At 44.3% G+C, this 57,671-nt stretch carries 62 protein-coding genes and 1 pseudogene (1 of these 63 running past the window's edge); 15 read left to right on the plus strand and 48 right to left on the minus strand.

Annotation, left to right across the window (positions count from 1 at the left end; all coding sequences use genetic code 11):
- Window positions 1–62 precede the first annotated feature (62 nt).
- Genes PHI47_RS12820 through PHI47_RS12830 form a run of 3 tightly spaced genes read right to left on the minus strand, consistent with a single transcriptional unit; the run spans window position 63 to window position 2,097 of the window.
- Window positions 63–785, minus strand: coding sequence for a Nif3-like dinuclear metal center hexameric protein (locus tag PHI47_RS12820; RefSeq protein ID WP_299938134.1), 723 nt, complete (start codon window positions 783–785; stop codon window positions 63–65).
- Window positions 782–1,522, minus strand: a complete 741-nt coding sequence (locus tag PHI47_RS12825) for an NYN domain-containing protein (protein WP_299938137.1) — start codon at window positions 1,520–1,522, stop codon at window positions 782–784. The genes PHI47_RS12820 and PHI47_RS12825 overlap by 4 nt, the downstream gene beginning before the upstream one ends.
- Window positions 1,519–2,097, minus strand: a complete 579-nt coding sequence (locus PHI47_RS12830) for a tetratricopeptide repeat protein (RefSeq protein WP_299938140.1) — start codon at window positions 2,095–2,097, stop codon at window positions 1,519–1,521. Before PHI47_RS12830 ends, PHI47_RS12825 begins: the two co-directional genes overlap by 4 nt.
- Before the next feature lie 63 nt (window positions 2,098–2,160).
- Between PHI47_RS12830 and PHI47_RS12835 the strand changes: the two are divergent.
- The 5 genes and pseudogenes from PHI47_RS12835 to PHI47_RS12855 form a co-directional block, all read left to right on the plus strand.
- A pseudogene (locus PHI47_RS12835) lies at window positions 2,161–4,266 on the plus strand (RNA degradosome polyphosphate kinase); the annotation flags it as partial.
- 11 nt (window positions 4,267–4,277) lie between these two features.
- Complete coding sequence (locus PHI47_RS12840; protein ID WP_299938142.1) at window positions 4,278–4,814, plus strand: gamma carbonic anhydrase family protein; 537 nt, start codon at window positions 4,278–4,280, stop codon at window positions 4,812–4,814.
- Complete coding sequence (locus tag PHI47_RS12845; protein ID WP_299938145.1) at window positions 4,807–5,424, plus strand: trimeric intracellular cation channel family protein; 618 nt, start codon at window positions 4,807–4,809, stop codon at window positions 5,422–5,424. The genes PHI47_RS12840 and PHI47_RS12845 overlap by 8 nt, the downstream gene beginning before the upstream one ends.
- Window positions 5,425–5,426: 2 nt before the next feature.
- On the plus strand, window positions 5,427–6,284 hold the full coding sequence (gene mtgA, locus PHI47_RS12850; RefSeq protein ID WP_299938147.1) for a monofunctional biosynthetic peptidoglycan transglycosylase: 858 nt from the start codon (window positions 5,427–5,429) through the stop codon (window positions 6,282–6,284).
- 50 nt (window positions 6,285–6,334) lie between these two features.
- On the plus strand, window positions 6,335–7,102 hold the full coding sequence (locus tag PHI47_RS12855; RefSeq protein ID WP_299938149.1) for a carbonic anhydrase: 768 nt from the start codon (window positions 6,335–6,337) through the stop codon (window positions 7,100–7,102).
- Here the strand turns inward: PHI47_RS12855 and PHI47_RS12860 are convergent.
- Genes PHI47_RS12860 through aroQ form a run of 11 tightly spaced genes read right to left on the minus strand, consistent with a single transcriptional unit; the run spans window position 7,083 to window position 16,221 of the window.
- The gene (locus PHI47_RS12860) at window positions 7,083–8,321 is read right to left on the minus strand and encodes an MFS transporter (protein WP_299938152.1); all 1,239 of its coding nucleotides are present in this window, start codon (window positions 8,319–8,321) and stop codon (window positions 7,083–7,085) included. The two genes, PHI47_RS12855 and PHI47_RS12860, sit on opposite strands and share 20 nt — an antisense overlap.
- Window positions 8,309–9,328 (minus strand): tRNA 2-thiouridine(34) synthase MnmA, encoded by a 1,020-nt coding sequence (gene mnmA, locus PHI47_RS12865; protein ID WP_299938155.1) that lies wholly within the window; start codon window positions 9,326–9,328, stop codon window positions 8,309–8,311. The genes PHI47_RS12860 and mnmA overlap by 13 nt, the downstream gene beginning before the upstream one ends.
- Complete coding sequence (locus PHI47_RS12870; protein WP_299938157.1) at window positions 9,328–10,113, minus strand: TIGR00730 family Rossman fold protein; 786 nt, start codon at window positions 10,111–10,113, stop codon at window positions 9,328–9,330. The genes mnmA and PHI47_RS12870 overlap by 1 nt, the downstream gene beginning before the upstream one ends.
- 2 nt (window positions 10,114–10,115) lie before the next feature.
- A complete protein-coding gene (gene fliY, locus PHI47_RS12875) occupies window positions 10,116–10,976 on the minus strand; it encodes a flagellar motor switch protein FliY (protein WP_299938160.1) in 861 nt (286 codons plus the stop codon).
- Window positions 10,969–12,066 carry a flagellar motor switch protein FliM gene (gene fliM / locus PHI47_RS12880; protein WP_299938162.1) on the minus strand — a complete coding sequence of 366 codons (1,098 nt, stop codon included), beginning with the start codon at window positions 12,064–12,066 and terminating at the stop codon, window positions 10,969–10,971. Before fliM ends, fliY begins: the two co-directional genes overlap by 8 nt.
- Window positions 12,066–12,758, minus strand: coding sequence for an RNA polymerase sigma factor FliA (locus tag PHI47_RS12885; RefSeq protein ID WP_299938164.1), 693 nt, complete (start codon window positions 12,756–12,758; stop codon window positions 12,066–12,068). Before PHI47_RS12885 ends, fliM begins: the two co-directional genes overlap by 1 nt.
- Window positions 12,755–13,078 carry a hypothetical protein gene (locus PHI47_RS12890; RefSeq protein WP_299938167.1) on the minus strand — a complete coding sequence of 108 codons (324 nt, stop codon included), beginning with the start codon at window positions 13,076–13,078 and terminating at the stop codon, window positions 12,755–12,757. Before PHI47_RS12890 ends, PHI47_RS12885 begins: the two co-directional genes overlap by 4 nt.
- A 17-nt stretch (window positions 13,079–13,095) precedes the next feature.
- Complete coding sequence (locus PHI47_RS12895; RefSeq protein WP_299938170.1) at window positions 13,096–13,968, minus strand: MinD/ParA family protein; 873 nt, start codon at window positions 13,966–13,968, stop codon at window positions 13,096–13,098.
- Window positions 13,965–15,227: a flagellar biosynthesis protein FlhF gene (flhF, locus tag PHI47_RS12900; protein ID WP_299938173.1), complete on the minus strand. Its 1,263-nt coding sequence runs from the start codon at window positions 15,225–15,227 to the stop codon at window positions 13,965–13,967. Before flhF ends, PHI47_RS12895 begins: the two co-directional genes overlap by 4 nt.
- The gene (gene folK, locus PHI47_RS12905) at window positions 15,208–15,732 is read right to left on the minus strand and encodes a 2-amino-4-hydroxy-6-hydroxymethyldihydropteridine diphosphokinase (protein WP_299938175.1); all 525 of its coding nucleotides are present in this window, start codon (window positions 15,730–15,732) and stop codon (window positions 15,208–15,210) included. Before folK ends, flhF begins: the two co-directional genes overlap by 20 nt.
- Before the next feature lie 3 nt (window positions 15,733–15,735).
- The gene (gene aroQ / locus PHI47_RS12910; RefSeq protein ID WP_299938178.1) at window positions 15,736–16,221 is read right to left on the minus strand and encodes a type II 3-dehydroquinate dehydratase; all 486 of its coding nucleotides are present in this window, start codon (window positions 16,219–16,221) and stop codon (window positions 15,736–15,738) included.
- A 136-nt stretch (window positions 16,222–16,357) separates the two neighbouring features.
- Between aroQ and PHI47_RS12915 the strand changes: the two genes are divergently transcribed.
- Both PHI47_RS12915 and sppA read left to right on the plus strand, forming a co-directional pair.
- Window positions 16,358–17,569 (plus strand): aminofutalosine deaminase family hydrolase, encoded by a 1,212-nt coding sequence (locus PHI47_RS12915; RefSeq protein WP_299938181.1) that lies wholly within the window; start codon window positions 16,358–16,360, stop codon window positions 17,567–17,569.
- Complete coding sequence (sppA, locus tag PHI47_RS12920) at window positions 17,566–18,438, plus strand: signal peptide peptidase SppA (RefSeq protein ID WP_299938184.1); 873 nt, start codon at window positions 17,566–17,568, stop codon at window positions 18,436–18,438. Before PHI47_RS12915 ends, sppA begins: the two co-directional genes overlap by 4 nt.
- Here sppA and xseA read toward each other — a convergent pair.
- The 31 genes from xseA to nadA all read right to left on the minus strand — a co-directional run bounded on the left by xseA (window position 18,425) and on the right by nadA (window position 46,870).
- Window positions 18,425–19,678, minus strand: coding sequence for an exodeoxyribonuclease VII large subunit (gene xseA / locus PHI47_RS12925; RefSeq protein ID WP_299938187.1), 1,254 nt, complete (start codon window positions 19,676–19,678; stop codon window positions 18,425–18,427). The two genes, sppA and xseA, sit on opposite strands and share 14 nt — an antisense overlap.
- Window positions 19,679–19,682: 4 nt before the next feature.
- On the minus strand, window positions 19,683–20,393 hold the full coding sequence (gene ubiE, locus PHI47_RS12930) for a bifunctional demethylmenaquinone methyltransferase/2-methoxy-6-polyprenyl-1,4-benzoquinol methylase UbiE (RefSeq protein WP_299938189.1): 711 nt from the start codon (window positions 20,391–20,393) through the stop codon (window positions 19,683–19,685).
- Window positions 20,390–21,412 carry a bifunctional diaminohydroxyphosphoribosylaminopyrimidine deaminase/5-amino-6-(5-phosphoribosylamino)uracil reductase RibD gene (gene ribD, locus PHI47_RS12935; protein ID WP_299938191.1) on the minus strand — a complete coding sequence of 341 codons (1,023 nt, stop codon included), beginning with the start codon at window positions 21,410–21,412 and terminating at the stop codon, window positions 20,390–20,392. The genes ubiE and ribD overlap by 4 nt, the downstream gene beginning before the upstream one ends.
- Window positions 21,412–21,843, minus strand: a complete 432-nt coding sequence (locus PHI47_RS12940) for a ribosome maturation factor RimP (RefSeq protein WP_299938194.1) — start codon at window positions 21,841–21,843, stop codon at window positions 21,412–21,414. Before PHI47_RS12940 ends, ribD begins: the two co-directional genes overlap by 1 nt.
- On the minus strand, window positions 21,833–22,198 hold the full coding sequence (rbfA, locus tag PHI47_RS12945) for a 30S ribosome-binding factor RbfA (protein ID WP_015652896.1): 366 nt from the start codon (window positions 22,196–22,198) through the stop codon (window positions 21,833–21,835). Before rbfA ends, PHI47_RS12940 begins: the two co-directional genes overlap by 11 nt.
- Entirely contained in the window at window positions 22,195–24,738 is a 2,544-nt protein-coding gene (gene infB / locus PHI47_RS12950; RefSeq protein ID WP_299938197.1) for a translation initiation factor IF-2, read from the minus strand. Before infB ends, rbfA begins: the two co-directional genes overlap by 4 nt.
- Window positions 24,728–24,982, minus strand: coding sequence for a DUF448 domain-containing protein (locus tag PHI47_RS12955; protein WP_366883016.1), 255 nt, complete (start codon window positions 24,980–24,982; stop codon window positions 24,728–24,730). The genes infB and PHI47_RS12955 overlap by 11 nt, the downstream gene beginning before the upstream one ends.
- Before the next feature lie 20 nt (window positions 24,983–25,002).
- Window positions 25,003–25,884, minus strand: a complete 882-nt coding sequence (gene thrB / locus PHI47_RS12960) for a homoserine kinase (RefSeq protein ID WP_299938200.1) — start codon at window positions 25,882–25,884, stop codon at window positions 25,003–25,005.
- Between the two features lie 9 nt (window positions 25,885–25,893).
- On the minus strand, window positions 25,894–26,346 hold the full coding sequence (locus tag PHI47_RS12965; protein WP_299938203.1) for a hypothetical protein: 453 nt from the start codon (window positions 26,344–26,346) through the stop codon (window positions 25,894–25,896).
- A complete protein-coding gene (gene lpxC / locus PHI47_RS12970; RefSeq protein WP_299938206.1) occupies window positions 26,339–27,223 on the minus strand; it encodes a UDP-3-O-acyl-N-acetylglucosamine deacetylase in 885 nt (294 codons plus the stop codon). Before lpxC ends, PHI47_RS12965 begins: the two co-directional genes overlap by 8 nt.
- A 47-nt stretch (window positions 27,224–27,270) precedes the next feature.
- A complete protein-coding gene (locus PHI47_RS12975) occupies window positions 27,271–28,641 on the minus strand; it encodes a M23 family metallopeptidase (protein ID WP_299938209.1) in 1,371 nt (456 codons plus the stop codon).
- Window positions 28,638–29,570, minus strand: coding sequence for a DHH family phosphoesterase (locus tag PHI47_RS12980; protein ID WP_299938212.1), 933 nt, complete (start codon window positions 29,568–29,570; stop codon window positions 28,638–28,640). The genes PHI47_RS12975 and PHI47_RS12980 overlap by 4 nt, the downstream gene beginning before the upstream one ends.
- Before the next feature lie 67 nt (window positions 29,571–29,637).
- The gene (locus tag PHI47_RS12985) at window positions 29,638–31,611 is read right to left on the minus strand and encodes a PhnD/SsuA/transferrin family substrate-binding protein (protein WP_299938215.1); all 1,974 of its coding nucleotides are present in this window, start codon (window positions 31,609–31,611) and stop codon (window positions 29,638–29,640) included.
- Between the two features lie 56 nt (window positions 31,612–31,667).
- Window positions 31,668–32,579 carry a DUF302 domain-containing protein gene (locus PHI47_RS12990; protein ID WP_299938218.1) on the minus strand — a complete coding sequence of 304 codons (912 nt, stop codon included), beginning with the start codon at window positions 32,577–32,579 and terminating at the stop codon, window positions 31,668–31,670.
- Window positions 32,580–32,589: 10 nt separating this feature from the next.
- Window positions 32,590–33,024 (minus strand): DsrE family protein, encoded by a 435-nt coding sequence (locus PHI47_RS12995; protein ID WP_299938221.1) that lies wholly within the window; start codon window positions 33,022–33,024, stop codon window positions 32,590–32,592.
- A 2-nt stretch (window positions 33,025–33,026) separates the two neighbouring features.
- Window positions 33,027–33,935: an MBL fold metallo-hydrolase gene (locus PHI47_RS13000; RefSeq protein WP_299938224.1), complete on the minus strand. Its 909-nt coding sequence runs from the start codon at window positions 33,933–33,935 to the stop codon at window positions 33,027–33,029.
- A 7-nt stretch (window positions 33,936–33,942) separates the two neighbouring features.
- On the minus strand, window positions 33,943–35,481 hold the full coding sequence (locus PHI47_RS13005) for an OprD family outer membrane porin (protein ID WP_299938227.1): 1,539 nt from the start codon (window positions 35,479–35,481) through the stop codon (window positions 33,943–33,945).
- Window positions 35,482–35,514: 33 nt separating this feature from the next.
- On the minus strand, window positions 35,515–37,281 hold the full coding sequence (soxB, locus tag PHI47_RS13010) for a thiosulfohydrolase SoxB (protein ID WP_299938230.1): 1,767 nt from the start codon (window positions 37,279–37,281) through the stop codon (window positions 35,515–35,517).
- Between the two features lie 11 nt (window positions 37,282–37,292).
- Complete coding sequence (gene soxA / locus PHI47_RS13015) at window positions 37,293–38,060, minus strand: sulfur oxidation c-type cytochrome SoxA (RefSeq protein ID WP_299938233.1); 768 nt, start codon at window positions 38,058–38,060, stop codon at window positions 37,293–37,295.
- Window positions 38,061–38,063: 3 nt separating this feature from the next.
- Complete coding sequence (gene soxZ, locus PHI47_RS13020; RefSeq protein WP_299938236.1) at window positions 38,064–38,390, minus strand: thiosulfate oxidation carrier complex protein SoxZ; 327 nt, start codon at window positions 38,388–38,390, stop codon at window positions 38,064–38,066.
- A gap of 54 nt (window positions 38,391–38,444) precedes the next feature.
- Window positions 38,445–38,918, minus strand: coding sequence for a thiosulfate oxidation carrier protein SoxY (gene soxY / locus PHI47_RS13025; protein ID WP_299938239.1), 474 nt, complete (start codon window positions 38,916–38,918; stop codon window positions 38,445–38,447).
- Window positions 38,919–38,934: 16 nt separating this feature from the next.
- Window positions 38,935–39,453 (minus strand): sulfur oxidation c-type cytochrome SoxX, encoded by a 519-nt coding sequence (soxX, locus tag PHI47_RS13030; RefSeq protein WP_299938242.1) that lies wholly within the window; start codon window positions 39,451–39,453, stop codon window positions 38,935–38,937.
- A gap of 76 nt (window positions 39,454–39,529) precedes the next feature.
- The gene (locus PHI47_RS13035; RefSeq protein ID WP_299938264.1) at window positions 39,530–40,696 is read right to left on the minus strand and encodes a HAMP domain-containing sensor histidine kinase; all 1,167 of its coding nucleotides are present in this window, start codon (window positions 40,694–40,696) and stop codon (window positions 39,530–39,532) included.
- Window positions 40,686–41,339 (minus strand): response regulator transcription factor, encoded by a 654-nt coding sequence (locus PHI47_RS13040; RefSeq protein WP_299938266.1) that lies wholly within the window; start codon window positions 41,337–41,339, stop codon window positions 40,686–40,688. The genes PHI47_RS13035 and PHI47_RS13040 overlap by 11 nt, the downstream gene beginning before the upstream one ends.
- Window positions 41,336–42,463 carry a cache domain-containing protein gene (locus PHI47_RS13045; RefSeq protein WP_299938333.1) on the minus strand — a complete coding sequence of 376 codons (1,128 nt, stop codon included), beginning with the start codon at window positions 42,461–42,463 and terminating at the stop codon, window positions 41,336–41,338. The genes PHI47_RS13040 and PHI47_RS13045 overlap by 4 nt, the downstream gene beginning before the upstream one ends.
- Complete coding sequence (gene flhB / locus PHI47_RS13050) at window positions 42,463–43,530, minus strand: flagellar biosynthesis protein FlhB (protein ID WP_299938268.1); 1,068 nt, start codon at window positions 43,528–43,530, stop codon at window positions 42,463–42,465. The genes PHI47_RS13045 and flhB overlap by 1 nt, the downstream gene beginning before the upstream one ends.
- A 3-nt stretch (window positions 43,531–43,533) precedes the next feature.
- Window positions 43,534–44,349, minus strand: coding sequence for a carboxylating nicotinate-nucleotide diphosphorylase (gene nadC / locus PHI47_RS13055; protein WP_299938271.1), 816 nt, complete (start codon window positions 44,347–44,349; stop codon window positions 43,534–43,536).
- Between the two features lie 22 nt (window positions 44,350–44,371).
- Complete coding sequence (locus PHI47_RS13060) at window positions 44,372–44,782, minus strand: HEPN domain-containing protein (protein ID WP_299938273.1); 411 nt, start codon at window positions 44,780–44,782, stop codon at window positions 44,372–44,374.
- The gene (locus PHI47_RS13065) at window positions 44,763–45,101 is read right to left on the minus strand and encodes a nucleotidyltransferase domain-containing protein (RefSeq protein WP_299938275.1); all 339 of its coding nucleotides are present in this window, start codon (window positions 45,099–45,101) and stop codon (window positions 44,763–44,765) included. The genes PHI47_RS13060 and PHI47_RS13065 overlap by 20 nt, the downstream gene beginning before the upstream one ends.
- 70 nt (window positions 45,102–45,171) lie before the next feature.
- Window positions 45,172–45,768, minus strand: a complete 597-nt coding sequence (locus tag PHI47_RS13070) for a hypothetical protein (RefSeq protein WP_299938277.1) — start codon at window positions 45,766–45,768, stop codon at window positions 45,172–45,174.
- 103 nt (window positions 45,769–45,871) lie between these two features.
- On the minus strand, window positions 45,872–46,870 hold the full coding sequence (gene nadA, locus PHI47_RS13075; protein WP_299938279.1) for a quinolinate synthase NadA: 999 nt from the start codon (window positions 46,868–46,870) through the stop codon (window positions 45,872–45,874).
- Between the two features lie 85 nt (window positions 46,871–46,955).
- Here nadA and plsY point away from each other — a divergent pair, with 85 nt between their 5' ends.
- The 7 genes from plsY (at window position 46,956) to PHI47_RS13110 (ending at window position 52,514) form a co-directional block, all read left to right on the plus strand.
- Window positions 46,956–47,570 carry a glycerol-3-phosphate 1-O-acyltransferase PlsY gene (gene plsY, locus PHI47_RS13080; protein ID WP_299938282.1) on the plus strand — a complete coding sequence of 205 codons (615 nt, stop codon included), beginning with the start codon at window positions 46,956–46,958 and terminating at the stop codon, window positions 47,568–47,570.
- On the plus strand, window positions 47,567–47,893 hold the full coding sequence (locus tag PHI47_RS13085; RefSeq protein WP_299938285.1) for a dihydroneopterin aldolase: 327 nt from the start codon (window positions 47,567–47,569) through the stop codon (window positions 47,891–47,893). Before plsY ends, PHI47_RS13085 begins: the two co-directional genes overlap by 4 nt.
- 74 nt (window positions 47,894–47,967) lie before the next feature.
- Window positions 47,968–48,609 carry an OmpA family protein gene (locus tag PHI47_RS13090; RefSeq protein ID WP_299938287.1) on the plus strand — a complete coding sequence of 214 codons (642 nt, stop codon included), beginning with the start codon at window positions 47,968–47,970 and terminating at the stop codon, window positions 48,607–48,609.
- 156 nt (window positions 48,610–48,765) lie between these two features.
- Window positions 48,766–49,437 carry a homeostatic response regulator transcription factor HsrA gene (gene hsrA / locus PHI47_RS13095; RefSeq protein ID WP_299927184.1) on the plus strand — a complete coding sequence of 224 codons (672 nt, stop codon included), beginning with the start codon at window positions 48,766–48,768 and terminating at the stop codon, window positions 49,435–49,437.
- On the plus strand, window positions 49,416–50,717 hold the full coding sequence (locus PHI47_RS13100) for a HAMP domain-containing sensor histidine kinase (protein ID WP_299938289.1): 1,302 nt from the start codon (window positions 49,416–49,418) through the stop codon (window positions 50,715–50,717). Before hsrA ends, PHI47_RS13100 begins: the two co-directional genes overlap by 22 nt.
- 81 nt (window positions 50,718–50,798) lie before the next feature.
- Window positions 50,799–51,053 (plus strand): YfhL family 4Fe-4S dicluster ferredoxin, encoded by a 255-nt coding sequence (locus PHI47_RS13105; RefSeq protein ID WP_295013171.1) that lies wholly within the window; start codon window positions 50,799–50,801, stop codon window positions 51,051–51,053.
- A complete protein-coding gene (locus PHI47_RS13110; protein WP_299938292.1) occupies window positions 51,054–52,514 on the plus strand; it encodes a Ppx/GppA phosphatase family protein in 1,461 nt (486 codons plus the stop codon).
- A 95-nt stretch (window positions 52,515–52,609) separates the two neighbouring features.
- On the opposite strand, the gene bamA is transcribed toward PHI47_RS13110, so the two are convergent.
- On the minus strand, window positions 52,610–54,862 hold the full coding sequence (gene bamA, locus PHI47_RS13115) for an outer membrane protein assembly factor BamA (protein WP_299938295.1): 2,253 nt from the start codon (window positions 54,860–54,862) through the stop codon (window positions 52,610–52,612).
- 115 nt (window positions 54,863–54,977) lie between these two features.
- On the opposite strand from bamA, the gene PHI47_RS13120 reads away from it, so the two are divergent.
- Window positions 54,978–55,814, plus strand: a complete 837-nt coding sequence (locus tag PHI47_RS13120; RefSeq protein WP_299938298.1) for a prephenate dehydrogenase — start codon at window positions 54,978–54,980, stop codon at window positions 55,812–55,814.
- A 1-nt stretch (window position 55,815) separates the two neighbouring features.
- Here PHI47_RS13120 and PHI47_RS13125 read toward each other — a convergent pair whose 3' ends face one another.
- On the minus strand, window positions 55,816–56,958 hold the full coding sequence (locus PHI47_RS13125; RefSeq protein WP_299938301.1) for a tetratricopeptide repeat protein: 1,143 nt from the start codon (window positions 56,956–56,958) through the stop codon (window positions 55,816–55,818).
- A protein-coding gene (locus tag PHI47_RS13130; protein WP_299938304.1) for a hypothetical protein crosses the window boundary here: on the minus strand, window positions 56,955–57,671 show its 3' portion. 24 nt of this gene lie beyond the right edge of the window; only the last 717 of its 741 coding nucleotides appear in the window; its start codon lies off the right edge, out of view; its stop codon occupies window positions 56,955–56,957. Before PHI47_RS13130 ends, PHI47_RS13125 begins: the two co-directional genes overlap by 4 nt.

The following is a 57,671-nucleotide window of genomic DNA, read 5'->3' on the forward strand; positions in this document are numbered from 1 at the left end:
AATTGTTCAAGGTGTTTGTTCATACGGTTCCTTTTGGAGTTACACGATTACCTAATTTTAGCTCAAAGATAGGTGAAGGGGTTCTTAGATGGCGAAATTATAACACTCAATCCTAATTTTTCCAAATGCCCCCCTAAAACCTCGCCAAAATAGCGTTCGCTTTCGTAGTGTCCAATGTCAATCATGGATAATCCGAGCGATGAGGCTTCCATTGCATCATGGTATTTGATATCTCCGGTCAAAAAACACTCTGCCTCAACATTGCGCATTAATGATGCACCCGAACCGGTAACCAATGCACAGGTTCGGATGTATTCATGGCATTTTACCCCTCGGGTATGAGGTAATCCCAAAGCAGTTTTAATTTTCTCTGCAAACGTATCATAGGGTTCATCAACACCCAGATAAGCGACAAATCCCTCTTTGGCAATAATCGGATATCCCAAAATCTCCGTTGCGACATAATCGTTGAGATGCGTTTGGTCAAAGTTAGTATGCATCGCGATATTGGTGATATTTTTACGGATCATCGGAGCGAGAATTTTAGCAGGGTATTGGTTGAACTGAAGCTGTTTAAGTCCGCCGAAAATGATCGGATGGTGGGTGATAAGCAGGGCGTTTTCAGGGATAGATTCAATCAATTCGGCATCAATATCAATGCTCAAAACCACATCGGTGATCTCTTGCGAAAAATCTCCAACCAAGAGTCCCGAGTTATCCCACCCCTCTTGCAGTGCAAACGGAGAAAGTTCGTCGAGGTACGTGTAAATATCTTGAACCGTCATTTTTCATAACTCCTTTTGTGCCGTTTTAACCGTACATGCACGGCCTGGGAGCCTGAAAGCGGATCGGAAAATTTAAACTCAAACTCTCCCAGCCCCTCGATCAGATCAAGCAGCTTTTTATAACCGTAACTGCGAGGATCAAATTCGGGAGATTTGTTAATCAAATTTTGTCCGATGGAGCCTAGATACGACCACCCTGCTTCATTCGTCGTGTCTTCAACCGCATTTCGAACGAGTGCCAAAAGAGCTTTATTGTCCGGTTTGATTTTCGCTCCAATCGGCTCTTTATGATTTGCGTCACGGCGGAGGTTTTCGGTATAAATAAATTTATCGCACACCCCGATAAAAGATTTGGGTGTTTTTTGCTCTCCGAACCCGTACACTTTTATTCCCGATTCACGGATACGACTCGCGAGACGGGTGAAATCGCTGTCACTCGATACGATACAAAAACCGTCAAAATTTTTCGTATAAAGCAGATCCATCGCATCGATGATCATCGCGCTGTCCGTCGCATTTTTTCCCGTCGTATAGGCAAACTGTTGCATCGGATGAAGACCGTGCTCTAAAAGGGCATTTTTCCACCCTTTGAGTTTGGTATCGGTCCAATCGCCGTAAATCCGTTTGACACTGGCGATACCGTGCGACGCAATCTCATCCATAAGTCCCGCGATAATAGAGGGCTGAGAGTTGTCCGCATCAATCAAAACGGCCAATCGTGCTTGATCGTCGATCATTTCATTCCTCCTAAGGATTTTAACGCTTCACGTGCCTGTGCAAAGTCATTTTGCAGTTCAAGTGCATGAGTGTACATTGTACGCGCTTCGTCAATCTCATTCATATCCACCAACAAATTTGCGTAATTGTAATAGGTTTGCGCATACGTATCATCGATCTCCAGCGCTTTTCGATAATGATCCTGCGCACGTTCATAGGCATGCTCGGCACGATACAGCGAAGCAATAGCATTGTGGGTCAGATCATCGTTTTCATCCAGTTCCAAAGAATCTTCATACAGTTCAATCGCTTTTATCCGTTCTCCCGATTTTGCGGTGACGAAAGCGAGTTTATTCAAAATTTCAACGTTTTTCGGCTCCGCTGCAAAAGCCTCTTCGAGATAGCCTTTTGCTCTCGCCGTATCTCCCGCTTCATAAGCACTGTCCGCTTGATCGATCAACGCCGATGATGGGGGAGAAGGCTCCTTAAAATCGGTATTTTTGGGGGGGGAATCGTCTAAATTTTGAACATGGCGAAAAATCTGATATGCGAAATACAGTGTCATAGCAAACATCAAAATTTGGAATGTACTCATTATGTTCCCCTTTTGTAACTCTAAGTATAATATAATCACGTTAACTTAAACCAAAAATCGGTAGAAACTATGCCCAGCAATTTTAAAGATCCAGCCCTTTATATCAATCGTGAGCTCTCATGGCTCCAATTTAACACGCGTGTTTTGAGACAAGCACAAGACGAGTCGCTTCCTCTTTTTGAACGACTGAAATTTTTAGCCATCTACGGAACGAATCTCGATGAATTTTACATGATCCGTGTCGCGGGACTAAAAAAACTTTTCAGTGCCGGAGTCAACGTTTCGGGAGCCGACCGCTTTACCCCGCTCCATCAACTTCGTGAAATCCGCGAGTATCTGCATAAAGAACAAGAATCTGTTGAATACTGTCTGCAGGGGATTATGAAAGAACTCGAAAAAGAGGGGATCTTTTTCCAATCGTACAAAGAGGTCACTCCCGATCAGCGTAAATATCTCGACAAATATTTTCATGAAAATATCTATCCGGTTGTCATCCCGATTGCTATCGATGCTACCCACCCATTCCCTCATCTCAATAACCTCGGGTTTGGACAAATTGTCAAACTTCGGGACAAAGAAGACGCTAACGTAGAGCGTTACGGACTGATTCGTATTCCACGGGTACTTCCCCGTTTCGTCGAAATTAATAATCGTATCTACATTCCGATCGGAAGCATTGTTGCCGAGCACATCCAAGACCTGTTCCCAGGCTATGAACTGATCAAATTTGCCGCATTCCGTGTTACCCGAAACGCTGATATCGCAATCGAAGAGGAAGAAGCGGACGATTTTATGGAGATTCTCGAAGAGGGTCTTAAACTTCGTAAGAAAGGGGAATTGGTACGTCTTGAGCTGAGTGTCCATGCCGATGATGATCTCCTTAACTTCTTTAACCGTCACGCCAATGTTTACAAAGATGATATCTACCGTTTTCAAACGTATCTCAATCTCGGAAGTCTATGGCAAGTGGTCGGAAACAAAGATTTCGCTCATCTCACCAGTCCGAGTTTCAAGCCGCGCAATCTTCCGCCGCTTGACTCCGATGAGAGTCTCTATGCGACATTGGATAAACAAGACCTCTTGCTGTTTCATCCATTTGAAAGCTTTGAACCGGTCGTTCGGCTGATTCAGGTTGCCGCTAAAGATCCCGATGTTGTTTCCATCCGTATGACACTCTATCGTTCCGGCTCAAAGTCCCCTATTGTTCAGTCACTTATCAGTGCGGCGGAATCGGGTAAACAGGTCACGGTTATGGTCGAACTCAGAGCCCGTTTTGACGAAGAAAACAATCTCCACTGGGCTAAAGCACTTGAAAATTCCGGAGCACACGTTATCTACGGTATTGCAGGATTCAAAGTACACGCCAAAGCTGCCCTCATCACCCGGCGGGTGGACGGTAAACTCAAACAATACGCCCATATCGGAACCGGTAACTATAATCCCTCTACCGCGACTATCTACACCGACATCAGCTATATGACCAGCAATGATGCGATTACGCATGACATGACCCGCTTCTTCCATTTCCTCACCGGATTCAGTAAAAAAGGGAAATTGCATGAGCTTTACATGGCACCGACCCAAATTAAACCTAAAGTCCTCTCCCTCATCCAAAATGAAACCCGCATGGGAAGTGAAGGGGTCATTATCGCCAAGATGAATGCTCTTGTCGATGAAGATATCATAAGAGCCCTCTATAAAGCATCTCAAGCCGGGGTAAAAATCGAGCTTATCATCCGTGGAATTTGCTGTCTGCGTCCGGGAGTACCGGGAATCAGCGAAAATATCCGCGTTATCTCGATTATCGGGAAATACCTTGAGCATGCCCGAATCTATTATTTTAAACATTCGACGCCGCAAACGTATATCTCAAGTGCCGATTGGATGCCGAGAAATCTCCTTCGCCGTATTGAACTTCTTACCCCTATTTCAGGGGAAGAGAGCACGAACAAGCTGATCCAGATTTTACAATTGCAAACATCCGATAATGTCCTCGCCCATGAGCTTCAAAACGATGGTACCTATGTCAGAATCAAACACGAGAGCGGCAATCTGATCGACAGTCATAAAATCGTTGAAACCCATACCAACAAAGTGTATAATTCGGTCAAAAAACAGGCTCCTAATTACGTGCAACAACTCACCACGCGATTATTTAAAGAGAGCTGATAAGGATATCGATGCTTGGTAATTATTTACACTACACCCCTGAAATGAAAGAACGCGTTTGGATCGCAGATTCCGCTGACGTAATCGGACGGGTAAGAATGGGGGAAGATGTGAGTATCTGGTTCGGATGTGTTGTACGTGCAGATGTACACACCATCACAATCGGCGATCGCAGCAATATCCAAGATTTAAGTATGGTTCACGTTACCCACTATAAACTTAGCGATATGAGCGACGGATATCCAACCATCATCGGCAATGATGTGACGGTAGGACACCGTGTTATGCTCCATGGGTGTACAATCGAAGATGCATGTTTGATCGGTATGAGCGCAACCATCCTCGATGGAGCCGTGATCGGAAAAGAGTCGATCGTTGGTGCAGGTGCACTGGTGACCAAAAACAAAGTATTTCCACCCCGTTCACTTATCATGGGGAGCCCCGCTAAAGTAGTCAGAGAGCTCACCGATGAAGAGGTCGCAGAGCTTTACGCATCCGCTAAGCGTTACGTGAGCTTCAAAGAAAACTATCGCGTGCCTAATGTTTGATATCGTCATTGCTGCCGATATTCTCGGAATTTGTGCCTTTGCTCTGAGCGGATTTTTGGTCGGGGTACGCAACAACCTCGATCTTCTCGGTTTAATTATCTCCGCTTCATTGACGGCTCTTGGCGGCGGTGTCGTTCGAGATGTTCTTTTGGGACGAACCCCGTTTGCCTTTAATGAATACTATCCGGCTATTACGGTCATCACCACAATCCTGCTTGCTTTCGCTTTTCGCCTTTACCGCCGTGAGCAGTTAGAACGCCAATGGCTGTTTGTCATCAGCGATACGATCGGGCTTGTCGCATTTAGTATCACAGGGGCCCTGCTAGCCATCGAGGTTGAATTCAACTTTTTCGGGGTTATGATCCTTAGCTTTCTCACCGCCGTCGGCGGAGGGGTATTACGCGATACAATGATCAACCAAGTCCCCTCGGTCCTTATCAGTGACTTTTACGGCTCAATCGCTATTATCGTTTCTGTTTTACTCCTTCTCTTGGCACAAATGGATATGGTAAATACCTGGGGAGTCGCCGGCGTTGCAGGATTTGCAATCTTTTTACGGCTCCTTGCTTATTATAAGCAATGGCATCTCCCTACACTCAATACGGATTAATCATGACTAAAATCAAACTTTTTTTTATTCTCTTCCTCATCGGAGGCTTTATCGATATCGGGCGTTATCTCGTCTACCCTAATATTTCCGATCTTCGTGACATCAAACCTATTCCTACCGCATTTATGGAGTATAGAGAAGCCGAATGGGCGGAACAAAATCGCGATATGGAAATTACACAAAAATGGGTTCCGATGTCTCAAATCTCCCCTAATGTTATTAAAGCGGTTCTCATCGGGGAAGATGACAAATTTTGGAATCATGACGGTTTTGATGTAAAAGGGATGGAACAAGCACTGGAACGAACGCTCAAAAAAGGGAAAATGGCTGGGGGAAGTACTATCAGCCAACAGTTAGCCAAAAATCTCTATCTATCCCCGAGTAAAAATCCGGTACGCAAACTCAAAGAGGCGATCCTAACATGGCGAATAGAAAGTACACTCTCAAAACGCCGTATCCTCGAAATTTATCTCAACGTCGCCGAATGGGGAGATGGTATCTTCGGGATCGAAGCGGCAGCCCGCCATTACTATCATAAAAGTGCCAAAAATCTGACCGGCATGGAAGCAGCCCGTCTGGCAGCTGTACTCCCCAATCCGATTCGCTTTCATGCGACCGGAAATCAAAAATACGTAAAGAACCGCTCCCGTATTATTTATAAAATCATGAAACGCCGCGGTATTGTCATTCCTCAGTTTCAAGAGGTTATGGCTCCGCCGAAACAAGAGGAAGCATCTCCCCTCAATGAAGAGAGCAATCAAAGTGTCACCGATTTATTTGATGAAGCGACACCTACTGAACCTTCAATTGAATCTGAAATACCCACTTCAAACGATGAGAACAGCTCTATGACGTTTTAATGCGGCTCCTTTTATGGTACACTAAGTCTACCAAATCAGGAGGTTTTCCTATGAATAAACGGACGTTCCTTAAATTTTTTGCCCTGACCTCAAGTTCGCTAGTTTTAGCCAATGAACACGAGCCCTCTTCTGCCGCGCATCATGCTGTACCCAATACGCAAGAACTGCAAGAGATCGCTAAAAAAATGTTTGGAGAAGTCATCTCTCAAAACGATTACTACGTCAATCACCATGGTTCAACATTTTTTGAAAAACTCAAAAACGGTCAAAATCCTCGTGCAACGGTAATCGGATGTTCAGATTCACGATTTCAAAGCGATTCGCTGGATGCAACCGCTGAAAATGATCTCTTTATTATCCGAAATATCGGCAATCAATTCAGTTCCAATATGGGAAGCGTCGAATATGGTGTACGCCATCTGAATACTCCGTTACTGATTATAGTAGGACATTCTCGATGCGGAGCGATCAAAGCCGCACTCAGTGATTATTCTGAAGAAGGTCCGCACATTATCCATGAGCTCGATTCCCTCTCGCTAGCGGTTCGTAAAACCTCACTCATGGGTACGGATGAGACAAAATGGCTTGCCGCGGTTGTCAGCAATGTGCATCAGCAGGTTTATTACGCGGAAAAAGAGTTTAAAGGCGATATCGAGAGCGGTAAACTCACCGTTGTCGGGGTCGTATACGATTTAGCCAATGATTTCAACCACGGCTACGGCCGGCTAAAAATTGTTAATATCAACGGTGAAAGCAATCCTGAAAAAATGATAGAATTTCCATTAATGAAATCACTCTTTAAGCCGGTACACGTCTAAGGACAATCCACCCAATCGCCGATGCAACCGCAATAACATACGACGGAGCATAGGGATTACCGCTAAGCTGTGTGATCGACGTCATCATCGCGGGGGTAATCCCTCCGATAATTCCTGCCGCACTCCCTAAAATCACTGCTGTGAACGAAGCACGATACCCATGATAGCGCAGAGCGTTCACCGTCGAAGCAAAAATCGGTGCCTGGAATGCACACAACAAAACAACCAATCCGATCGTTCCGCCGAGTGATCCCCAATAACCGCCGACACTCATCCAATAAAAGAGCGGATAAACGCTAATCGCGAGTGTGATAGCCGTTAGCCGCATCAGACGAAGTGAACCGATGCTATCCGCGACCATTGCCATCAAGGGGATGAAAATGACCCCTACGACAATGGAGAGAGTATTGATCTGTCCCGCTTGTGCTTTACTAAGACCAGCACTTCCCTCCAGCCAGATAGGGAGGTAAATAAATACCGTATAGTAGAAAACCCATATTGCCGAGGCGATGGTCAGGAACTGCCAAAATTCACGACGGTGATGGCGTAAAATCGCTACGATCGGAACCGTTTTATCTTCGCTTGGTTCATAGTTATCGGTCAAGTTGCGGCGTAGATAAAGTCCTGCTGCGGCAATGACGATACTTCCCCAAAACGGAACCCTCCATCCCCACTCACCCATTGCATCGGCACCGATATACCATAACAATGCTCCGCAAAAACCCGATCCCAATGCCATCCCGATTTTAGCCCCTACTGAAACAAACGAACCGTAAAGATTTTGGCGCTTAGGAGAAGATTGTTCTACCAAATAAACGATGGAACTGGCATATTCACCACCAACCGAAAGTCCTTGGATCATCCGAAGTAGGACGAGTAGAATCGGAGCCATCATCCCGATTTGAGCGTAGGTAGGCAAAAAACCGATTAAAAAGGTGGGCAATGCCATCATGATTAAAGAGCTCATAAGAGCCGTGCGCCGACTGACACGATCGCCGATGTGTCCGAAAATCAAAGCACCGACGGGGCGCATAATCATTCCGGCAGCAAATGCCCCGAACGAACCTAAAAGAGAGAGGAAAGGATCAGTGGAAGGAAAAAAGAGCTTTCCCATCATCACGGCTAAAAAACCGATGAGGGCAAAGTCGTAATACTCAATGACGTTGCCGATAATCCCTGCGGCAATAATACGTTTTTTTGATTTAATCAAACGATCCATCCGCCGCCAAGCAGTTTATCTCCGTCATAAAAGACACCCGCCTGCCCTGAGGCAACACCCAATACCGGTTCGTGCAACTCAACCACTGCATGATCTCCGTCAATTTTAACCGAACATCGTACTGCCGTGGTACGGTAGCGAAGTTTTATGTCACATTCGAACTCCGTGCGCGTATCGAACATATTCACGCGCTCTAGCTCGACACGGTGACACTCCAAATCTTCGCGTGTTCCGACAACGATTTGATTGGTGTCAGGTTTGATTTCTACAACGAAATGGGGATCATGTGCACCGTGAACAGTAAAGCCTTTGCGTTTACCGATCGTATAGTGCATATATCCTTTATGTTTACCGACCACTTTGCCTTCCATATCGAGGACGTCCCCTTCCTGATCGACAGGGACGTAAGGCTTTAAAACATCCATATAGGTCGTCTCGACAAAACAGATTTCACTCGATTCACCCTGAGACGCAAAAGACTCTAACCCCTCAACACTCGCGGCGAACGCTTTAATATCGCTCTTGTGACGCTCACCCAACGGAAATAACAGACGCGGAACCAAAACAGGGTCAATGTAAAAAAGAAAATAACTCTGATCTTTCGTATCATCTTGAGCCTGAAGCAGATACTGACCGTCATGCCGAATGTAATGACCTGTTGCGACAAAATCAGCACCGATACTGTCAGCAAATGTTACCATCGCGCCGAATTTAATATTACGGTTACATAATGCACACGGGTTCGGGGTCTTTCCCTCTTTATACGTTTCGATAAAAGGGGTAAAAACTTTTTCGTTAAACTGCTCCTGAAGATCGAGAATATGGAGTTTTACCCCTGCAAAAGCAGCCGCTTTCTGCGCACGGGCTTGATGGATTTCATGATAGCCCGGTTTGGAGTGGAGTTTCATATAAACCCCTTCAACCTCATAACCCTGTTCTTTAAGCAGTAGTGTTGAAACGGTCGAATCAACACCGCCGCTCATCCCAATTAATACTTTTTTACCCATTACACATCACTCCCGTCACAAATCGGTCTATTTTCGAAATAACTAGAAAGGATTTTGTAATACTTCGTATCATTGAGCCCCTCTTTTTCCAGTGTAGCCATTTGTGCAACTAACGATTTTTCGATCTCTTTTACTACCAAATCCAAATCATCGGTAAGGATAAACAGTTTGAGATCCTTTTCATCGATCATCCCCTCTGCCAATAATTTATCTCGGATAAATTGGATCAAAGGGGCATAAAATTCCGTACCGATAATGAAAAGCCGCACGCCCCAAACTTTTCGGGTTTGAATGAGTGTCAGCGCTTCAAACATTTCATCAAGCGTTCCGAATCCACCCGGAAAAATAACGTAGGCCATTGAATATTTAACCAACATCACTTTACGCGAAAAGAAATAATCAAAACTTCGCCCTTTGGTAATATAAGGGTTCGGCTGCTGTTCAGAGGAAAGCTCGATATTTAGCCCGATTGATTCTACATTCTCATGTTGATAAGCACCGCGGTTGGCCGCTTCCATGAGTCCCGGTCCGCCGCCGGTGATAATATTGTATCCGCGTTCGCCGAGCATACTTGCAAGTTGCGTGGCTTGTTGATAGTAAGGATGTTTCTCATCCACTCGCGCGCTTCCGAAAATGGTTACGGAAGGGCCGAGATCCCCTAATTCATCAAATCCCTGAACAAAGTCGGCAATAATTTTAAAGACACTCCACACATCCGCTGATTTAATATCTTTAACATAGCGGCTGCTTGGGTACTCCTTTTTTTTCCCATTTCTGCGCACCATGACTATCCTTTTAATTTATTCAGACGATCACGTTTGGTTCCGATAGAGGTAATTTGAACACCAAAATTCCCATCCACGATCACCACTTCGCCCTGAGCGATTACATGGTCATCTACCAATATATCCAACGGATCATTGGCAAGTTGATTGAGTTCAATAACCGAACCGATGTCCATACTCAAAACATCTTTTAGAAGCATCTTTTTCTTACCGATACGTACCCGCACAGGAAGTTTAACATCCATAATCAGAGAGATATTTTTCATCTCTCCCTCTTCAAGCTTCACAGAAGACTCCGGAGCAGGTGTATCAAAAATACTTCCTGATGGAGCTATGGAAGATGAGGGCTTCCCGCCGTTTAAAGCACTGTTAATTCCCGAATCGATTGCGAACATCATAAGCGAATTGATCGTCCCGAGGGTAAACGAAAAAACAAACATTTTGGCATAGGCATCAAGGTTCACTTCACCGTTTTCGGCAATAAATTCGGCACGTTCGGGTTTGATCGTGAATTTCGGAAGTTCTTTTTGAGAACCTAATGTGGTACTCATTGCCCCGACGATATTGGAAATGATCTCTTTGGCTGCATCAATGTCTTCATCCGACATCGTATCATGCGCCTCACCCTCTCCGCCAAGCATCATATCCCCCAGTGCCGTTGCCAACTGAGGAGGCATCATAATGAGACCTCGACCCGAAGCATCACCGCTAAAGCTGACGTGAATCAGCGCTATCGGCGGAATAACATTGGAAACAATAGAGATATCTTCTGCCTCTTTAAGGACAATCGAAGGGGTTTGACCTGTCAACCCCTCTATGGTAGCAACTGCCTCATTCGCAAATACTCCGGCAAAATCACTCATCGTCGTCCTCCTCTTCTTCTAATGGCCCGCGTATCATCTCTTTAACTCCGCTTATGCGTGCTTTACGTTTCGTTTCGAACTCTTTGAGTGCTCGCTTAACCGCATCTTTTTCGGTATCGATCAATGAGGTAATCTGGATGGATTTTCGGAATCTTCGTAATCCCATCTGTCCTACAAAACGTTCTTTTCCATCGACACTGACATGTACAACATCATCCGCTGGAATATTAAGCCGTATTATATCTCCCTCACCTAATTCCAACAACTCATGAAGCGTTAATTCCGCTTCACCAAGATTCACTTCAACATTCACATGCGCACCGCCGAGAAGAACTTGAAGCTCTTGATTACGGCTCTTTTTAGAATTGGTTTCGTTCAACATCAAATCACGGCTGGCAAGCTTTGGTAAAACCGGCTCAAGCGCGATGACAGGATAACAAATGTTCATCATACCCGAACTGTGCCCGATGATGATCTCCATAACAACCATCACGACAATCTCATTTTGTGCGACGATTTGGACGACGTTGGGACTCGATTCTTTCGATTCTACCTGCGGATAAAGGTCGGTAACCGGGCTCCATGCCTCACGCAATGTCCCCATCATGACCCGTAAAATTGTTTCAAAAAGGGAAAGTTCGATGTCCGAAAACTCACGGTTTGCTTCGAACGGTTCACCCTTCCCACCCAAAATACGATCCAGCATCGGAAAGGCGATAGAGGGGTTAATCTCTAAAACACCATTTCCTTCCAACGGCTTCATCGAAAAGACGTTAAAGCTGGTCGGATTCGGTAACGACATCAAAAACTCCCCATAGGTCATCTGATCGACCGAATGGAGCTGAATTTCTACGATGGAGCGCATAATCGCCGAAATCTGAGATGCGATCGAACGTGCCATCTTGTCGTGAATCCCGCGAAATGCCCGAAGCTGCTCTTTGGAAACGCGGTTAGGACGTTTAAAGTCATACAGAGTGATTTGACGTTGAGGGAAAAGGGAATCATCACCCGATTCTAATATCCCTTCGCCTTCATCGTCTACGACATCGAGAAGGGCATCAATCTCTTCTTGCGATAAAATATCTGCCATTATCTCCCCCCTACCGCGTCTTTAATACGCCGAATTACCGATTTGTGAATTTGCGAAATGCGCGATTCCGTGATGTTGACGATTTCACTGATCTCTTTAAGGGTTAACTCTTCAAAATAGTAAAGCTGAATAATCATTTGCTCACGCTCTTCAAACCCATCCAAAACTTTTTTAATCGCTTCAATCAAATCTTCATGTTCTAGTCGCTCTAACATTCCACCCTCTTCGGGAGTACCCAGTTGATCATCCAACGGTAAAACAGTATAAATGTCCGAGGCAATACGTGCTTCATGAATTTTTTCGACTTCGATCCCTAAAATTTGAGCTAGTTCTGCATCGCTAGGCTCATCATCATGATCGGCCATATAGGTTTCGATCGCACTATCAATCTCTTTGATCAGCCGTCGGCTTGATCGGCTTACTAAATCAAGTGAACGCAGATAATCGAGCATTGCACCGTATACTCTCGTCTTCGCATAGCCCCAAAACGAATCATTTTGCGCTTCATCGTAACGGCGTGCCAATTTGACTAATTCTTCCGTCCCGATTGCACTTAAATCCATGTAATCAATCGAGCTGGGAAGACGCTCTTTCAGACGAAACGACATCGCTTTTACGGCAGGAAGATACTGAAGTGCTAGCTGATCTTCACGGTGTTTTAATTCTTGCGTATAAACATGTGCGCCGCTCATCCCTGCCCCCGTCCGTTATCATCTAACAACTCCGCTTTATGGGTATAAAACGCATCAATAAACTGTTCTCGTTTGTTGATCTCACGTACAAAGAAATCGAGATTATGCTCATGGGCATTTTTAGGAAAAGGATGGGTCTTGACACCGAGTGTTTGAAAGAAAAATCCAACACACAGATGGGCGAAAAGATAAAAAAATGCGCTTATCAGGATCACAAATCCCAAAAAACTTTCCGGAGATGTCGACTTAAGTATCCCAAAAACAATACCGATAAAAAAACCTTGTACCGTTAGAAAAGAGACAAAATTCGAACCTCGCATTGGCGCACCTTCTAGAATTAAAAGTGCTCCATAAGACGCTTGAACAAGCCTCCAAGACCACTCTCTTTGGGATCTACTAGCACATTTCGTTCCAGTTTTTTTGCAATACGCTTAACAATCTGCTCTAATTCAACACTCGGCGTAGAACTCGGAAAATCACGACTGAAAAGGGCCCGTTTTTTGACACTGTTCGAAATTTTAGGATCGCTCGATACCTGTCCCAAATAGTTTAATCGCAATCCCCCGCCGATATTAGCTTGCGCCACTTTATGAATTTTTTCAAACAGCCCTTCTGCTTCTTTTGACGAGCGAACCTGATTCATAATAACGTTAATCTCATCGCGTAGACGTGCCGTGACCTTGATCGTCGCATACGCATCGGTAATGGCGGCTGGATCGGGAACCGTAACGACAATCACATCATCGCATGCGCGTAAAAAAAGTTGAATATGTTCACCGATTCCGGCTCCCGTATCGATAATCATAACGTCTAAATCGTCCAATACGGACGCCTGTTCCATAAACCGCTCAAATAACCCGCCGGATGCGTATTTAAAAATCTCTTCTCCGCTTTCTCCTGGGATAAGGACAAGATTTTTTTCAATCGGAACCAAAATATCTTCGACTCTTGCTTCCCCTTTGAGAACATGCAAGATATTTTTCTGGATTTTAACATTGAACATGACATCCAGATTTGCCAACCCGATATCGGCATCAAAAATTCCTACTTTAAGTCCATATTTTGCCATGATATAGGCCATATTAGAACTAATGGTACTTTTTCCGACACCGCCTTTTCCGCTTGTTATTGCGATAAATCGGGTCTTTTTAGCTGCCGTATTTCGGTTTTGATTCACTAACGCTTCAAGTTTGGCGGCTTGGTGCTTCATACACTCTCACCTTTGATAAATCCGTTCATCAGGCAGTCGACTAAAAAATCGCTCGTAGCCACTGCTAAATCTTCGGGAACTTCCTGCCCTACGGAAAAGTAACTGATCGGAACTTTGGTCTCATAGACCAGCGAAAAAATATTTCCGAACCCTCTGGTTTCGTCCAGTTTGGTAAACATCATCGTATCGATCCCAAGCGGAGCAAAATTCTCATACGTTGCTTTGAGATCCTCGTATTTGATCGAGCTGGGCATTACCAGTACCACATCGACACTGTAATCGGTATCGTTACCGCGCAGACACTCATAAATCTTTTCGATTTTTCCTTTGTCATACGGGGAAGAACCCATCGTATCAATCAGAATATAGTCGCTGTAACGCAGTGCATTCAAAGCACTCGAAAATTCCGGAGGATCGACCACCGTCTCGATCCCCAGTTTCATCATCCGTGCGTACTGCATCAGCTGCTCAACGGCTCCAATGCGGTACGTATCGAGAACCACCAGACCCACTTTGTATTTTTTATCGAGCAGATACGAAAAACGAGCGGCAAGCTTGGCAATCGAGGTTGTTTTACCGACGCCCGTCGGACCAACCAGCATTATCACCTTTTTACCGCCGTTTTTAGGGGGAGTTTCCATCCGTACCGGGATCATTTTTCGCATCAATACCTGAAAATAACGCTTAACTGTTTCGGAGCTCTCTCTCATTTTTGAGGGCATATGTTCCAGTGTCAGATGCATAATCTCATCAAGATGGGCTTGATCCATTCCGCTTTGTTGGGCGAGACGATAAATCTCGGCAAATTCCGGGGGAATAGCGGCAGTCGTTTTGGGGGATTTTTCAGACCAAAACATATTTTGGATCAGCTTGACTTTATCTCCGAGTTTTTCGATCTCCTCTTTGATCCGTTTTAGATCTTCGCTCTCTCGAACGGGTGCTTGAGTGGGAGTACGCTCTTCTTCGGTCACTTCGGCAATTTTAGAAATTTGTTTGGCGGCTTCAGAGATATTATAAAGGACATCACTGCTTTTTTGAGCCAAAGGACGCTGCTTCATCAAAGGCTCTTCGACTTTTGCTCTTGGTTTGGGAAGAGTATGTTCTTCAACCCCAACCACAATCTCATACAAAGCACTTTTGCCGAGGGACTTTTTTTGTACCTCACGCGTTTCAATCAACATCGCCTCTTCACCGACTTCCAATTGTGCTTTTTTAAGCGCTTCGGCAGGGGTGGCACCGCTAAATGTCAAGATTTTCATATTGTCTCCGTACGCTCTGTCGAGCCAAACTTCCAAGCGGAATCGTCACACTGACCCGCTCACTCCAGTGAGGATGAGGAATACTCAACTCTGCCGTCTGAACTGAGCGATTCTCAAAGAATAGTATATCCAAGTCTAACGTCCTCGGCGCATTCGCAAAACTGCGACGACGCCCAAAACGTTTCTCTATCCGCCACACCAGTCGCAGGAGTGCTTTCGGTTGCAATGAAGTGGCAATTTCTATAACCGTATTATCAAAATCGCTTTGCTCATGAAACCCAAACGGAGGATTTTTTAAAATCACTCCGCTTCGAATTCTGCATATTTGCGGTAATGTTCCCAAATAGTGCCAAAGATGATTCAGCCGGCGCTGTGTATCGCCGATGTTCCCCCCTACTCCTAAAACAACCCGATAGCGATAACCGGTAGCCTTTCGAAGTACTTTAGGGAAATTGCGATCCACATAAATACGATGGCTCTTATCCAAAATACGGCAGAGCGGCATGATTTATTCTTCTACCGCGCCTTGCTGAGCAGCAGTCGCTTGGCGCATTGCATTGATTTCGCTGAGGATTTGCATCATCCCAACCATAGCCAAATGGTATCCGAAAGGACCGAAGCCGATCACAGAAGAGGTACATACCGGAGCCGTCATACTTTTTTGACGAAACTCTTCACGACGGTAAATATTGCTGATATGTACTTCGATAGTCGGGAGGTTCACCGCACTGATCGCATCACGAATCGCGATCGAAGTGTGGGTATACGCCGCAGGATTGATAATGATCCCGTCCGCATCGCCGTAACATTCTTGAATACGGTCTACGATTTCACCCTCAAGATTGCTTTGGTAAAACTCGATTTCAACACCGTTTTGCGTTGCAACATCTTTCATTTGTGCATGAATCTGCTCTAAACGCATCGGTCCGTATACTTGTTGCTCTCGAACACCTAACATATTGAGATTTGGCCCTTGGATAACGACTATTTTCATTGATTAAACCTTGAGTTCTGTTTTTAAGGATAGATTATAAGAGGTTCTATATTATAAGGAACTAAATCCCTTCCAAATGATCATTTATACGCTTCTGCTATACTTTCTTTTTTTGAATTTTGATTAAAGGCATTAGGTGCAAATACTTTTAAGTGACGCTATTTTCACAAACGGGACTCTCTACCGCAATCACGGCATTGTGATTGATAAAACGGTTCTCGAAGTGAGTCCGAACGATGATTTACGTTCCCGTTACGGTGAGCAGTGCATTGAACTGGGAGAAGGGTCTGTTCTCCTTCCGGGACTCATAAATGCCCATGTCCATTTGGAATTCAGTGCCAACCGTTCCAGTCTTACCTACGGAGAGTTTATGCCGTGGCTCTCCAGTGTTATCGCATCTCGTGATGAACTGATCAACGAATGCGACGATGGATGCACAACGCGTGCTATCGATATGATGCTCTCCAACGGTATCACCGCATTCGCAGCAGTCAGTTCGTACGGTTTTGATTTGGAACCGTGTTTCAAAGCCCCTCAAAAAGTGGTCTTTTTTAATGAACTCATCGGCTCCGATCCTATCATGGCCGATGCGTTGTATGGCAATTTTCAAGAGCGTCTTTTTGCCTCCCAAGAGATGAAACGTGACGGTTTTTATCCCTCTGTTGCCATCCATTCTCCCTACTCCGTCCATCGGATTTTGATCCAAAAAGCCCTCAAATATGCGAAGAGCAAAGAGCTGCGAGTTACCGCCCATTTACTGGAAAGTCCGGCAGAGCGCGAATGGCTGGACAGCAACAGCGGAGCCTTCCAACCGTTTTTCCAAAACTTTTTAAAACAAACTCAAGCCGCCAATACGGTTAAAGAATTTTTGACCTATTTTAACGGCGTCCCTACCTTATTTACCCATGCCATTCAAGCAAACGATGATGAACTCTCCGCCATCAAAGCGGGGGGACATAGCATTATCCATTGTCCTATCTCCAATCGCCTTCTCGGAAACGGCGTACTCGATTTACAGTGCCTCGATGCGCATTCAATCCCATGGTTATGTGGTACCGACGGATTAAGTTCCAACTACACATTAGATTTGTTCGAAGAGATGAAAGCAGCCCTCTTTATGCACCCTAATGACAACCTCCTCTCTTTGGCGCATCGTCTTTGGGAAAGTGTTACGAGCAACGCGGCGGAAGCATTGCGCCTCAATTGTGGTACAATCGCACCTACATACGATGCCGATATTCTCATTATGCGGGTCAATTATCCGATCAATGACCAATTACCGATCCATCTGATCGTTCAACCGCACACTATCGAATCGGTTTATATCCAAGGGGAAAAAATCAAATGATGGAATTTATCCGAAAAATCGGCTCATGCCTTGCGACAGGGCTTAAATTTATCCAAGAACATTTTAAAGCGACCGTTTTAGTATTGGTTGTACTTTGGCTGATTCTCCCTTCCGGCGAAGATGGAATATCACCCCATAATCTCCAAAAAATCTCCCTGATGGGCCCGATTATAGATGCGACACCCATCGTCGAACAAATCGATGAAGCACGTGAAAACAAAGATATCAAAGGGGTATTGTTCAGTATTGACTCCCCCGGCGGTGCAGTAGCTCCTTCGGTTGAAATCGCCTATGCCATTAAACGTCTCTCTGAAACCAAACCAACCGTTGTTTATGCGGCCGGAATCATGGCCAGCGGCGGATATTACTCCGGTATCTGGGGCAATGAGATCGTTGCAAATCCGGGCAGTATGATCGGTTCTATCGGTGTCATCATGGAGGGAGCCGATATCTCAGCACTCATGGAAAAAGTAGGAGTAAAAACCCAAGTCGTCCATGCCGGAACCTACAAACAAGTGGGGACATTTGACCGCCCTTGGAGCGCCGTAGAGCGAGCCGAACTCGATAAAGTGATCGGCGGAACCTATGATCTGTTTGTCGGAGATGTCGCACGCGCTCGCAAACTCGATCTTAATCGCAGCACTGAATATGCCGATGCCCATATCTTTACCGCTGTACAAGCCAAAAAAGTGGGTCTCGTGGATAGTATCGGAGTGGAATTCGATGCGAAAAAACGGGTAGAAGCATTGACCAAAATCAGTGATCCGGTTTGGAATAAAGATGATCCGATGGATAAATTTTTCAAACGGTTCGCCGCAGAGGGAGCCAGTTTAGCTCACATGTATTTTCCGCCGGTTACATTGAAATAATCTCTACCACCTCCGAGCGGACAACGCGCCGCTCGTTCATCGCATCAAACCGATCCCCGACACTCAGTTCATCCAAATCGATCACTTTCCCATCACGGGCGATCTGCGCAAATCCGCTTTTATTTTTATTCTTCGGGTGGTTGGCATTAAACCCTTCGGTGAGTTGCGTAATCATAAACCGCTTTTGTCGCAATGTCGATTCGATGCTTTGGGTTAACCGCTCCATTAGTGGTGTAAGCTCTCGTCTGCTTTGTTCCAACCGTTGTGTCATTTGTCGATTTAACCGCTCTCGCAACTCTTTGACCAGCTCACGTTGAACTTCCAAACGATGCTCTACTCCGTGACGTTTAAATGCCTCTTGCATCGAGAGGAGCTGTTCGCGTTTACGCTCCAACCGCTGAGTAATCATCCCATAAGCACTGTATCGAATCTCATCGATACTTTGAGATAGCTCGTTTTGATCGGGGAGAAGCATCTGCATCGCGGCGCTCGGTGTCGGTGCGCGCATATCGCACACGTAGTCGCTGATTACCCAATCGATCTCATGCCCTACAGCTGACATCACGGGAGTGTTCATGGCGAAAATCGCATCGGCAACGATCTCCTCGTTAAATGCCCATAAATCCTCGATACTTCCACCGCCCCGTCCGACAACCACCGCATCCGCGTTTAACGTATCAGCATAGCGAAGTGCATCGGCAATTTGTCCTGATGCACTTGATCCTTGAACCAATACATCCAGTACGATGAGTTTAACTAACGGCCATCGCCCAGAGGCGACTCTTTGCATGTCCTGCAATGCCGCTCCCGTCGCCGAGGTGACTAACACTATGATTTCGGGGAATTTAGGAAAGGTTTTTTTGCGTGCAGGGTCGAAGTAGCCTTTGGCTTCCAGTTTTTGTTTTAACTGCTCAAATGCTACCGCCAATGCCCCAGCACCGTAAGGCTCGGCGCTAAATGCGTTGATCTGATACTCGCCTCGCGGTTTGTAGAGTGATAATGCCCCGTGTAGGATGATATGAGCCCCCTCTTCGAGAGAGAACTTCAGCCGTGCGGCATTTCCCTTGAACATCACACATTTGATCGCGGAATCGTTGTCTTTGAGGGTGAAGTAGATATGTCCGCTGCCGTGTTTGGTGACACGGGAGAGTTCACCCTCGACGCTGACAAATTCAAAAGAGGTTTCTAAAAGCGTCTTGATCTGCTCATTAAGACCGCTGACGCTGAGAGTGGAAGCCATAAAACTACTTTTTACGGGCGATCATCAGGGTCGAAATATCCATTGAAAAGCTTTTGGTATAAAGCATCTCAAATCCTGCTTCTTCGAGCTCCGTTTTCATCTTGCCGACGGTTAAAAATCCCTCAATAGAATCGGGGAGATAGCGGTATGCTTCATAGTTGTTGGAAATCAATCCGCCGATACGCGGAAGGACATTGTTCATGTACCAATCGCGTACTTTTCCAAGAGTTGACGGATTTTCATTTTTCATAAATTCGAGGATGACAACCAATCCGCCCGGTTTGAGAACACGGTTAAATTCACGCAATCCTGCCTGACGTTCGACAACGTTACGAATACCGTACGAAATACTGATGATATCGGCTGACGTGTCAGGCTTCGGAAGTTCCGTTGCCGGAGCGATGTGAAACGACATCAGCGGAAACTTCTCTACTCCGACACTGACCATCCCCTCGGAAGGGTCGACACCGACGATTTCGCTGACACTAATTCCGGCTTTGTCTGCACGGCGTTTCCAGTATCCCATCATATCGCCCGTACCGCATGCCACATCGACAATCGAATCAATGCTTTTCGTCGAACAATAACCAAATGCCAAATCACACGCTTTGCGGCGCCAAAAGGTATCGACACCCATACTAAGCACCCGATTTGCACGATCATACGTCGGTGCAATGTCGTTGAACATCGATACGATTTTCTCTTGTTTGGTCATAAAAGTTCCTGTTGTTTCTTCATCCAAAGAATTATATTATCGGTGATTTTAGCGTGCAGTACCTCAAAATCCTCTGTAACGGTTCCAAGAGTTTGTGTTCCACCGCCGATTTTAGGCGCAATGTAACCGAGATACCAATCACATAGATTAGAGCTTGCTTCTAACATCCCTGCTCCACCCTCAATCATCACTAATCGATAATTGTGAATCTGTTCAAAATCCGATGCAATAAATACCTGTCGGTTGGGAATATTAAAAAGAGGAATGGTTCGGTCAAAGTCTTCATCACGAGAATAAATCAGTACATCGGGAGCGTTACCGTTCACCAACCGCGCATCTAACGTCGGTTTGTCTTGCCGTACGGTATTGCCGCCGATCACGATCAAATCACATTTATCCCGTAATGCGTGCATATGCGTCCTTGAAGCGGCAGAGCTGATCGTTCCGTTATCAATTGTCCCATCAAGTCGCTGTGCCCATTTAAAGAAAACGAAGGGATTGGTTTGCCATTTCAAAAACGGCTCCAGCAGTTTTTTTCCCTCTGTTTCCATTATCCCAAAAACACACTCTGCCCCTGAAACACTCACTATTTCAGCACCCCCTGCAGCTGCCGGATTGGGATCTTTGCAACTGATAAAAAGAGATTTTATCCCTAAATCACGAATCAATAAAGCACATGAAGGGGTTTTTCCGCTGTGAGAACACGGTTCCAGTGTCACTGCCATAGAAACTGTATGAAATAGTCCATTGTGATGAGTTCGAAGGTAATCATGTATGTAATGAGAATCGTCCGAATCCGCTATCGATACATCACCGCTTAAAAGCGTATAAGCATCACGTAGAGCATAGACTTCGGCATGAGGACCGCCTGCAATTTTATGTGCACCTACGGATACAATTGAACCGTTTTCAGAAATACAAGCTGCACCGACGGCAGGGTTAGGAAAAGTGAGTAGTTGATAATCCCACGCCGCATTCAGGGCGAGGGTCATAGCGTGGGTAGCAGTGGTGGGTTTCATTACCACTCGAAGTAGGTTTTTGCCTTGCTAATCGAGCGAAAAGGGATACGCTTTTCGCCATCTTCTTTGGTTTTAAGGATGACTTCGTCGTTTTCAACGCCGATCACTTCACCCTCATATTTTTCTTTTGAAAGGGTACTCAAAGAGGCTTTTTCACCTACCGATTGGATAAAGTGCTCTAATGTTTTGAGTTTACGCTCAATCCCCGGAGAGCTTACTTCCAAACGATACTCACCGCTAACCGGTGACGTGACGTCTAACAAAGGGGAGATCAAATGGGTCACTTCAACACATTTATCCAGTGTTACACCGCCCGGAGCTGTGACGCTTACGCGGAAAATAGTGTTTTCATTTTCATTGAAGACAGCTGTATCGTATAACGATAAGCCGACCGATTCAACCATTTTTTTGATATCGCTCTCAAGACTCATCTTTTTTCTCCTTCGCGATTTGGGCGAACAATGCCTCGATATTTTGGCTTCGTTTAAGGGTGTCATCAAACACGAATGTCATACGTGGGGAACGGAACCACCCTTGATCTTTCATACAGTGCTCTTCGATAATCGGACGGGCTTTTTCAAGCAGTTTTAAAAAGACAGCCTGCTCTTGCGGCGTATAGTGATGAGGGTCAAGATACACTTTTGCATCGCTTCGTCCGCGTGAGCAATGGACATCAATGACGTCCACTTCACGCACACGCGCATCGGAAAGTTGTGAAATCGCTTCGGGAATCAACTCTTTTAGAATCGACTCCGTTCGCTTGATTTTTATTTGTGCCGGCGTCACAGGGATACTTTTGTCTCGATTTTTTTGAAGGTTTCGATAACGTCACCCACTTTGACATCGCTGTATCCGTTAAGAACAACACCACAGTCAAACCCTTTACCGACCTCTTTGACATCGTCTTTGAAACGTCGAAGAGAGGTGAGATCACCCTCATGGATAACAACGCCGTCACGGATAACGCGTACCATTCCGCCGCGTACCAATTTACCGTCAACAACCACACATCCTGCGATGGTTCCTGCACCTTTAGGCATTGGGAACGTATCACGAACTTCGGCTTGTCCTGTATTCTCTTCACGGAATTGTGGTGCCATCATACCGCCAAGCAACAATTTAACATCGTCGATCAACTGATAAATGATAGAGTACGTTTTAATCTCCACACCCATTTGTTTTGCCATAGCATTGACATTACCGGTAGGACGAACATTAAATCCAAGTAGAGCACAGTTTTCACTGTTGTTCACCAACGCAACGTCGTTTTCGGTAATGCCACCGACACCGCTGGAGATCACTTCAACTTTTACTTCTTCATTACGCAACTCTGCAAGAGCCGATTTAATCGCTTCAAGAGAACCGTGAACGTCTGTTTTAAGAACCACTTTAAGCGCTTTGATACGCCCCTCAGCAATCAATGACGTCAAGTCATCAAACGATGCTTTAGTACTCAATGAAAGCTCACGGTGACGATCATACTCAGCACGTTTTTGTGCTACTTCACGCGCTTCACGATCACTTTCCATCGCCATCATTACTTCGCCCGATGGCGGTACGTCACTCAAACCGACAACAACGGCGGTTTGACTCGGTCCGATTTGTTGAAGCTGTACTTTGCGATCATTGATCAACGCACGAACGCGTCCATAAGCACCACCGCACACGATGTTGTCTCCGACACGTAACGTTCCGTTTTGAACGATGACGGTAGCAACCGGTCCACGTCCTTTTTCTAACGTACTCTCGACAACTACCGCTTTCGCCATAACATCAGGATTCGCTTTGAGCTCCATCACTTCGGATTGGAGCAAGATCGCTTCTAATAGTTCATCAATACCGGTCATAGCTTTTGCTGAAACGCCGACGAACTCGACATCTCCGCCCCACTCGGTAGGGTTAAGTCCAAGTTCCGCCATTTGTGCTTTAACCATATCCGGATTTGCACCCGGTTTGTCCATTTTATTGACCGCAACGATCACAGGAACTTTTGCATCTTTCGCATGCTGAACCGATTCGCGGGTTTGAGGTTTAACCCCATCGTCTGCCGCAACGACAATAACGATAATATCGGTCAACTGTGCACCGCGTGAACGCATTGCACTAAACGCTTCGTGTCCCGGAGTATCCAAGAAAGTAATCAATTTACCTTTTTGCTCTACCGAGTAAGCACCGATATGCTGAGTAATTCCTCCCGCTTCGCCGTGTGCCACTTTGGCATTACGGATCGCGTCAAGGAGAGAGGTTTTACCATGGTCAACGTGTCCCATGATCGTGATAACCGGAGGACGCTCAACGGAACCTTCACTGTCTTCGTGCTCTTCATCGTAAGCCGTTTCAAGATTAAACGCATCTTTTGGATCGATGGTGGTCACTTCGACACCAAACTCACTCGCCAAGATTTCAATCTCATCTTTGCCCAAAAAGTCATTTTTAGTAACCATCATCCCAAGATCAAAAAGGACTTTGATAACCGCAGAAATACTCTGCCCTACTTTTTCAGCAAATTCATAAACACGGACATCTTCTGCAATTTCAACGTGAGTGATAACTTCGTCTTCTTTTGCATCTTTCGTATAACGCTTACGTGCTTCACGAGAGACTTGACGCGGTTTACCACGATTAGCACCTTGTTTTTTACCCGCATTACGACCGATAGGTTTTTTCTCTTTCGGTTTTTGCTCTTCTTCCGGTGGTAAACTTGCACCCAAATCGTTGAAATCCATCAATACGACTTGATCTTGCTCGTAATCCATTGATACGTCAGAAATTCCGCCGCCAAAGATATCAAGACGAACCCCTTGATCTTTTTTCTGTACCGGTGCACTGCTGCTTTGTGTTTTTTTCGCTCGTTTAGCTTCTAACTCACGTTGAGCCTGCTCACTGAGTTTGCCATAACTGGAGACATGAGTACTCTCATGACGAACCGGTGCTATGACTTCTTCTTCAACTGGACGCTTTTTCTTAACGATTTTCAGCCCCGAACGTTTTGGTACTTCTACCTCTATTGGTGCTTCGACTGATGTTTCATCTTTTGTTTCGACCACCGATGCTACGGATTGAATACTTTCTTCTGTTACGGCAACAGCAGCAACAGCAACGGGAGCTTCTTCTGGCGAAGCAGCTTTAGAGGAAGACTTGGGCGCTGTATTTTCAGCAGATGCCCCGCTCATGATATAGTTCATGATTTGTTCAGCTTCTTCGATCGAAACCGAACTTGAGGCAGTTTTTACATTGAGCCCCATTGCGGCTGCTTTATCCACTACCTCTTTTGAATTGATACCAAGCTCTTTGGCAATTTCATGAACTCTAACTTTATCCATCATTAACGATGATCTCCTTTAACCGATTCATTAGCTCTACCGTTGCGCCGCTTTTACATTGACGGGACAACTGACCCGGAGTCTTCTTATGCTCAATACAAGATCGACACATATAAAAACTTCTTCCTATATGACTATAAGGTTCCAATAACCCATTGCGACATTGAAGGCGTAAAAGTGCAGATTGAGCGAAGCGCTCACGACAAACCACGCACATGCGTATAGGCTGATGTAACTTTTGCGCCATTATATCCAATACTTTCTTAGTTATCGTTCGACAACTAAACCGTCATTATCAAAGCCCAAAATTTTGACCTCGAAATCGGTAAATTCCGACTTAAACTTATCCGCTAACATTTGAGCATCTTGATCATACACCATGTTGAAAAAAGTCGATCCGCTACCGGAGAGGGTACTCATCAATGCACCATTTTCATAGGCCATTTTTTGGACGGCAAACAGTTCTGGAAGCATCTTCATCCGTATTTTTTGATGGAAACGGTCTTGTGTCGTAAGGCGCAGCATCTCCCAATCTTCATTGAAAAATGCCCCTACCGTTACCGCCGTATGCGAGAGGTTAAACACAGCGTTCTCTTTGCTGTACGATTTAGGGAGGGTTGTACGCGATTTGGCGGTTGAGATCGGCTTGTTCGGAATGACTACGACCGCTTTGAGATAATCAGGGAGGTGTTTTTGCTGGGAAAAAACTTTTTGTTTCTCCACCATTGCGGCATTAAATCCTCCCATGACTGCCGGAGTGATATTGTCAGGATGACTTTCATACACAAGGGCGTGATTGAGGATACGACGCTTTGACACCTTGACCCCTGCGGCTTCGTGTGCACAGCTGATCGCGCTTACGATGACCGCCGAAGAACTCCCAAGTCCTCGAGACATCGGGATTTGGTTGTAAAACGTAAATTTGAAGTTTTGCCGTTTTTGGGTTAAACGGCGGTAATGTTCGTTGAAAATACTGACGAACAGATTGTTCCCTTTAAGACGTGGATTGTTTTCCCCCTCACCTTTGATCGAAACGGCAAAAAAGCGGGAAGGAACCAATTCAACTTGGTTACGTAAATCGACGGCAAGGCCTAATGAGTCAAATCCGGGTCCTAAATTCGCACTCGTTGCGGGTACACTAACGAACAAATAATTTCCTTATCCTACGGCATCAATCCCATAATAAGGGAGATTGTCCGAATCAAATTTTTCTAAATCGATATTTTTGGGGAGTTCAAATGCGATAATCTCAGGTGAGACTATCGGTTCTAACTCAATGGTTGTCCTATTTTTAACAAAATAGAGCTTTCCTACTGCTTTGATGGGGCTATTTTGGTTGAAAAAAAAGGCATCCGTTGCTAAAAGGGGGATTTTTAGCGTAATACTGAGGGTTTTGAGAAACAAATAGGTGACCTTAATCCCCATAAAACTTCCCGGCCCTTTAGCATAAATGAAATTTGAAAAGGTGTAGCGTTTCAGCAGTGAATCAAAAATCTCTGCCAAAACATCCGAACTCATCCCCTCGGAACGAATCTCTTCGACTAAAATTCCGTCTTTGTAGATACCGACAAGTACAGGGGAACTCAGAGCAATGACAAGGGCATCATGCATACGCTTTGGCCAACTCTTTGGACTCAGCAGTGGCGAGCTCGACAATCTCGTAGTTGGCAGGATCTTTGAGAAGTTCGAGGGTTAATTTGTGGTTAAGATCATGACTCCCTGCGTAAGCTTCGTAATTACCTATAAAATTCATTCCGATCAGAGACATATCACCGATTGCATCGAGAATTTTATGACGAACGAATTCATCTCCGAATCTAAGTCCTTCGGGATTGAGTACTTTTTTATCGTCCAATACAACTGCATTCTCCAAACTTCCGCCCAGTGCCAACCCTTTGGAACGAAGATACTGTACTTCATGGACAAATCCGAAGGTACGCGCCCGGGCAATCTCTTTTTTGTAGTTTTCTTTCGTAAACTTCAAAATATAACTTTGCTTATCGATAACGGGATGAGCGAATTTGATCGTAAAATCGTAATTCATATCATTCGAGGGGATCAGTTTGACATACTTATCCCCCTCTTGAACAATAACCTCTTTTTTGATTCTCATGATTTTTTTGGCGGTATCTTGCATGATGATTCCGGCTTCTTCGAGAAGCATACAAAAACTCATTGAAGAGCCATCCATCACAGGGACTTCATCCGCATCCACAATAACGCGAAGGTTATCGATACCGTAAGCATAAATAGCCGATAACATATGCTCAATCGTCGAAATAGTTACTCCGTCTTTACCGATAACCGTGGCCATTTTGGTATCAACAACGTTTGCAGGGATCAGAGGAATTGAGACTCCGGCGTCACTGCGGTAAAAAACAATACCGCTGTTGACCCCTAACGGCTCCAGCCGCAATTTGACAGGGGAACCCCGATGCAAACCGATCCCTACGAGTTCGACATTTTTACCTATCGTTGTTTGCATCATATGAGTGTTTTCCTTAGCTCTTTCAACTTATAAAATTATAGCGTGTTTCAGCGTTGGTTAATGATAACCTTGGCACTCTCAATGACACTGGTGACGTTGTCATATATCCATTTAGTATCCATCCACTCTTCCGGGCGCACTTCTATTCCTTGTACCAAAACACCAAAATGAAGGTGGTCACCCATTGCATAGCCGCTGAGCCCTGTTTTGGCAATCTCTTGGGCGATACTGACATTATCATGTTCTTGTACATGTAGTTCTGAACAATGGCCATATAGAGTATATAATCCGAATCCATGATCGATGATCGGTAAATTTCCATAAATGCCGTTAGGCTGCGCAAAAACAACTTTTCCGCCGTTGGAAGCGAGGATAGGCCCCATATGAACACTCGCTAAATCCAGACCCATATGGTAGGCATTAGAAATATTTTGCTGCCCTTTATAGCTGTAAATACGGTGATCTCCGAAATCGGCTACTTTCTGACCGTTAACCAACGGATAAAAAGGCTGCGGATTAAAGTCAGTGATCATTGTGTTAGAAACTTTTGAGGTGATCTCATGGATGACTTTTTCGTTATCGGAACGCACTTTTTCGTTGATGATGCGGAATTGTTCCAATCGATCGGTTACTCCTGCCGTTTGATCATACGTATTGGCAAGTTCCGCGATTTTACCATCCAAAAATGCATCGCTAAGTTCGATGTTTGAAACACGATATTCATGATCTTTGAGACGGAGAGGAACACCGCTTCGCGCCTCATTCCCGGCACTGTCACGTGCGATAACGGTTGCACTGAAACTTGCTTCCTGCACCGGCCATGCGACCAATGAGGCGTAGTATCCCTCTTTCATAAACGGCTGAGCGATAAAAGTCTTACCAAAATTCGTCTGAATTTTCAGACTTTGCAAGTGGGTGTCTTCGGCTTTAAAGATAACAATCGCCGATCCCCCTTTTTGAATTTTATACGAGTTTCCGATAATAGCGAGAATCGGCTGATGCTGATCGATAACGAGGGTATACTCCTGTTTAAAAGTATTGCCCATGAAAAGTCCCCATAGACTGTTATCGGTTGCTTCTATTTTCAGGGTAACGGAAGTGGCTTCTACTCGACGAACTCCTTTTGGAGGAAGAACATCAAACGTTTTTTTGGTTTCCAAAGACGGAGTATTGTCATCAACCACAACCCACTCATCATGAGGAGTCGACAGGGTCGCTTTAAACGATTTTAACCCGCTCACATCTTGGATATTCACATGTATAGGATCTCTAAAATTCCAATAACCGTCTTGAGAAATACTTACCTGAGGGGCTTGACGCTCAAACTTTGGCGAAAAGCCCATAAAGCCAACAGCTCCCAAAACTAAAACCACTAATATCCATCCAATAATCCCTGAACCGTTTCGGCCTCTTCTCACTCAAACTCCTTTTTTATCATCATCATCATATTCTCTACGAGCTCTGTAAAATTTTCCTGTTTTAAACGCATCCCTGCCCGCTGAACATGTCCGCCACCGCCAAAAGAACCCATAATTTTCGAAGCATCGATCGTTCCATCGGTGCGCATTGAAAGTTTTGCGCCCCCCTTGGGGTGTTCAATTTGCATTATCGCGGCTTGAACGCAATGCATTCCCAAAGCGTCATCCAAAACTCTTTTGCATTCGGCGAGTCCGGCTCCGGTCTCTTCCAAAAGGGAGAGTGGGACGTCAAAAACAGCCAAACGCCCATCTATCAAGAGTTTCATCTGCTTTAAAAGAACTCCTTGTATTCGGAGCGATGCGAGAGAACGACGATGATACAGCCACTCTACGCACAGCGCGTGCTCCGCACCCAACTCAATAAGCGAATGTGCCAAAGCAAAAGTTTTGGCAGTACACTGGGACGCACTAAAACATTTTGAATCATCTATCAGTCCCGCGTAAAGCGAAAGCGCCATTTTACCATTGATTTTTATACTGTTAGCAACAAAAAAATCATAAACCACTTCTGTGGTGCTGATTGCAGAGGTGTTAATGAGATTATGTGTGCCGAAAAAATCGTTGCTAACATGATGATCAACGTTTATTAGGGGGAGCTCTTTTTCAATTCCAAGCCGTCCATAACTGCCACAATCGAAACTGATCATACAATCCGCATCTTCAGGAAAGCGATCGGTCAGTTTATCAAACCACGGCAGAAAAGCAAGGTTGGGATTAACCTCGGAAGAGGCGCAAAAAAGGGTGACCTTTTTATGAGTGCGAAGCAAATAAGAATAAAAAGCCGATGCTGCACCCAGCGAATCCGCATCGGGATTTTGGTGAGCTATTAAAACAATATGGTGAGCAGAATCGATAAGTGAATGCGGCATACGACCCCTTATAGTATTGAGGCGATTATACCATGGTTTTATCGAACTATTTTACTTTACAAGTGAGTTAAAACGCTTCAAAATTATAATAAGTGATACGATTACGCCCCATCTCTTTGGAACGGTACATAGCTGCATCGGCATGACGGATAAGAATATCAATTTCCTCACAATCATCCGGAAATAACGTTGCACCGATACTGACACCGATATTTATCGTAATCCCATCAACCTCGATTGGCTCTTTCAAAGCATCGAGAATACGCATCAGTAACTCATGAGCGGCTTCAATACTTATATCACTTAGGAGAATGACAAATTCATCCCCTCCGATACGGGCGATGATATCACTTTGACGTAACTGCTGCGCTAAGCGTGCTCCGGCTTGTTTTAATATTCGGTCTCCCATCGCATGACCGTAACCGTCGTTTACCTGTTTGAAACCATCTAAATCCAAAAAGGCTACGATGGCTTTAGACCCTTTACGTTTGGAAAATGCCAACATTTGTTCTGCTAATATCATATACATATGACGGTTAGGGAGGTTGGTCAACGGATCATAATTAACCAGCCGATGCAGCTGTTCTTCCTGTTTTTTATGTTCCGTAATATCGCTGAAAATACCGATAAAATTTTCAATCTCTCCCGTAATGTTACGTACGGCATCGATGCGTAAAAATTCAGCGTATTCCTGCCCGCCTTTTTTCTTGTTCCAAATTTCACCGCGCCATGATCCATCCCGCTCGAGCGCCTGATCCATTAACGCATAAAAAAACTGGCTATGTCGTCCGGAACGCAATATCAAAGGCTTTTGTCCAATAACATCATCTCTTGTATACTCAGTCAATGTACAAAAAGCTTCATTAACATCGATAATGATCTTATTGGCATCGGTTATAACAATTCCCTCTCTAGAATTATGGAAAACGCTGGCAATCCGTCTGAGATATTTTTGAGCCTCCTCACGGATAGCTATTTGTTCCTCCAAGGCTTGTGATTCCGATTTGAGGGTGATGGTCAGTTTTCGTAATCTACGTGCAAAAAAAAGCAATATTGCAATCATTACACCTAATGAGATAATAATCATCAATGCATATTTTCGTATAACATCATTTATGGTAAAGACAGGGGCTTTGTCAAAGGGGGTCACTCTCATGTCTTCCATAAGGGCACGTATCCCTTCGTATGCAAGCGGGATATTCCAACCGTAATAACCTGCTGTTTTGGGTATTTCAGAACCTCGTGGAAGGCTGAGCAATGCAATCGCCACCTGATTGGCCAACTCCGGATCCGTCTCTTTAAACGCGACAAACGGCCACTCCGGAAAGAGTTGAGTAGAAAGAGCCTGAGGAAAGTTTGCAATTTTTTGCGGGTTGATAATTTTAAAATCATCTCGGTTGACTTTCCCCTCTTTAGCCATTTTTTCCAACACACCTGTACGGATAAATCCTGCATCCGCTGAACCGCTCTCAACAATATAGACGACTTTATCATGAGGCATATCAGTAAATATCACTCTGTCATCGTGGGTAACATCAATTCCCTTCGTTAATAACAGACTGCTTTGCGCTAAATACCCCCCCAACGATAGCTGATCGACTGCCGCAATATTTTTATTTTTTAGGTCTTCCCAACCCGTTATATCTTTTCGATCACTTCGGGCGATAATCACCCCTCCAAACTCTTTTAGCTCATTACCACCCACATTGGCTCGGATCAGGGTAGCGATCCTTGTAGCGTTATATTTAACGGAGAAGTAAACGTAATGTTCCGGATTGGTAAAGGCGAAATCAAGCTCTTTTTTGGCAACGGCATCGTTAAATTCTTTGTAGCTTAGTGGTCTGATAGTAAAAGTGCGGGAAGGTATTTGTTTGTTTAAATAGTGGGTGAGCGGAATCCATTCGTTTAGCGTATCTTGTTTGGAACGAAAGGCCAAAATACCAATCACCACTTGGTGTTTATCCGCCGAAGCGGATACGGCATACAAGGGAAAAAAAAGGGCTATTAGAATAAAAACAACATTAAGAATAACTTTGTTCATCTTATACCTCAATTAGAGACAGTATAAGAAGATTAGCTTTAAGAAAATATTAACTGTTATTCTATCGTGCTTTGAAGCACACCTTCAAAATCTTTTTGTGCTTGCAGCAACACCGATTTGGCTTCCGCATCCTCAACGCGGGCACTGCTCATCCAGTTATAGACACCGGGGAATCCCATAACGATTTCGCCTGCATCTTTTTTCTTATACACCATCAACGTACACGGAGCGAATGCCGCCGCTTCCGGACGGGTTTTTGCTACGGTGTAAATCACTTTTAGTTTACAAATAGAGTAGGTATCGTAAAAATCAAACGGACTCTCTTCACCATTTTCAGTCAACATAAACTGATAGTCGGTAAAGTTGGAAAGGACAAATCCGGCAGGCTTTAGCCCTTCTTCGATCATCATCTCCGCATCGTCTTTATCACTCTTCCAGTTGTTAACATCAATCTTCTTCACAAATCGGGTGACCAATTTTCCCTCTGCAGGTAAAGAAGTACCACTCAAGGCATGCTTCGTTGCTTTAGGAAGGACTGTTTTCAAGGTAGCAAACACCTCTTTTTCGATTTTAGTGAACTCAGGAGCTTTAAAGCCGGCGATTTTTTTCATCGCATCGGCAGTCAATACGGATACGTGCAAATCACTCTCACCTTTACGCTGATAGATGCCGACTCCCATCGGGACAAAAACACCGCCGTCCGGATGCGATTTGACTAGAGAAGCCGCTTCTTTTTTAGGGATGACCGTCATCAAGTTAAAGACAGTAAAATCACTGCCGCCGAACTGTTTGGTAAACGGTCCTGTCATCTCCGTGTCCGCAGAGATCACGAAGCCATTGGCTTCAAATGCCTTTTCAATCATCGCAGGGGTAATTTTACCATCAGCATTAGGGGCGCTAAAAAGGTGTAAATCACCTCCAAAAAGGGATAAAAATCCCGCTAAAACTACAAGTATAATTGCTTTCATGGTTGACTCCTTAGGGTTGAATATAAAATGCGCCGTCATGCGCACGCTCTATAACTTCCGCGATACCGGCACTGACAATTTCGACATCTTCGATCAATGCGGAAGCGGGAATTTTCTTCGTCTCCATCGTATTGCCACAGGCAACGAATTCGACACCGTATTGCTGTAACGCACGAACGCGAACCGCAATATCTTTTTCATCTTTGAGCAATGTCCGGATACCGTGATAATAGGCGACTATGCGGATATGTACTTTCTCAGGGCCGTAAAATTTGAGTACATTGTTTGCGGTGCTTAGACCGTGGTTAATCGACTCATCATCCCCCTGACTGATCCCCATCACCACTTCACGCGGTTTTTCCATGCTAGGGATCGGTTCGGAGAGTCTAACATCCGCACTTAAAAACGATGATGCTAAAAGAACTATCAAGGCAATACGTTTCATTATCACTCCCATTCTAATACTCGATAAGATGCTTCAACATTTCCGCTTTGCATCGCATCGTATAGTTTATATTTTTGATATTCTACCATCTGAACTTTTTTAATCGTCTCATCAATCCCCAATCCGGATTCGATCGCAAAGCGGATTTCGGAACGCATTTGAGTGAGATATTCATGGGTCATTTTGGAACTGTTTTTATCGGTATTTCGACCATGTCCGCCGATCACATGCAATGCGCCCATCGCTTCAAGCTCTTCAAGTGTGGTAATCCAGCCGTTGATATTACCCCCTTTTACTGAGGGCAAACGATCATTAAAGACTAAATCACCGGCAAACAGCACTCCCAATTTGGGTAGATATACGACCAAATCTTTAGCAGTATGTGCCGTACGGGAGATAAGTTTGAGTTCAATATCCTGATTGCCGACCTTTTTACGGGTGCTTTCCAAAATAATCTCGGTAGGAAGTGTCGATACGGTACCCTCATATGCGGCAGGGGAGATAGTATTTTGCATTCGCGTCGCTTCATGCACATTCACATTATGCAAAAAGTCATCCGAACCCACAACACTAACCCCGTTTTGGGTAAAAAATCCGTTTCCGAGCCAATGATCGTCATGTATATGGGTATTGATCACCAATTTGACAGGTAAGGGTTTGATGCGCTGCATTGCGTTATACGCTGATTGCGCATAGGCATACGAGGGACCGGTGTCAACGACCACGTATCCCTCACCTGTATCGATATAACAGCTGTTAACGATGTTGCCGTTGTTGGTTTTATTCATCACTTCAGGGGCACCGAAAAAACATGTGACATCTGATGTGATACGCTCCGGTTTAAGGGCGTAATCAAACGCACTCAAACTCGTCACAGCAAAAAATAAAGATCCCAACAACGCTTTCATCATTCAGCCTTTAGAAGAGGTAGTTTACTTCGAAACGGTACTCATTGTATGAAGCATAATCAACGGTAACCGGTGTCGCTGTCGTCGTTACAGGATCAGCATTAACGGTTGCAAAACGGAATTTAAACTCCGTGTTTGGAAGGGATTTAAAGGTCTGCCATGCATCAACGTGGAAAATAGTTCTATCTGAGAATGCACTGGCTCCTGACAACATTTTGGCATCATCAAAGTTCATATCTTCATAATCCGCCGCTACTTTTAATCCCGGTACGATTCCGGCTTTGCCAAAGTCGTACGTTGCTTTTACAGCCCAGTTTTTAGTGTTTGCAACCCAGTCGACTTGCGCCATTGAACGGGTATATCCTCCCGTAGGGAATCCACGCCATGGAGCGATGATATCGGCATCATCCGCAATTTTAGAGTATCCTGCTGCCAATTCCAACGGACCGCTAGCCAATACTAAACGTGCCATAAAAATACTACCGTCAACGCTGGTAGGATTTGTATATGAAGCTCGGCCTGCAGCGCTACCGCCATTGACAGTAACTGCGGCCTTTCCACTTAACGCAGCTCCACCGATCGCACCCGCGCCGTCATCCATTTGACGTAAATAACGGATACCCGGAGTCAATGTCCAAGAATCGTTTAGTTTGATTTGGTAGTTAGCTTCAGCAATGGCCGTATTAAAATAGCCGTCCAATCCGATGTATTCACCATTTAATTTCAAGTTCGGAATGGATTTATTCTCCACTGTTACCAAAACCATTTCCGGATCAGCGTCACCGTTTACTTTAGCAATATTTGCTAGAGTTAATCCTTTATGTGCACCTGAATCATCATTCTCATTGACTTTTGTAAACGAAGTAGTGCCGTCATACGCAATCACGCTGTGAAAGAGTTGGTGGTCACGAAGTTTTTGGCTCATGATATATCCGGCACGAAGCGCTGTGTTCGGAATATCTTTGTTTTCAATAACAGCCCCTTCGAAGGTATTAGGAACCATTTTGGTATCATTGGTTGCCAACATCACAGTGTCGATCCCTTGACGACCCACTTTTACATCGGTTTTACCATTTTTATACTCAAGGTACGCTTCTGCAAAAACACCGATTGCAGCTTCAGAACCGTCCATACGGGTACGGTAGGTATCTTTACCCATTTTACCGAAGTTGGTATTGGCTACTGCAGGGTCAGTATTTTCACTGTCCATAGGAATTGTTCCGTAAAATCCTGCTGTTGCCCCAAAACCATGGAAAAATCCGGTTTTATAAACTAAACTTCCGCCAAGACCCCACATGTTATTGTTACGCGTTGGGCTTGATCCAAATTTTTCATTATCCCAGACGTTCCAAAACATGTTTGAACGAATACGTCCGTATACTTCACCTTTCGTAAGCATTTCACCAAGTGAATTGACTTCACCAGGAGTTTTAAGATAATCAACTTGATAATTTCCCAAAAGATTACGATCTTCTGTTTTAAGCGCATACGCCGACGTAGTCAATAAACAAGCAGCAGCTGCTGCAATACTCATTTTAATCATTTTCATTCTTAACTCCTTAAGTTTTAACTATCGCAGGGCTTAGCAGCCCTTTGAACCTTTACGAGGACAACCGCAGTCATAATCGAGGATATCCACATTGCTGTGACCGTCGATATTGACATTCTTTTGACGTCGGATGTACGATGCCGTCACATCATAAACCGGGCGCGTCAGAGAATCTCTTAGGTTGGTTCCTGCATTTTGCAAATTACCGCCCCATGAAGAGACTTTGTAGGTTTTGTTATCATCCAAAGGTTTCCCTTTGACTAAGATATTACTGATACGTTTTCCGCTTGGTGCACCGATTTTGATACTGTACGTTACACCGCCCAAACGGCTCATATCTCCCCCTTGCTGGTACAGAGGATTCGGGTTGAAGACGTTATCGGCTATGTCTTCGAGAAGTGAACGGATATGTTTTCCACTCAATTCAAACGTGTAGACATTAGGATAGGTAATCGCCGTCATATCATAAACGCTGTCCATAGTGATCGTGTCACCGCCGAGAACGGTTGTTCCCCAGCGATATCCCGGAGTAAACGAAATATCTGAATCCATCGTATCAATGATCGCATCATTGATAAGTTCATCGAACGGAGAATGGAACGTATCGCGTTTGTACAAGATATTTTTTGTCACACCGAGCACTTCACTGAATTCTTTCTCATGCGGAGCATAGAGAGAATTGACCAAATCAACCCCTTCAGGATCGGCTGGAATCAAGTTCGCCGCTACAGGGATCAGTTTATACTCATACCCTTTAACACGGTGGTTTTGGATGTCGATATCCAAACGCCCGATATATTTACCGTGGCTTCCCGCGATCACGATCACCGTACCGTTGATAACCGTCGGCTGTGGAGATGGATCATGCGTATGCCCACTGAGGATAAAATCGATCCCCTTGACTTGGCGCGCAACCTCTTGGTCAACACTGAAACCGTCATGCGACAATACGACGACACAATCCACTTTTTCTTCTTTGCGAAGTTTGTCCACATACGTTTGAAGCGTATCCAAACGAAGACCGAAACTCCACCCCTGGGTAAACTCTTTCGGGTTTGCCGTCGAAGTAAACGGAAACGACTGACCGATAATACCGATCTTCGCACCGCCGCGCTCCATAATCGTATACGGTTTGAAAATCAACTCTTCAAAATCATCGGCAAATGAATCGTCACCGATAATATTTTGAGAGATAAACGTCGCGTTGAGCATCTCGATCAGCTCTTTAACCCGTGTTTTACCGTACGTAAACTCCCAGTGACCGACCATAACGTCTACACCGAGATAGTTTTGCGCTTTAACGATCGCTTCACCGGTTGTTTTGAGTGCCAATCCGGTACCTTGCCAGGTATCGCCCGAATCGAGCAACATGACATTGTCCGCACCGCGCTCTTTTTTGATATGGTTGATGAGGGTTTTCATATGGGCGATCCCCCCCATTTTTCCGAATTTATGTGCCAACGCATCAAAATTCATATGGGTATCGAAATAAGCATCAAGTGTTTTGCCCTTCATCCCATAATGTTTCAAAAACGATTCACCGCACAAAAATCCCGGTGTTCCGGTGAGATTCGGCGCTGAAATCAGTGTCGAAGGCTCACGCCAGTACAACGGTTTGATATGGGCATGCATGTCACAGATATGCAACAACGTCACATTTCCGCGAGCATTAAAAGAATAAATATCTTTTAATCCTACCTCATCCGCCCGTTTAGGTGTCGAAGCAGCTGATCCAAGGGTCGGCATACCGATTCCTAATGCAGCGGCAATGTGGAAAAAATCTCTACGTGATACGTCCATCTTTCTCCCCCTTAGCGTTTCAAGCCCGGGATTTGAATCTCGTTGCCTTTGGTTTTGTTGGTAACATAGACTTCAAGCGCTACCATCTCACGCGAACCGAGAGGGATTTTGGCTAACAGCGCATTTTCCATACATTGCTGAAAACGTTTATCCAATGTTACCATCTGACTTTGCGTCATACGATATGCCGGCCATGTTCCGCCCGCTTTATTCACACCCAAATCCGGAAGCGGCTGCATACGCAAACGTTGACCTATAACATCCGCACTGTGACAACTGTTGCACGAAAGTCCCCGTCCGCCACGGCGTTGTTCAAATACCTCTTGACCGAGAGCCATCATCTCTTTCATTTGAGTGTCACTTTTAACATCAATAGAAGTTTTTTGACCGTTTGCCAACGATTTCACGTACGCCGACATTTTGACAATCTCGTTACTTTCCAATTTTGGAACGCTTTGTCCACGATCTGACATCACCATTTGAAGCGTTTGTGCGATCGTTACCACTTTACCTGCCGCTTTGACGACACGTGGAAATCCGGCAAGGTATTTCGGAAGATCTTTCTCTTTGACCCCTAACATTTGAGCGTAAGCCGCATTACCGATAAGACGGTTAAACATCTCTTCGCCTTCAGAAACATCCATCGCTGCAGGATTGTTTTCAAGCATTTCGGCATACATTGCTTTATCGGCATCGCTCATGCTCAATTTTTCTTCAGCATTGGCATTGCTCAAAAGTGCCAGAGTAATCAATGCGGCACTTATAGATAGATTACGCATGATTTATCCTTTTGGAGTAATTTGTTCGCTACTCTCGACGCTTTGCCCTTTGTTATCTTTGGCAATTACTTTGAGGGTTCCCGCACCCGATACTTTAAAACTGATACTCATCAACGGGTTGACTGACAATGATTCCCAAATGATCATTTTTGTAATCAACTGATCGTTGAACATAAATTTCACTTCATCGATATAATTTGCAGGAATAATCTCTCCCGTATCTTTGTTTTTACGCATACCGGTTTCCATCGGGTGCATTGCCATAAAGTCCACTTTTACGACGTCCCCGACTTTATACTCTTTCGGTTTGATTTTTATCAATGTTTTCATAATATTAGTCCTTTATCTATTTTACTTTGAATCATGCTGTAGGATTGATATGAATCAACCGCATCCGCCGATGGTTACTTTGACATTTTGCTTTGCACTCAAGAACGTTCCATCGCTCATTTCTGCAATCGCAACCACATCCTGAGTTCCTCCGAGTTTTACCCGTGTACCGAAATACGCTTCCCCGTTAGCCGGAGTGAGATAAATATTTGCACATCGGACATTTCCGTTTTTAGACGCCAATACATGAATCGCTTTGACATAATCTTTATTTGTCATTGGGCTCTCAACCGTTACTTTAACAGGAACAACCGCACCGTTTTCCGCAATTTCAGGTGCAGAAATAGCTACTTTAGCCGAAGGAGTTACCGGTTTTCCTCCTGTAATCGCCGCCACTGCCGAATCGTAGTTCATCTCATTAGGACCTACAACTTTTTTTGCTTCCTCAGCCGCGTTAGCGATTTGAGGGATAAGTGCCGTACATGCGGCTACAACTCCAAATCCTTTTAAAAATGATCTGCGTTCCATAGTTTCTCCTTGGGAATTATTTTTTTGATACGATATAAGAGGTCAAATCACACACTTCACGCTCATTCATCAAACCGTTAGTCATATTAATCGTCATGTGTGTAGTCGGATTATCGACACGGGCATCCGCTATTTTTTGATACACAAACTCATGTTTTCGTGCACCGCTATCCACATACAGCCCTTTATAGTTGCTCAAATCAGGACCGATGTTGCCGTATCCTTTAGCCCCTTCGATATTGTGACAGGCGACACAGTTACCGAATTGTTTCTCTTTTCCGTCGGGAAGGATTTTGACCAACCCTTCAGGAGCAGGATCTTTAGCATCTTTTCCATTTAAATTATGAAAAATATATTTACCTCGTGCAATAGCAGCGGGATCTTCACTGATACACCCCTCAGGCATTACAAAACTTTTTGCTGCAGGAAGGGCATCTTTTTTCAAAATGGCCGTCGCATCGGGACTTTCAATTACTGACGAAAGATCCGCCGCTCCCAAAAGGGTGGCGATTCCAAGCATGATTGCTATTCGCATTGGCTCTCCTTATTCTAATGTTCGCTTAGCATTGTAAAGGAGGAGTGTAAAATTAATGTAAAAAAAGGGGGGTAAATTATTCGCCAATGAAGACAGGGGGGTAAAAAGTATACGAAAAGGTGCTCCCTTTACCGTAAACAGAATCGATTTTCAGCTCAATGCCCGCTTTGTCAATAATGGATTTAACGATATTCAGTCCGATACCGAATCCCCCTTTATCGCGGTTTTCTCGATAATAACGTTCGAAAATACGGTTTACGTCTTCAATTCCGACACCGTCATCTTGAAAACGCATCACGCATTTCTCTTCAGAGTGTTCCAATATCACTTCGATTTTCCCCTCTTCATGGGAATATTTAATCGCATTGGAAAGATTATTGTCGATGATGCGCTGCAACTGTGTCGGATTAAACAGTATAAAAATACCGTCTTCGATATGGGGAAGAATTGTAATATTTTTCAAAGCTGCTACTTCCGAAAAATAATCAATCCGATCCTGCAAATAATGACTCAACTCAATCCGCTCATACTCAAATGCCAAACGCTCATTTTTGATCAGATAATCCATATCGTTATAGAGGGTTGCTAATGTTTTTGTGGCCGCCTTGATTCGCTGAAGGTATTTGTTTTGCGGATTGGCACGATGGTAGAGATCGATATTGACATTAATAATAGATAGCGGCGTATTGATTTCGTGCATCGAATCTTTAATAAACTGATCGAGACGTTTATTGATCCGCTGAAACGGAAGGGCGAAGCGATCCAGAAAAAAGAGGGAAAGGATAAAAATAAGGGCGGCAATAGAGAGGAGGATAATCACGACATCCTGATAAATCCGTGCATACGACAGCTCTCCCCCCACTACGAGATACGATGCCTGAAAATAACGCTCTTCCGGAAGCGCCACGATCAAATAGGCATACCCGTTCTGCACATGATAACCCGATTCTTGAGTTTCCAGTGGAGTATGAATGAGGGTAAAAACAGGCTTAAAATGTTCATCGTACAACCCTGACTGAAACGACCGGAACCGAGGGTAATCAAAGGCTCGTTTCTCTTTGGGGTCGAACTCTTCCATCGCACGCAAAATTAGATGCGATTGGTGCTTAAGCTTGAACTCATACTGTATCTCATAGACGTATTTCATGTAGGTAACGTACAGATACGTCGGAACCAGCAGCAATACTGCCACGAGCATCGTATAGATAAAGGCATTTTTGAGAGCGTAGCGATTATCGTTCAATGATGTATCCCAGCCCGCGCCGATTTTGGATGATCTCTATAGGGAGCTTTTTTCGTAAATTATTGATCTGCACCCGTATGTTGGCAGGATCGACATACTCACCCCAAATCTCGTCTTGAAACATCTCTACCGATACGACTTGATTCGTATGTTTGAGTAACACCGTAAAAATCTCTTTTTCTGTTTTACTCAGAGCGATATTATGCCCGTTATGGGTCAAGGTGAAATTTTCGGTGTCGTAAATCAGTTCTGAGCCGAAATCGATTTTATTTTCACCGTCATGATAAAAACTTTTCAGCGCATGCATAATCCGTATCTGCAATTCGGTCAAATCAAACGGTTTGCGGATATAGTCACAACACCCTGATTTATACCCCTCTTGCAAATCGCTCACATTAACCATCGAGGTGAGAAAAATGGCCGGAGTTTTATTCCCCTCTTTACGCAGGGTACGGAGCAAATCAAAACCGTTCATTCCCGGGACATTGACATCGAGCAGATAAAGATCAAAATGGGTCTCATAGATAGCATCAAATGCCTTTTCGCCATTGGAGAATCCGGATACTTCATACCCCATATCCTCTAAAAACTCAGTAATGCTGATACGCAGCATATACTCATCTTCGAGTAACAATACCTTCATCGGATCTCCCCCTCTATCTTTTTATTCACTTTATAATCCAACATAATCCCGATCAATTCTTCTTTGGAATAGTTCTCCAGCCGCTCATGCGCCTCCTGCAAAAACAGTTCACGATCTTCAGGCGCTACCGTATCTTTGAGATAGAGTAAATCTTTATCATACACACTTTGAAACAAAGCGTTATCCAGCGATTTTTTAACCATGACATCATAAAGCTCATTTCGGGAAAGATGGATAAGAAATGAGATATCTTCTTCATCCGAATGCGCATACGTTTTGATCTGCTTCGGCGACAGTGAAAAGACAAAAGCGCCTATTGTCTCCCCCTCACCGTTTTTCATCGGCTCATAAAACAGATAACGCCCTCCGCTGAACATAACACGGCTGTGCTTAAGAGTATTAAAATCTATTCCCCCCAGAAGCTTTAGATCACTTTGAGTATATTTGGGATTTGCCAAAATATAATTTTTACCAATGGCAGGATTTTCTTGCATAAAAACAGCCGTTTCATAGAACCGCTCATCCATCAGGATGTACAGATTGATCCCCAAACGATCGAAATATTCCTGCGTCGATTCGAAAAACGATACCACCTCCACAAATCCGTTCATTTTATCCTGATGGTAGATCGGAACGGTTGCTTTTACCCCAAGCTTTCGCCCGACTTCGATCGCCGAACGAGGATTTTTATGGGTTTGAAAATAAAGCAGATCGGGACGATGAAAATCCAGCGGCATCCCTGCATACGAGTTATCCCAACTGCGGGCAAAAATAATATAATCGGAAGTGATAATCTGAGAGCGGATCAACGAATCGGTGTGAACTTTGATCGACTCCATCCCCTCCGAGAGGATTTTAAATCCTTTGTCCTCATCGTCTTGCTCCAACGCGTCACTGAGCGCCGTATTTTGAGAAAGGATTAGGGCGTAACGCAAGGCTGTGGAACGTTCTTTATCGAGTTGATTGTTCAATGCCAATGAGAGTTGATCGCTCAAACGTTCCAGCGTCTGTGAAGTCACTTTCTTCTCCAACTGCCATAAAACAATCCCCAAAATCATTATAATGACCAAAAACACCGCTGCAATTGTCTTTTTATTCGCAAAAAATTGAACCCAGCGATCCATCACAGCGTCTCCTTCTTCTTTTTACCCATCTTATAAACATATGCCAACACCTCAGCAACTGCGGCAAACATCATATCAGGAATGGCCCGATCAATCTCTACCTCTTTATAAAGAGAACGTGCCAGCGGAGGGTTTTGAACAATGTGCACTCCGTTTTCACGGGCTATTTTTTTAATCTGAATCGCAATATTATCGACCCCTTTCGCAACCACGACCGGCGCATTATGTTTCGTTTCATCATACATAATCGCTACGGCATAGTGCGTTGGATTGGTGATAACCACATCGGCAGTAGGGACAGAGGCCATCATCCGCTTTCGCGCCGCCTGCATCTGAATCTGGCGGATTTTTGCCTTGATATGGGGATCTCCTTCCATATTTTTCATCTCATCTTTTATCTCTTGTTTGGACATTTTGAGTTTGTCGAAATATTGTTTCCGTGTCAGGAGGAGATCGATCATCGCATACACAGTAATGATGATAAGCATGACAGCCGCAAGGACAATCGCTTTGTCTCGGAGCCATCCCATCTGATCTTGGAGCGTAAACAGAGCAACCGTCGGGAGTTCTTGGATGTAATACCAAAAGAATAGAAAACCGACCCCCAGTGCCGTCAAAGACTTGAGGGTAATTTTAATCGATTCGAGCCCTTTTTGGAGGGTGAAAAGATTTCCAAACCCCTTGATCGGATCGATTTTGGAAAAATTCGGCATCAACGGTTTGGTCGTAAAATTAAATCCGATTTGCGCTATCGTTCCGGCGATCCCGGCAACAGCCACAACAATACTGATCGGCAATGCCATGATCAAAAACTCCCGAAACGTGATCCACGCCATATCAAACATCAGTTCCCGCGTCAACGGCTGTCCAATCAATGAAAAATAATACTGGGATAGTTTCAAAATGCGATCGGTAATGAAGTTGAACATCATCAATAACCCTAAAATGGCAACGAATAAAACGAGAACTCCGACGATATCCTGACTTTTGGCAACATTCCCCTCAGCTCGGGCGTCTTCAATCTTCTTGGAGGTGGGTTCCTCCGTTTTTTCCATATCGTCAGCCACAGATTAATCCATTTTCATTGACATATCGATCCAGTTGGCTTGATGGATAAGAGATCCGGTGCTAATCGCATCAACACCTGTTTTGGCATACTTTTCAATGGTCTCTAGCGTAATATTACCGCTCGCTTCGAGCAACACACTGCTATGGTGCTCCCATTTATATTCCACAACTTCGCGAAGCTGTTCAGATGTCATATTGTCACACATCACGATATCGGCACCTACCTCCATCGCCTTTTTTGCCATCTCGATGGTTTCAGCTTCAATCTCGATTTTAGAGGTAAACGGAATCTTCTGCCGAGCACGCTCCATAAATATTTCCAGATTATCAATCGTTTTAAGATGGGTGTCTTTGAGCATCAGCGCATCATCCAACCCCATCCGATGATTCGTCGCCCCACCGATACGGGTAGCGTATTTCTCAAAATTGCGAAGAAGAGGGCGGGTTTTTCGGGTATCGAGGAGTTTTGTGCCGTACGGCGCGATGAGATCGACGTATTTGCGCGTCAGTGTCGCGATAGAGCTGGCATGCAGCAGCATATTAAGAAGCGTCCGCTCAATACGCAAAAGGGTATGAGAATCGCCACTAAGACCTAACAGCACTTCCCCTTTTGTAAATCGTTCGCCGTCACGTTTATACGATACCATATTGAACTTTTCGATATCGGCCAGTACACGCAAATACTCTTCTCCCGCCAAAACACCGTCACTTTTAGCGATTATCTTCGCACTGGCAGGAACAGCCTCAGAAACCCGCGCATACAAATCCCCACGTCCCACATCTTCGGCTAATACTTCACGGATAAATTGTTCGATCATACGGTTACCTTTTTCACTTTTTTTACAGAACTTTTATCTCTTCGATAGAGATGTTCAAAACACTACAAACCTCTGCAAATAAGTTATTTGTAAACTCCAGCATAGATTTGATTTCTTCCTTTGAGGGTAGTCTTCTATGGGGTGATGGATACGATTCACGGATATGGTATTCACTTATAATGTCTAAAAAAGAGAGATCACATTCAGGTAGAGTTAATCGATGTTTTATAAGCTTGTATATTTCTATCAAATCGTGAATTTTTACAATTTTACTGTTTTCAAATGCTAATATCGATTTTAACGTTATCTCAGCAGAATAATGAATTTCAACGGCAACAATATCGCTGTAATGGTTTAGATCATACAGTAAATTAGCCGTGCTTAAGTGATGCCAAGCCTTTGTTAACCACTCTTTAGCTGACGTTTCGTTCATACAACACTTTTCCATTTTGCAGGATGTCTACTTTGTAAAAATAATCTTCACGTGCATTGATAAAACTCGATGGAGCGGATAAAACATCAATGCCGTTTGTATGATGATTCATGATGATGGATCGCAGTTGTTTTCTTGCTTTTAAATTATAATCTCTACCATCTTCTATGTTCAAATCATCTTTGACCAAAAATAGATCAATGTCACTATCTTCCGTAGGAGTGCCATAGGCATAAGAACCAAACAAGATAATCTTATCAGGATCAAGAGGCTTAAGACATTCAACAATTTCATGTTTGAGTGCTTCAATATCTACCATCTGATCCCTCCTCTTTGCAATTGAGTAAATTATATCCCAAAACTCATAAAGAGATTCACAACTGATAGTTTTATATTTTTTTAGTCTTTAGATACTGCAAAATATTATTCCAATCATCTTTATAATAATTTTTTATATAAGTTTTAATGCTCTTTATCTCTGTCATTCTCCGTTTTTCCAACATTATTAGACTACCATCCGCTTCTAATATTTCCAACCAACCTTGGAGAGCATTCTCTTCCTCTTCTGTTCGATTTGGAATATTTTTCAGTAAATATTCATGATATGTTGCTTGTTCTATTTTGTCCAAATAATCTTTAGGTAAATTATTGTAATCATGATAAATCACATTATTACCTTTTGCGATATATATTTCATCCAATATCAGACAATCTGAATTAATTTCATTTATAAGTTGATTGTGAATAGTCACATCTATTTTTTGACCTTCATAACTATTCCACTGATGTAGCGCATATTTAGCATTATGCTCGATAAGACCAAAATGAAGACCGATATCAATATGATAATATCGATGCAAATAATATTTTAGTATAAATGGTATCCGGTCACAAGCACCTTTAATATTATCTTCTTCAATTTTATCTGCTAACAAAGAGCTTGTTTTTGTAATTATTTCCTGAGCAGATACCGAATTTTTATTCATAATAAGTCACTTTCTTAATATAACTGGATTCCCGTTCGCCCTGAGCCTGTCGAAGGGTAATAAAAGTTCATGGTTCGACAAGCTCAGGGCGAACGGAGATTACTTATAACGCCATCATCCTCTCTAATGCGATTCTTGCCCAATAGGCAGTATCTTCGTCCACTTCGATCTCATTGATCGGAGCACCGTCCTCGATCGATTTAAGGACATTATACAAATCTTCCAGCGTCGTTTCATTCATCGTCGGACATTCGGGTTTTGTAGAAGAAAGAATATACGTATTGGATGGACGGAGGCGGTTGACCATATTAAACTCCGTCCCTACTGCCACCTTTTGATCCGCTGGAAGTTCCATGATGTATTTGATGAGTTGCGAAGTCGAACCGACGAAATCGGCGCGGTCACAGATGGCGGGATCGCATTCAGGATGAACGGCGATCAAAATGTCGGGATATTTATTGCGATAAAACTCGATGTCATCGACACTGAAAAGCTGATGAACAGAGCAAAATCCGTCGTAGCAAATGATGTCGGCTTCTTTAGGATCGGTTCCATCACCTAGTACGCACGATTTGAGTCCCATCATATTGGCGATGTTTTGCCCCAGACAGCGATCAGGGACGAAAAGGATCTTTTTCCCCTCGGCGAGTGCATTGGTGATAATCGTTTTGGCGTTGGAGCTGGTGCAGACCATCCCCCCCATTTTCCCGACACGCGCTTTGACGTCGGCATTGGAGTTGATGTAGGTGATCGGGAGGATATTCTCTTGCGCGATCCCGCTCGCTTCCAGCTTGGCAATCGATTCGTCATAGTAAAGACCGTCGATCATTTTTGCCATCGCACAACACGCGAGTTTTGGCATAACAACCCGTTTGTGTGGGCTGAGAATTTTGACACTTTGCCCCATAAATCCGACACCACAGAACACGACGAACTCTTTATCATCCGCCATCGTCCGCTTGGCGAGTTCGAGCGAATCTCCCGTTATATCTCCCATCTCGAACACTTCATCGCGCTGATAGAAATGCGCTACGACGGTGACGCTGAGGCGATTTTTTAGATCAATAATTTTTTGTTTTAACTCTTCTGCACTAGTATTCAAAACCATTCCTTACTCTCATTAGGATGTTATTATATCTTTTGAAATATAATACCATCCAAAATTTACCAACAAAGAGTCACCTATTATGGATTTTTTATTTAACCTCAATGTTCAGTTTTATTTAGCAGCCTATCTCCTCGGCGGTATTCCGTTCGGGCTTATTTTGGCAAAAGTATTTGCAGGGGTCAACATCACCGATTCAGGCTCAGGAAGCATCGGGGCAACTAATGTATTGCGTGTTGTCAAAGAGACCAACCCTGCCCTCGCCAAAAAACTCGGAGCCGCGACGTTAGCCCTCGATGCCCTCAAAGGGATCGCCGTCGTCCTCGCTGCCAAATATTTTGAAATGAGTGATTCGGTTCAATGGATGGTTGCCGTCCTCGCTGTTATCGGACATTGCTTTAGTCCGTATATGTGGTTCGAGGGGGGTAAAGGGGTTGCGACGGGCATGGGCGTTATGGCGGTTATGCTACCGATCCCTACCGCCATTGCACTCATCGTTTGGGGCGTTGCGGCAAAAACCATCCGTATCTCATCCCTTTCCTCGATGCTCGGACTTCTTGCCCTCGTCGTGGCATCATTTCTCCTTTATCCGGCAATGTTTCACGCTCCGGTAGTTTTCATCGCCTTTATCCTCTTTTATAAACATATTCCGAATTTTATCCGTCTATTCCAAGGCGAAGAGAAACGGGTCGCATGAAAATCCTAATCGAAAATCTCACCTTTGATACCATCATCGGGATTCTCGATTTTGAACGTATGACCCCTCAAAAAGTGCATATTGATTGCACGATTGACTACCCCTATTCTCACGGTAATTTTATCAACTACGCCGAAGTTGCCGAAATCATTGAAATGACCCTGCACAGAGAGCAATTCGAGCTCATCGAAACCGCCCTCGAAGTTTTAAGCGCAACCCTTAAAGAACACTTCCCCCTCATCAAAGAGCTCTCATTAACCATCCGAAAACCGAATATTCTTCCGCACTGCACCGTCGGCGTACACCACACAACCCGGTTTTAACCTCATAACGTCAACAATTCATTCACGATTGCTTATTATAATTGCGATTATCAAACTTTAAAGGATACTTTATTATGAAAAAAACAGCCCTATCTCTTTTAACGGCAAGTCTCTTATTCGTCGGATGTACCGGCATGGATACCGGACTTACCAATGCCCAAACCGGAGCACTCATCGGCGGCGTTGCCGGAGCGGTTGCAGGTAAAGCGACTTCCAACCACAGTACCAAACGAACCCTTATCGGCGGTGCCGTCGGAGCATTGGCCGGATACGGAATCGGTGCCTATATGGACAAACAACAAGCCGAACTTAACCAAGAACTCAAAGGAAGCGGTGTAGAAGTACAACGCCAAGGCGATACGATCAACCTCAATATGCCCGGCGGCATTACTTTCGATACGGGCAAAGCTACGATCAAACCTAACTTTAATCCTGTCCTCAATGACATCGCGAATGTTATGAGCAAATACCCTGAAACCCGAATTGAGATTCAAGGCCATACCGATAATGTCGGAAGCGACGCAGACAATCAAAAACTTTCCGAATTGCGTGCCCAAAGTGTCACATCAGCCCTTATCGGTATGGGAGTCACAAGCACACGTCTAAGCCCTGTCGGATACGGCGAGACCAAACCGATCGCGACCAATGACACACCCGCAGGTCGTGAAGCCAACCGCCGCGTTGAAATCAAAATCATCCCTAATCCTGCCAAATAATCTTCTTCCTCTCTTTTTGTGAGGGGTAATATCACTCTCCAAGAAGCACCGTTATTGTTCAAAAAAATTCCAATATTTAAAATAAATTGAAAAAGAGTTTAAATTTTCCTAAAATTGTGGTATCATTTCCGGAAAATTTCGCACCGAGGAGCGTGAATGCGCATTCTGATCATTGAAGATGAAGTAACCCTCAACAAAACCCTTGCAGAAGGGCTCAAAGAGTTCGGTTACCAAAGCGATGTCGTCGAGACCCTGAAAGACGGTGAGTACTATCTCGATATCCGTAACTATGACTTGATCTTGATGGATTGGATGCTGCCAGATGGCAATAGCATCGATATCATCCCAGACATTAAAACTAATACCCCTAAAACCGTGATCGTCGTTCTCTCTGCACGTGATGATAACGAAAGTGAAATTGAAGCGCTTCGCGCCGGTGCTGATGATTACATCCGCAAACCGTTTGATTTTGACGTACTTGTTGCCCGTGTTGAAGCACGTTTGCGTTTCGGCGGCAGCAATATCATCGAAATTGATGATTTGACAATCAATCCTGAAGAGGAAAAAATCATCTACAAAGAAAAAGAGATCGAACTCAAAGGGAAACCTTTTGAAGTATTGACTCATCTTGCACGTCACCGTGATCAAATTGTTTCGAAAGAACAATTGCTTGATGCGATCTGGGAAGAACCAGAACTCGTTACCCCGAACGTTATCGAGGTTGCGATCAACCAAATCCGTCAAAAAATGGATAAACCTCTCGGCATTACAACAATCGAGACGGTACGTCGCCGTGGATACCGCTTTTGTTTTCCAAAAGAAGTATAAGACGACGCTTCCTTTTTCAACTCATTGTCGCCTCGGCGGCATTGGTTATTCTCTTTTCCTCTTTTCTGTATCTTTTTATCAAACAATCCATATACGATGAAAAACAAGCTGAACTGATTACCTACGCTGAAAACATCTCTGCCTATAAATCTTTATTAGCTTCTCAACAAAATAATGCGGATGCCCTTATGGGTCTAAGTGTTGAACTGCTCACCCTTCATACTCAAGAAGAACATCTTGACTTTTATGAAACCATTCATCGGGATAAAACCACAACATTAACGTTAATTTACCCTTTTGATTTTGAACACTCTTCGTATCTAAAAGTAAGCCGTGATATTACTTCGACGAAACGGCTATTAGCTAAAATCCTCAACTCTATTTTTCTGATCAATGCTGTCGGTTTTGTTGTAATTATCCTCTACGCGATCGCCTTTTCAAAAATGCTGATCGCTCCCATCAGTGCCCTTACCCGCCGACTAGCCAATATGAATGAGCATCTAATACGCCCAATCAAAGTCGAACAGCTCCCTGATGAATTCGAGCCTCTGGGGGAGACTCTCAATCGCCTGATGGCACGCATTCAAAATTTCGTAAAATACCAAAAAGAGCTCTTTATCGGTGCGGCACATGAGCTTAAAACGCCTCTTGCCGTCATCAAACTCAAAAATCAGGTTACTCTGATCAAAAAACGGAGTCCGGAAGAGTACATTGAGGCGATCCGAATCACCAATAAAAGCGTCGATGAAATGAATAAAATTGTTGCTGATATTCTCAATATCGGTCGACAGGAAGGGGCACAACTGGAAATCCCTGTCGAAGCCGATATTATCCAAGTTCTCAAAAAATGGGAAGGGGATTTTGCCTTGCTGGCACACAGTGAGAACAAAACATTGAAGGCCCATTTTATCCCAGACTCGTTTATGGCTGTTTTACAAGTGACGCTGCTTAATCAAATCCTCCAAAATTTCTTGCAAAATGCGCTGAAATTTACCCCTGAAGGGAAGAATATTACTTTCCAAAGTTATCTCAGCGATATCGGTATTGTCATCGAAGTGATCGATGAAGGGTGTGGAATTGATGAAAGCGTCGATCTGTTTGCCCCGTTTAAACGACAAGGAAATAAATCCGGAGTCGGATTGGGTCTCTTTTTAGCAAAAAGTGCCGCAGAAGCAATAGGGGCGAAAATCACCCTTACCAACCGTGAGGATGGAATTGACGGTTCATGTGCCCGTCTTGTTCTCCCTTCGAAACTGTGTTGTGTCCTTCCGCAGCGATAAGTTTGAGTAGTTTAAAACTCCTCAAAGGTTCCTTTCGCTATAAATCGCGCAATAACCAATAAAAAAACCGAGGTTTACCCTATGCCACTATTAATAGTCGATGAATGTATTGCATGCGACGCATGCCGTGAAGAGTGCCCGATGGATGCAATTGAAGAGGGCGATCCGATTTATATCATTGACCCGGACCGTTGTACCGAATGTGTAGGAACCTACGATGAACCTGCTTGTATCGCCGTGTGTCCGGTAGATTGTATTATCCCTGATAAAGACAATGTCGAAACGATGCAAGAACTCCTCTATAAGCATAAGCAATTGCAAGAGGAAGAGGAGTAAATGGCAAAATGTACCGCGGTTATCGATATTGGAAGCAATTCCATGCGTCTTGCGGTATTTCAAAAAACCAGCCGCTTTGCTTTTCATATTCTTCATGAGGTCAAAAGCTCCGTTCGTATAAGTGAACATGCCTATATAAACGGTGGCCATCTCCAAAACGAAGCAATGGATCGGACTTCCCGTGCTATAGCGGAATTTTTATCGATTGCCCACTCATTTGACGCACGTAAAATTTTATGTGTTGCTACGTCCGCCCTCCGAGATGCTCCCAATGCTAATACCTTCCTTTCTCGTATACGACGTGAATACAATCTTTCGATCAAAGTAATCACAGGAGAAAAAGAAGCGTATTTTGGAGGAATGGCCTGTGCCAACCTCTTACCTCGAATGGACGCTATTACTGTTGATGTCGGAGGAGGATCGAGCGAGTTCACCCGCCTTCGAAACGGTAAAGTCGAAAGCCTCTTCTCTCTTAATATCGGTACCGTTCGGATTAAAGAACTTTTTTTTGATCAGAACAATATTGCCGGAGCAATCGCCTATATTGACGAAGCTCTAACGCAGCTCCCGGAGTTTGATATCGATACTCTGATTGGAATCGGCGGGACTTTTCGTGCCCTCTCCCGATCTCTGATGAAAAAAGAGGAATACCCTCTTAAAAAACTACATGGATTTATGACTGATGAGAGCCGTTTTCTAGGATTCACAGACCAAATTCTTGAAGCAGGGCCTAAAAAACTTCGATCCCTTTTTATTAAGCCCGATCGATTCGATACTATCAAGCCCGGCGCATTAATCCTTCAACGTATCATACGTAAAACACGTACCAAAAAACTTGTATGCAGCGGTGTCGGAGTACGTGAAGGGGTCTTTTTAAGCGATCTTTTACGTAATTCGGGCGATGTATTTCCGGCCAATTACAATCCCAGTGTTCGCTATCTCCTCGATACATACGCAATTCACAGTGATCACGGATTACAGTGCGCTCATTTATCCAAACGTCTTTTTGAACTCCTCCATAGTCCGTTGAATCTTGACCCTGCTTATCAGCATGAACTCATCATCGCAGCCAAACTTCTCTCGATCGGTGTCGGCGTGCGATATTACACCTATCAGCGTCACAGCCACTATTTAGCGATAAATGCTTTGGACTATGCCCTGAGCCATTCGCAGATCGCGTTGATTTCCCACCTGCTCTTGTTTAAAAAAGGGCATACCTCTTCCGCTTTGATCACCAAAGAGGGATACGGTTCACTCTTACCCGATAATACGACCGTAGATACCCTCTCAGCGCTTCTTCGACTCGCACATATCCTCTTGGCCGGTCGCGTGAATGCATCGTCTATAACGCTTAGCTACGAAGAGGAAATATTAACTGTACGGGGAAGCCATCTCTATCTGGCAAAAGAGCAGTTGAAAAATATCATTCTTCCAAAAAATTTGACTGTGGTGTTTGATTAGGGGTCAATGCAGAAGTGCTCTCCCGTTCGTGGTGAGCATGTCGAACCATGGACCTGTCACACCCTTCGACAAGCTCAGGGCGAACGGATGCAGTATTAGAATCTCTGTCCAATCGTAAACTCGAAGTGGGCGACATCGTCTCCTGCTTTACTGCCGATCGGATTGGCAAATACTAGCTGTAACGGTCCGACAGGGCTGAACCACTCTAGTGACACCCCATAGCCTCCCCGTTTGATTTCAGTTAAGCTGCTCTCTCCGATCATCCCGTAGTCGACAAAAGCCGTTGCCCGCATTTTTGCTTCAGGAACAAGAGGGAAACTAAATTCAAGGTTATTAGAAAAAGTTTGGGTTCCACCGATTTTAAACGGTTTAAGATTTATATCTAACCCATCAGTCGGAGAAAGAGAATACGATTGATATCCACGAACCGAACCGATTCCCCCCATGTAAAATTTCTCTGCAATCGGTAATTCGCCGGTGTTTCTGGCATAATTAAAACGAGCTTTGTAGCGGAGAATCAAGTCGAAATCGGTCAGTTTTTGCAACCCTTGATAGATACCAAAACTGGTTTTACTGGTCCAGAAATCAGTATCTCCCCCCAATCCCGCTTTTTCAAAACTCTGTGAGAGGGTCATCCCCTCGCGAGGTATATAGTAATCGTCAGTATTATCAAACGTTGCTGAAACAGAAACCGAGCTTTTCGTATAGTTTGCATAATAGCGTGGATCAACCGCCGTTGTTGTGGTATTAACATCCGTATTATTGACATCCGTATAATTATTTTGGGAGTAGTTATACCCGACATAACCGCTCACATAACGGTTAAATCGATGCCCTGTTCCGATACTCAATCCTGTAGAGTTGATAGTATAGCTGTCATATTCCGTTGAGCTTTTTTTAACTGCAAAGTTGCCGCTGAAATCGCTGTCATTGAGACGAGGATTCGAAACGTTGAACGCATAGTTTTTGGTTCGTTGGGATTTTTCAAGATTTATCCCCACATTGATACCCGATCCGAAGATATTACGATCACTCACCGCGACACTCATCAAGATACCGCCGAAACTACCGTATCCTCCGCCGAGTTGAATATTCCCTGTCGGCGCTTCTTTCGTCTGAACAATCAGATCCATATTCTCATCGTCTATACGTTTCTCTTCGATCGTGTTGCTCTCAAAATATCCCGTACGCCCGATCGCATTGCGGGAGTCTTTGAGATTACTCAGACTGTACAAATCACCCGGTGCCAAGAAAAGCTCACGGCGTACCACCCGGTCTAATGAACGACTGTTACCGGCAACGACGACATTGCGGATATGTACTTTTTTACCCGGAACAATGCGATAGACAACGTCAACGCTTTTCCCCTCTTTGTCTTTTTTCAAATCAGGCTGCACCTGTGCGTAAGCGTATCCCAAATCGGCGATCTTGGTTTTGATCCGATCGGCGTCATCACGGAATGTCTTGATATTAAACGGTTTGTTTTTTTCGAGACTGATAACATCCATTAGGTCTTTATCGGCGATAACCTGAGTATCCTGAAAAATCAGAATATCACTGACGCGATATATATCGCCTTCGAAAACAGTGTAATCCATCTGCGCTGTATAATGATCAAAATCGACTTGGACAAACGGTGCATCGACTTTAGCATCGAGGAATCCGCGCTGCATATAAAAGTCACGGATACGCAACGGATCGTACTGCAACTCTCCCACTTTCATCTTACCGTCATTACGCCCCCAAAGCCATCCCATGAATTGCTCTTCTTTATTCGCGATCATACTGTCAAATTCATCACTCTCTTGCGTTATGACACCCGTATAACGGATTTTTTTGATAATAATCTCTTGTCCTTCATTGACAATAAAAGTGACCTGCATACTGCCGTTATCAAGCTTAGTCGTCTCAATCTCGACAACCGAATCGATTTTACCGTCTTGACTTAGTGCATCAATAATCCGCTTTTTTGCCCCTTCGAGCCGTTTTTCATCGTATAAAGAACCTTTATCGATCTGCAGCAACGTTTTTTTAGCCTCTTCGTCGTTATCTTTATAACCCTTGAGTTCGATTTTAGAGATGCTCGGTTTCTCTTTGAAATGAAACGTCACCTTTCCGTCGTTCTCATCTGCCCAAACATCTTGAAAATACCCTTGGTCAAAGAAATTTTTGATCGTCTTGTCAACCGCAACCGTATCTAAAGGGGCTCCGATTTTAACCTCATTAAGACGTTTAGCAACCGTCTCGGATATATGGACCATGCCGTCATACTGAATCGATTGGACATTTTGCGTAGATGCGTGCGCCAATGCACTCGCTACTATCAATGAGAGGGTTATTGTTTTCAAGCCAAGATTTCCGTTGCGTTAAAATAGTCTCTCATTCTATCACTTAGATGATTAATGTTCCGTAAATTAAACTTAAAGCGGCTAAAATAGCACTATTAAAGTAAAAAGGAAACGGATGCGGATCGGGATAGTCGGATTGGGGTTAATGGGGGGTTCTATGGCATTAGCCCTCAAACACCTCTCATTTATCACTTCAATCGTCGGTAGCGATCACAATGAAGAGCATCAGCGTATTGCGTTGGCACGCGGATTAGTGCAGGCAATCGTTCCCTTCTCCAAGCTCAAAGAAGAGTGCGATGTTATTTTTTTAGCCGTCCCCGTCAACGGCGTTATCGCACTCTTAAATGAATGCACCGATTTAGAAGGAAGTGATAAAACCCTTATTGATTTGGGAAGTACCAAAGCACTTATTGTGGATGCCGTTCCTCCTTGTATACGGGAAAATTTCATCCCTGCCCACCCAATGACGGGAACAGAACAGTTCGGTCCAAATGCTGCACTAGAAGGGCTCTATGCCGATAAAGTGGTCGTATTATGTGACTTGGAACACAGCGGCAATACCCAGCGTGATACCGCATTGCGTATTTTCCGATCCATCGGAATGCAGGTACACACGATGGGTGCGGCACAACACGATCGCCATGCGGCTTTTATCAGCCATATGCCCCACGTCATCTCCTATGCGCTTGCCAACACTGTGCTAGCCCAAGAAGAAAAAGAGAATATTCTCGCCCTCGCCGCGGGGGGATTTCGCTCCATGAGCCGTCTTGCTAAAAGTTCTCCGGCAATGTGGGAAGATATTTTCCGTCAAAACCGTGAAAATGTTCTGGAAGCGGTAGAATTTTTCGAAACAGAGCTTCAAGCCCTCAAAACTGCCCTCAAAAATCAAGATTATACCGAGCTGCGTCGTGAGATGAAGGGGGCAAACAAGCTCTACGAAATCTTTTCGTAAATCACATCGAATAAAGCCTCGTTTTTCCCTGTATCCCCATTGGTTTCCCCTGTTTTCGCACTGACCTTTTCAGAAAAACAGAGGGATTCCGTACGGATTTTTTTACTCTATGCACTTCAGTATCGTCATAAATCCGCTGTTCGCACAATCCAAGGTTATAAGCCGTTCGTTGAATCAAAAGACGATCACTTGTGTGAACGCTTCTAAACCAATACCGCGCTTTTTCATACTCTCCGGCTTTGTATAGAGCATTGGCGAGGTTATAACGTATTTCTGGAGAATCATGCTCTTTTTGATACCATCTAAAGGACTCTGCACTTTGAATGTAATTCCCTCTCTCATACGCTTCATATCCGTCATCTAACTGCTTAAAATCCAAGATTCCCGCATCTATGGGAACAGTGTAGAAACTCAACATCACCAATATCACTGAAATAGATACACTTTGCCGTTTGCTCATAGAAGAGAGTGCGAACCAAATCAACAGCATCGCCAATCCAAGCGGATAATAAAAGAGAGGGATATGGGCATAAAGACGCTGGGACTTTTTGATCTTTTCTATTGTCTTTTCAATATCGGAAAGCTGTGTATTGTGTTCGGGGATCGGATCACCGATAATGATTTTAAGCCCTTCGTCTGTTTGAATCTTCCCTACTACAGAACTATCACTCACAAAATGCTGCATCGCCTCCGAGTCCAGTCCTTTGATCAAACTAACCATCATATCCGTGTCCGTCGAGAAGGGAGAAATACGGTACAGCTGTGTATCGTAACCAACCAAAGAAATATTTTCTCCCCGAAGAAGCCGGAGCATATCAATCGCCAAGCGCTTCTGTGCTTCAAACGCATCAGGAGATTTTTTGGATAAATCGAGTGCAATGAGTACGTCGGCTTTCCCATCAGCTGCCGCTTCATCTTGGAATATTATCGGCTGTGCCATTGCGGTTATCAGTAAAATTGCCGCCATCAGAAATAACGTATTACGTCCACGAAGAGTCATTGTTATCACCGGAGAGCGCAAACGATCCAAAATAGTTTCACTAAACACAGCCGATTGGGGCGATTTTTGAGTCTGCCAGAAATAGAACAATACGGCAATCGGAGGGAACATCCAGTAAAAAAATTCAGGATGTAAAAAAGTCATTTAATCCCCTTTTGATTCCGTCCGTACAGATACGCAAGCATGGCCAAAAATCCTAAAAACAAGGGATACACATAGTAATAGTCAAAATAACGGCTCGTCAATTGAACTTTGTAAGGGGGATAGGTACGTCTGAGGGTATCTAACCAGCGCGTTTCTCTCTTGGGAGAAATCACCGCCGTTTGTATCCCGCTCGGTAAAGTATAGACAAACGATTTTGGATTATTCGAGAGGATAACAGCCACTCCTCTACCCTCCCCTGATGTCGCAAAAAAACGGCTGATACTCCGGTTTACCGATGTGGAAGTATCTTGTTTAGGAGTCTGCATCACAATAGATTTAAGTACATCATGCTCATAGGTTAGAGGTACAACCGTGTTTTCCGGTATCCAAAGGGCTATCCGCTCATCGGGACGGCTCTCGATAAATGAGGTGATTTGGGTGAGTGCTTCAGGGTTGATGAGTGCGGGATCGACAACCAAAAGGATATCCCATCCTCCTTCGTGATGCATTATTTTACGATCATGTACCGGCGACATCAATGCCACAATCAAAAAGGAAATCATCGCCCATTTGGCAATCCATAACCATAACGAAGGCTTTACCCCTACTTCACCGAATAAAAGGGTTCTGGGAAAATAGAGGGGATTGGTGCGCAGAGGGCAAAGTGCTTCACAAGCGAGGAAAAAAAAGAGGAGAAATCCCAGTTTTGGAAA

It is taken from the genome of Sulfuricurvum sp. (assembly GCF_028713855.1).
Lineage (GTDB): Bacteria > Campylobacterota > Campylobacteria > Campylobacterales > Sulfurimonadaceae > Sulfuricurvum.

Coding starts and splice junctions, on each gene's coding strand:
- lpxC (WP_299938206.1), bottom strand. CDS start 27,223: ATGATGCAAACAACGATAGGTAAAAATGTCGAACTCGTAGGGATCGGT.
- PHI47_RS13070 (WP_299938277.1), bottom strand. CDS start 45,768: ATGAATAAAAATTCGGTATCTGCTCAGGAAATAATTACAAAAACAAGC.
- PHI47_RS13090 (WP_299938287.1), top strand. CDS start 47,968: ATGAAAAAAACAGCCCTATCTCTTTTAACGGCAAGTCTCTTATTCGTC.
- PHI47_RS13110 (WP_299938292.1), top strand. CDS start 51,054: ATGGCAAAATGTACCGCGGTTATCGATATTGGAAGCAATTCCATGCGT.
- PHI47_RS13040 (WP_299938266.1), bottom strand. CDS start 41,339: ATGAAGGTATTGTTACTCGAAGATGAGTATATGCTGCGTATCAGCATT.
- PHI47_RS12870 (WP_299938157.1), bottom strand. CDS start 10,113: ATGGTGCGCAGAAATGGGAAAAAAAAGGAGTACCCAAGCAGCCGCTAT.
- infB (WP_299938197.1), bottom strand. CDS start 24,738: ATGATGGATAAAGTTAGAGTTCATGAAATTGCCAAAGAGCTTGGTATC.
- PHI47_RS12845 (WP_299938145.1), top strand. CDS start 4,807: ATGTTTGATATCGTCATTGCTGCCGATATTCTCGGAATTTGTGCCTTT.
- PHI47_RS12885 (WP_299938164.1), bottom strand. CDS start 12,758: ATGAGCGGCGCACATGTTTATACGCAAGAATTAAAACACCGTGAAGAT.
- sppA (WP_299938184.1), top strand. CDS start 17,566: ATGATGGAATTTATCCGAAAAATCGGCTCATGCCTTGCGACAGGGCTT.
- fliY (WP_299938160.1), bottom strand. CDS start 10,976: ATGAGTGATTTTGCCGGAGTATTTGCGAATGAGGCAGTTGCTACCATA.
- soxB (WP_299938230.1), bottom strand. CDS start 37,281: ATGGACGTATCACGTAGAGATTTTTTCCACATTGCCGCTGCATTAGGA.
- soxZ (WP_299938236.1), bottom strand. CDS start 38,390: ATGAAAACATTGATAAAAATCAAACCGAAAGAGTATAAAGTCGGGGAC.
- folK (WP_299938175.1), bottom strand. CDS start 15,732: ATGCCGCTCTGCCGTATTTTGGATAAGAGCCATCGTATTTATGTGGAT.
- PHI47_RS13065 (WP_299938275.1), bottom strand. CDS start 45,101: ATGGTAGATATTGAAGCACTCAAACATGAAATTGTTGAATGTCTTAAG.
- PHI47_RS13125 (WP_299938301.1), bottom strand. CDS start 56,958: ATGACTTTTTTACATCCTGAATTTTTTTACTGGATGTTCCCTCCGATT.
- PHI47_RS13060 (WP_299938273.1), bottom strand. CDS start 44,782: ATGAACGAAACGTCAGCTAAAGAGTGGTTAACAAAGGCTTGGCATCAC.
- mnmA (WP_299938155.1), bottom strand. CDS start 9,328: ATGGGTAAAAAAGTATTAATTGGGATGAGCGGCGGTGTTGATTCGACC.
- nadC (WP_299938271.1), bottom strand. CDS start 44,349: ATGATCGAACAATTTATCCGTGAAGTATTAGCCGAAGATGTGGGACGT.
- PHI47_RS13005 (WP_299938227.1), bottom strand. CDS start 35,481: ATGAAAATGATTAAAATGAGTATTGCAGCAGCTGCTGCTTGTTTATTG.
- fliM (WP_299938162.1), bottom strand. CDS start 12,066: ATGGCAGATATTTTATCGCAAGAAGAGATTGATGCCCTTCTCGATGTC.
- PHI47_RS12855 (WP_299938149.1), top strand. CDS start 6,335: ATGAATAAACGGACGTTCCTTAAATTTTTTGCCCTGACCTCAAGTTCG.
- PHI47_RS12985 (WP_299938215.1), bottom strand. CDS start 31,611: ATGAACAAAGTTATTCTTAATGTTGTTTTTATTCTAATAGCCCTTTTT.
- flhF (WP_299938173.1), bottom strand. CDS start 15,227: ATGAAAATCTTGACATTTAGCGGTGCCACCCCTGCCGAAGCGCTTAAA.
- soxX (WP_299938242.1), bottom strand. CDS start 39,453: ATGCGAATAGCAATCATGCTTGGAATCGCCACCCTTTTGGGAGCGGCG.
- PHI47_RS12965 (WP_299938203.1), bottom strand. CDS start 26,346: ATGCATGATGCCCTTGTCATTGCTCTGAGTTCCCCTGTACTTGTCGGT.
- ubiE (WP_299938189.1), bottom strand. CDS start 20,393: ATGACCAAACAAGAGAAAATCGTATCGATGTTCAACGACATTGCACCG.
- PHI47_RS12825 (WP_299938137.1), bottom strand. CDS start 1,522: ATGATCGACGATCAAGCACGATTGGCCGTTTTGATTGATGCGGACAAC.
- plsY (WP_299938282.1), top strand. CDS start 46,956: ATGGATTTTTTATTTAACCTCAATGTTCAGTTTTATTTAGCAGCCTAT.
- PHI47_RS13045 (WP_299938333.1), bottom strand. CDS start 42,463: ATGGATCGCTGGGTTCAATTTTTTGCGAATAAAAAGACAATTGCAGCG.
- PHI47_RS12890 (WP_299938167.1), bottom strand. CDS start 13,078: ATGCGAGGTTCGAATTTTGTCTCTTTTCTAACGGTACAAGGTTTTTTT.
- PHI47_RS12955 (WP_366883016.1), bottom strand. CDS start 24,982: ATGGCGCAAAAGTTACATCAGCCTATACGCATGTGCGTGGTTTGTCGT.
- PHI47_RS13085 (WP_299938285.1), top strand. CDS start 47,567: ATGAAAATCCTAATCGAAAATCTCACCTTTGATACCATCATCGGGATT.
- mtgA (WP_299938147.1), top strand. CDS start 5,427: ATGACTAAAATCAAACTTTTTTTTATTCTCTTCCTCATCGGAGGCTTT.
- xseA (WP_299938187.1), bottom strand. CDS start 19,678: ATGGCTTCCACTCTCAGCGTCAGCGGTCTTAATGAGCAGATCAAGACG.
- PHI47_RS13120 (WP_299938298.1), top strand. CDS start 54,978: ATGCGGATCGGGATAGTCGGATTGGGGTTAATGGGGGGTTCTATGGCA.
- aroQ (WP_299938178.1), bottom strand. CDS start 16,221: ATGAAAATAGTCGTTATCCAAGGGCCAAATCTCAATATGTTAGGTGTT.
- PHI47_RS12895 (WP_299938170.1), bottom strand. CDS start 13,968: ATGAAGCACCAAGCCGCCAAACTTGAAGCGTTAGTGAATCAAAACCGA.
- PHI47_RS12820 (WP_299938134.1), bottom strand. CDS start 785: ATGACGGTTCAAGATATTTACACGTACCTCGACGAACTTTCTCCGTTT.
- soxA (WP_299938233.1), bottom strand. CDS start 38,060: ATGCGTAATCTATCTATAAGTGCCGCATTGATTACTCTGGCACTTTTG.
- PHI47_RS13105 (WP_295013171.1), top strand. CDS start 50,799: ATGCCACTATTAATAGTCGATGAATGTATTGCATGCGACGCATGCCGT.
- PHI47_RS12990 (WP_299938218.1), bottom strand. CDS start 32,579: ATGAAAGCAATTATACTTGTAGTTTTAGCGGGATTTTTATCCCTTTTT.
- PHI47_RS12860 (WP_299938152.1), bottom strand. CDS start 8,321: ATGGATCGTTTGATTAAATCAAAAAAACGTATTATTGCCGCAGGGATT.
- PHI47_RS12980 (WP_299938212.1), bottom strand. CDS start 29,570: ATGCCGCATTCACTTATCGATTCTGCTCACCATATTGTTTTAATAGCT.
- PHI47_RS12940 (WP_299938194.1), bottom strand. CDS start 21,843: ATGAGTCTTGAGAGCGATATCAAAAAAATGGTTGAATCGGTCGGCTTA.
- hsrA (WP_299927184.1), top strand. CDS start 48,766: ATGCGCATTCTGATCATTGAAGATGAAGTAACCCTCAACAAAACCCTT.
- PHI47_RS13000 (WP_299938224.1), bottom strand. CDS start 33,935: ATGATGAAAGCGTTGTTGGGATCTTTATTTTTTGCTGTGACGAGTTTG.
- soxY (WP_299938239.1), bottom strand. CDS start 38,918: ATGGAACGCAGATCATTTTTAAAAGGATTTGGAGTTGTAGCCGCATGT.
- PHI47_RS12830 (WP_299938140.1), bottom strand. CDS start 2,097: ATGAGTACATTCCAAATTTTGATGTTTGCTATGACACTGTATTTCGCA.
- ribD (WP_299938191.1), bottom strand. CDS start 21,412: ATGAAACCCACCACTGCTACCCACGCTATGACCCTCGCCCTGAATGCG.
- PHI47_RS12840 (WP_299938142.1), top strand. CDS start 4,278: ATGCTTGGTAATTATTTACACTACACCCCTGAAATGAAAGAACGCGTT.
- PHI47_RS12995 (WP_299938221.1), bottom strand. CDS start 33,024: ATGAAACGTATTGCCTTGATAGTTCTTTTAGCATCATCGTTTTTAAGT.